This is a genomic window from Streptomyces olivaceus (assembly GCF_000721235.1).
GTDB lineage: Bacteria > Actinomycetota > Actinomycetes > Streptomycetales > Streptomycetaceae > Streptomyces > Streptomyces olivaceus.
In genome coordinates, this window is sequence record NZ_JOFH01000004.1 from 280,184 (window position 1) to 336,083 (window position 55,900).

Sequence of the window (55,900 nt, forward strand, 5' to 3'; positions counted from 1 at the left end):
GGGATGTCAAGGGTCGAGAGGGGACGTCACATGGGCTCGGTCGCCGCCGACGCCGAGGAGAAGGTCAAGGAGCTGATCGTCGAGCAGGGCCTCGGTCCCGGCGACCCGCTGCCCACCGAGACGGAGCTGATGGAGCGCTTCGGCGTCAGCCGCAACTCGCTGCGCGAGGCCCTCAAGTCCCTCCAGGCCATGCACATCGTGGAGATCCGCCGCGGCTTCGGGACCTACGTCGGCACCATGTCCCTGGAGCCGATGACCGAGGCCATGGCGTTCCGCACGGTGGTCGGGCACCGCCGGGGCCACGGCAGCCTGCTCGAACTGCTGCAACTGCGCGAGGCGCTGGAGGCGGGGCTCATGCACCGGCTCGCCGGCCGGCTGCCCGAGGAGGACCTGGCCGAGCTGGACGGGCTGGTGGAGACCATGCACACGGAGGTGCGCGAGTCGGGCGAGATCGCCTCCCGCACCGACCGCGCCTTCCACCGGACGCTGCACCGTTCACTCGGCAACGACCTGCTCAGCGAGGTGCTCGACGCCTTCTGGAGCGCCTTCCACCGGGTGCGCGCACAGGCACAGGGACTGGGCGCGGCGGCCGACGGCGAGGAGCTGGCGCGAATGCACGCCGCGATCGTCGAAGCCGTGCGCGCGGGGAACCCGGAGGCCGCGGAGACGGCCGTGCACCGGCACTTCGACGACATCCGCAGCCGGCTGTCGCAGCACTGAGCGCGCCCCTCGTTCGTGTGAAGAACCAGCGGGATGTACTCCGGCCGGGTGACGGGCGGGCCGGGCCGCGCGGGCGCGCGCTTACGGTTTCGCGATGACCTCGATCTCCACTGCCCCCCGCCCGCTGCGCCCCGCCGACCTCGGCACGGTCGTCATCATGTCCTGGAGCCGCGAGACGCCCGACGGCGACGTCCCCTTCCTCCTCGCCTGCTCCCTCGGCGACGGGGAGGGCGGCCCGGAGGCGACGCCGGCCGCCGTCGAGGGCCTGCTGAGCCGTTCCGGGATCGCCGTGGGCGACGGTGTCCTCGACGCCACCGGCCTGCCGGACCTGCCGGTCGGGCTGCTCGTGGTGCCCGGAGCCGCGGCGCTCACCATGCCCGGCGTCAACGCCCAGTTCGTTCCCACCCCGCAGTGGCGGGCGGCGGCCGACGCGCGCGGATACGCCTGCCTCATCTTCGCCACCCGCCCCTGGACCGGCGGCGAGCCCGACGACGCGGAGGCGGTCGCCGCATTCGCCAACCACGAGGACACCCTCAGGACGTCGGCGCAACTCGTCCTGTCCGTACGCAGTCTGCGCAGCTGACACCGGCCCGCTCGGCCCGTCCGGTCCCTCTGCGGCCCGCTCACGTCCACAACTCGCCGCTGTCGCACACCCGGGCGCCCATGTTCCGCTCCATCATCCGCAGCGCGGCGTCCGCGAGATCGGCGTGGATGTGGGCGACCGCGTCCCGGGGGACGATCACCTGCAGGTGGCGGATGTGGGCGTCGAGTGCCGAGTAGAGCACGCACTGCTCGGTCACCTGCCCGCACAGCACGAGCCGGTCGATGCCCTGCTGGTGGAGGAGATAGGTCAGCGGCGTCTCGAAGAAGACGGAGTGCCGCGCCTTGACCACGAAGAGGGAGGAGTCGTCGGGCCGCAGCGGTTCGACGAGCCGGGAGTGCGGCCCCGACAGGGCCTTGTCGAGGATCTCGCCGTGGTGCGAACGCCACTCCCCGAAGTTGTCGTTGACGTAGATCACGGGGACGCCTCGGCGCCGGGCCCGCTCCAGCAGCCCGGTCGCCCGCGGCAGCACGGACTCCACCGACGGGATCAGCGAGTCGGCGTCCTCGTGGTCGTAGGTGTTGATCATGTCGATGACGATCAGCGCGGTCTTGCCCATGCCGCCAAGGCTGCCACCGGCCGGCGGGAAAACGCCGTGCGCCCGGCCGCGCCGGGCGATGGGAGGGACCGCACGGCCCAGCACGGCGCCCGATTCTGCGGGGGCACTCCCATCCACGCAGACTGTTCCGGCCCAGGCTGGGCGCCGCAAGGATGTCGAGGGCCGTGCGCGCCACCCACCCCACGACGGCCGGCCCTTGGCTCGCGCCCCGGAACCCGCGTTGCAGCGCCCGTTCATGACACGCCGTCGGATGGCTCATCCCTGCCGTCGGGGAATATGTCAGGCATACGTTGTTGAATATGAAGAAATGCCATGTCGTGTACCTGGTGTGCACCGCAGCGATGATCGGGACGGGGCTCGGCGCGGCTCCGGCGTCCTCCGTTCCCACGACCCACGTGGTCCACCCCGGCGAGTCGATCCAGAAGGCGGTGGACGCCGCCGAGTCGGGCGACACCGTGCTCGTCACCCCCGGCACGTACCGCGAGAGCGTCAAGGTGAGCACCCCCGGGCTCACCCTGAGCGGGATGGGCCGCACCACGGTCATCATGCCCGGCACGCAGAAGGCGGCCGACGACACCTGTGCCGAGGGCGGCAACGGCATCTGCGTCATCGGGACGAAGGACAAGAACGTCAAGGGCGTCACCGTCGCCGACCTGACGGTGACCGGCTTCACCCGTACCGGCGTGTTCTCGATGGCCACCGACGGGCTGACGGTCCGGGGTGTGACCACGGAGAAGAACGGCGTGTGGGGCATCGCCCAGGAGCGGTCGGTGCACGGCGTCATCCGCGGCAACACCGCCCGGGACAACGGCGACGCGGGCATCTTCCTCGCCAACACGGTCAAGACCGAGGAGGGCGCCGCCGACACCGAGGGCACTCTCGTCGCGCACAACCGGCTGGAGGGCAACCGGATCGGCGTCACCGTCCGGCGCCTGCGCAACCTCGCCGTCGCGGACAACCACATCACCGGCAACTGCGCGGGCGTCTTCGTCGTCGGCGACGAGAACACCCCGAAGGCCGGGGACCTGGCCGTGCGCGACAACCACGTCGTACGCAACAACAAGTCCTGCCCGAAGACCGACCGGCTGGAGGCGCTCCAGGGGTCCGGCATCGTCCTGACCGGTGTCGAGAAGGTCCTGGTCGCCGACAACACGGTGGAGGGCAACTCGGGGAAGTCCTCGATGTCGGGCGGCATCGTCCTCGCCGCGAGCATGGTGGGCGCCGCCAACTCGAAGAACGAGGTCAACGGCAACCGGCTGCGCGAGAACTCCCCCGCCGACCTGGTCGACGCCACGAGTGGCGACAGCGCGAAGAGCAACACCTTCTCCGGCAACACCTGCGGCGCCTCCAAGCCCGCGGGCCTGTGCTGAGCCGGCCTCACCCCCCGTGGACCGAAAAAGGCCCGTGGACCGAAGAAGGAAGGAAGGCGGCGCATGACGACCGCACAGACCGCCCCACCCCCGCCCATGCGGCTGAGGGAACTCGTGTTCGGGGCGGCATGTGCCGCCGCCCTCCGCGCGGCCGCACGGCTCGGTGTCGCCGACGCCCTCGGCGACACCCCCACCGCCGTGGAGGACCTCGCCGCGGCGGTGAAGACCGAGCCCAAGCCGCTGCGCCGGCTGCTGCGCGCCCTGACCTGCTACGGCGTCTTCACCGAGCACGGCGACGGAACCTTCGCGCACACCGACATGTCCCGGCTGCTGCGCGAGGACGACCCGCACAGTCTGCGCAACATCACCCTGTGGTGCACCGAACCGTGGACCTGGGACGCGTGGCCCCTGCTCGACGAGGCGGTGCGCACCGGCCGGAACGTCGTACAGGGCCTGTACGGCAAGGAGTTCTTCACCTGGCTCAACGAGGACGCGCCCCAGTCGGCCGAGGTCTTCAACCGGGCCATGACGACGTCCAGCCGGCAGTCCGCCCAGGACGTCGCGGCCCTCCTCGACCTGTCCCGGAGTTCGACGGTCGCCGACATCGGCGGCGGCCAGGGACACGTGGTGGCGAGCCTGCTGGAGAAGTACCCGCACCTGCGGGGCACCCTGCTCGACCTGCCGCGGGTGGTGGAGAACGCCGACCCCCGGCTGCGCGCGGGCGGCCCGCTCGCCGACCGGGTGGAGATCGTGCCGGGCGACTGCCGCGAGGGCGTGCCCGTACGGGCCGACGTGTACGTCATCAAGAACATCCTGGAGTGGGACGACGACAGCACCGCCCGTGCGCTGCGGAGCGTCATGGCGGCCGGCGGGCCGGGGACACGGGTCGTCGTCATCGAGAACCTCGTCGACGACACCCCGTCGATGCGGTTCAGCACCGCCATGGACCTGCTGCTGCTCCTCAACGTCGGCGGCGCCAAGCACACCACCGACAGCATGGTGGGCCGCCTGACCGACGCGGGACTCGTCATCGACGACATCCGCCCGGTCAACCCGTACCTGCACGCCTTCGACTGCACCGTGCCCGAGTGAGCTGACCGGGACGCACACGGCGCGTCGGCCGCCGGACCGCACGTGCCGCGGTCCGGCGGCCGACGTGTGTCCGGGCCGCGGGGCAGGTCAGGCGTCCGGCGCGCGGCGGTCGGTCACCAGCTCCATGCGGGCGCCCTCCACAGCGCGGACGAGGCCGCCGCCGGCCGGGGAGCCGGCGTCGGTGAAACCGTCCAGGAGGGTCGTCAGTTCGGCCACCCGCTCCGGGTCCGGCAGGCCGAGGGTCGTCGCGGGATCACCCGCGTGGAGGTCGCCCCGCAGGTCGACCAGCCGTACCACGACGTCGTCGCGCTGGAAGATGGTGCTGCACAGGACGGGGCCGAGCGGGTCGTCCGCCGCCGCCTCGTCGCGTTCGGCGAGCAGTTGGGCCAGCCGCATGCCGCAGCCCGGCCGGGCCGGGTACGACAGCGCGTGCCGCTGCGCCGCCCGGCCCTCCTGCCCGGCCCGCACGTGATGGACGGCGGGCAGTGCCGCGCGCGTGTAGAACACCCGGGCGGACTCCGGGTCGGCGAGGTCCCGGTCCTGCTCCAGGTACGGGTTGATCGCCTCCTCGACGGCACGCACCTCGGGCTGCTCGGCCACGTGCCGCAGGGCCGCCAGCAGGTCGCCGCGGACCTCGATGGCCCGCACCACCCGGTTGCCGTGCAGGAACAGGGACGTGCGGCACAGCCGGGTGGAGTCGTCGACCCGCGGCTCGGGCGAGGCGTAGTCGGCCAGGATCCTGCCGACCGCCTCCTCGCTGCCCGGCTTCACGGTGAACGTGATCGCGTGCCGGATGACGCCGTCGCCGACCCGGGGTGCCGCCTGCAGCCCGCCCCGGCCCTGCGCGTCGGCGGCGGCCCGGTGGCCGGTCTCGCGGACCACGTGGAAGCGCAGGGACCTGGTGTCCCTGACACAGCTGTGCAGCGGCTGGACCATCCGCACGTGCTCCTCGCTGCTCACCCAGTTCAGGAACGGCGGGGCGCTCTCCCACTCGCTGGTGATGAGCCACTGCGAGGGGTTCTCGATGGACTGGCAGAGCTGCTCGCCGATGTGCCCGGGCACGGACTCCACGTGGCTGCGCAGGTTCTCGTACGTCTCCAGGAACTGCTGCTGGGCGCCGTCGTAGACCTCGACCAGCAGGACGACCCGCAGGCGGGAGCCGTCGAACACGGACTGGGAGACCTGGTGCGCCACCTGGCGTGTCAGCGGGTCGGAGGCATCGGGAGCAGGGGTGGACATGGTGGTCATCTGGCGCACATTCCCTTCGCGGGGGCGGTACCTGAACGTCGGCCGCGGTGGTGCGACGCCGGCTTGCCTCGATCCTCGGTCCGGCCCCGGCGGCCCGCGACCCGTGTGCACTGCGCGGGTGACCGGCACCTCAGGTGAGGTGCGCGAAGACGACCAGGTTGTCCGTGTAGTCCTTGACCTTGTGGTCGTAGTCGCCCGCACAGGTGATGAGCCGCACCTCGGGCCGGTCCGCGTCGCCGTAGACGCGTTCGCTGGGGAAGGCGTCCTTCTCGAAGGTCTCCAGGGAGTCGACCGTGAAGGACGCCGTGCGCCCGTCGGCGCGCTCGACCTTGAAGACGTCGCCCTCGTTCAGCCGGTCCAGGCGGGCGAAGACGGCGGCGGAGGTCTTCGTGTCCACGTGCCCGGCGATGACCGAGGTGCCCTTCTCCCCCGGCGACACGCCCCCCGCGTACCAGCCGACGAGGTTGGTGTCGTCGGCGGGCGGGGGTTTCAGCTGCCCGTTCTTCCCGATGGCGAGGTCGGTGAAGGGGGCGTCGACGGAGATCTCCGGGATCAGCAGGCGCTCCGGCTTCGCACGGGGCAGGGCCCGTCCGGCCGGGCTCGCCGGGGAGGCGGGCGGGGCGGACGTGCCGGGCTGGGCGGGCAGCGGGGGCCCGGAGGAGTCGGCCGACGTGTCGTTGCCGCCGACCAGGCTCACCGCCAGCACCAGCAGGGCCACGGCGCACAGCACCATCAGACCGGGGCGCGAGCCCTGGGAGGCCTGGGCGGTCTCGTCGTCGGCGGGGGCGGAAGGGGGTACTGCCATCGGGACTCCTCACTGGGGCACGGCACCGGGGCGACGGCACGAGGGGCGGGTGCGAGGGGGGCGGGTGCGGACCGGGCCGCCACGGGTGCTTCGGGTGGCGGCCCGGCTGCTATCGCGCCCGGCACGGCTCAGGCCGTTCCGTGGGCCGACTTCTTGCGTCGGACGGCGTACAGGCCGGTGCCGGCGACGGCGAGGACGGCCAGCCCGCCGGCGGTCGTGGTCGGCGTGTCGAGTCCGCCGCCACCGGTGTGCATCCCGCCGCGGGGCTTCTCGTGCTCCCCGCCGCCCCAGGACTTCTCGCCCTCGTCCTGCTGGTAGGTCTGCGAGCCCTGCTCGGACTCGCGGCCACCGCCGCCACCGCCGTCGCGGCCGCCGCCGTCGTGGTCGCCCTGGCTCACCGCGGCCAGCGCGCCGCCGCCCGTGTGCACTCCGCCGCGCGGCTCGTCGTGCTTGCCTCCGTTGTCGTGCTCCTTGCTGTAGGAAGAGTCGTCGTGGTCCCAGTCACCGCCGGCCGCCGCGTAGGCGCCGGGGGCGCCGAGGACGAACACGGCCGAGGCCGCGGCAGTGGTCAGGAGCATGCGAGCAGAACGCATCTTCGGTTCCTTCCGTCACGGCCGGGCAGCTGGTGCTTCGTCAGCTGAGGTGACCCGGCCCCGACGTGAATCACCGTCAGCCCCGGGCCCGTCCCGCACCACTCAAGGCGCTCAGCCGGGTGATGCCGTCCGCCGGACGGGGTGCCCGTGGCGCCCGCCACTCCCCCGGCGCCCGTCACCCCTCCGGGTCGGTGCGGGTCGGGTCCCGCACTTCCGGCTGCTGGATCCGCGAACCGGGGGCGGCCCGGTCGGGGGTGGCCTCGCTCTGCCCGGACTGGGGCGGCGGGGGCGGCGCGGTGTCGCCGGGGGCGCCCATGCCGGCGGCGGGCAGGCGCAGCGCGAGCAGGGCGACGTCGTCGCCGCGCGGCGCGATACGGGCGAGCAGTTCGTCGCAGAAGTCGTCCGGGCCCCACGCCTCCAGCCGCCGCGCGAGCACGCCGGCATGGTGGCGGAGCTGGTCCATGCCCACGTCGATGGGGCGGTCGCGGCTCTCCACCAGACCGTCGGTGTAGAGCAGGAGGATGCTCTCGGGCGGGAGGTCCTCGCAGGCGTCGGGCCAGCTCAGACCGAGGCGCAGGGTGGCGCTCATCCCGATGAGCGGGCCGTGGCCGCCCTCCAGGAAGCGGGGTTCACCGTCCCGGGTGACCAGCAGGGGAGGCGGGTGCCCTGCGTTGACCCAGTTCAGCCGCCACGGGCCGCCCTCGGCGCCTTCGACGCGGGCGAAGACGAGGGTGGCCATGGGCGCGTCGCTGGTGTTGGTCACGGCCTCGTCGAGGCGGCGCATGATCAGGCTGGGCGGCTCCTGGTGGTCCCAGGCCAGGGCGCGCAGCATGTTGCGCACCTCCGCCATGTGGGCGGCGGCCTGCAGATCGTGCCCGACGACGTCGCCGATGACCAGGGCCAGCACACCGTCGCCGAGCAGGATGGCGTCGTACCAGTCGCCGCCGACCTCCATGGCGCTCTCGGCGGGCCAGTAGCGGGCGGCCATGCGGAGGTGGTCGACCTGCGGGAGCGGGGTGAGCAGCTGGCGCTGCATGGTCTCGGCGACGTTCTGCTGCTCGTGGTAGAGCCGGGCGTTGTCCAGGATCAGTCCGACGCGGCGGCCGATGTCGGCCAGCAGGGCGATCTCGGCCCCGGTGTGGGCGGGGTGGTCCCCGGTGCGGGCCACCGTCAGCAGGCCGTAGGGGCGTTGCCGAGTGCCGAGCGGGACAACGGAGGCGGTGTGTCCGCCGAGCCGTTCGAACAGGTCCCGGTGGGTGGCGGCCAGCGGGTTCTCCGGATCCTTGAAGAGGTCCGCCGCGCGCAGTGTGACGGGCCGTTCACCGTTGATCAGGAGGGTGATCGCGGCGCGTGCCTGGTCCGGCAGCGAGGTCAGGGGACCACGCAGGCGCCGGGCCCGCTCCGGGTGCGCGTTGCTGCGGACGGCGACGCGGTCCAGGATGTCCGACTGGCCCGGACGGACGTCGACGGCGGCCCACTGCCCCAGCTCCGGCACCAGCAGACGCAGGAGGCGGCGGAGCGTGGTGGAGGTGTGCTCGGTGGGGACCAGCACCGTGGAGATCTCGGCGACCAGGTGCAGCTGGGCCGACAGGGCCTCCAGCGCGGTGGTCCTCGCCCGGGTCTCCTCGACGGCGCCGCGGTGCAGGCTGAAGTCGTGGAAGACGAGGACCAGCCCTTCCTGCCGCCCGTCGCGGACGAGCGGGGTGACCGCCCAGATGACGGGGACCACGGTGCCGTCGGCCCGCTGGAAGTACTCGTCGCCGCCCTCCTTGGCGGGCACTCCGTGCAGCGGGTCGCGCAGCTCGCACCGCTCGCGCGGTACAGGGCTCCCGTCGGCGTGCCGGTGCAGCAGGTCGTGGGCGTCGTGTCCGAGCATCTCCGCCTCGGTCCGTCCGAGCAGTTCCTCGGCCCAGGGGTTGACGGAGGTGATCCGGGCGGTGGGGCCGAGAGTGAGGACGCCGGCGCCGAGGGCGCGCAGCACGGCGCGGGGGAAGCCGGGCTCCCGTGGAGCGTCCGCCCTCTCGCGGCCCGGCTCGTCGTCCTCCCGGTGGCCCGCCCAGCGTGACGTCACGACCCACACAGCCTTCCGATGCCGTCCATGCCGCCAGCTTCCCTCAGCCGGCGGCGGTGAACCGCTCCACTGGGCCGAAGGAGTCAGGCGCGGGCCCGGTATTCCGCTCGCCCAGCGGCCCGCTCTCCCGTAGGTTCGCCCGATGTCCGAACTGCGAACCGAACGACTCGTGCTCCGCGACTGGCGGGCCTCCGACCTCGCCCCGTGGGCGGCCTTGAACGCCGATCCGGAGGTCCGGGAGTACTTCCCCGGGGTGCTGACGCGCGAGGAGAGCGAGGCGTCCGCGGCCCGCTTCCAGGCCGACCTCGACCGGCGGGGCTGGGGGTGGTGGGCGGTGGAGACCGCCGCGGCCGGCGAGTTCGTCGGGTTCGCCGGGCTCGATCCCGTGGAGGACGGCATGCCGTTCACCGGCGTGGAGGCCGGATGGCGGCTGGCGCGGCCGGCCTGGGGGCACGGTTACGCCACCGAGGCAGCGCGAGCGGTGCTGGGCCACGCCTTCGGGGAGCTGGGACTGGCGGAGGTCCTGGCGCTGACGACGGCCACCAACGCGCGCTCGCGGGCGGTGATGCGCCGGCTGGGCATGACCCGCGACCCGGCCGAGGACTTCGACGATCCGGACGTGCCGGAGGGTCCGCTGCGGCGCTGCGTGGTGTACCGGCTGCGGCGGCCGGCTCAGGCCGGGTGACCGAGGGCGGCGGTGCCGTTCCTGTCGTCGGCGAGCCGCACGGCGGCCCGCATGCGCTTGCCGACGGGTGCCCGGTGCACCTCGAAGCTCTGGCAGACGGCCATGACTATCTCCAGCCCGTGCCGGCCGACGCGGCCGGGGTCGGCGGTCTCGGGCACGGGCAGCCGCGGTTCGCTGTCCCACACCGTGACCTCCACCCGGTCCTCGGCCAGCTCCAGGTCGACCAGGGAGGGCCCGGGGGCGTACTTGCAGGCGTTCGTCAGCAGCTCGCTGACCACCAGCTGCACCAGTTCGACCGCGCGGTCGGACACCGGGAGCACCTGTGCCGCCCGCACCCGCGCCAGGAACGCCCGGGCCAGCTCCCGGCCCCGGGCGATGTCACCGGGCATGCCCTCGTACTCCGCCGTCACCCTGACCGGCTCTTCTTCCGGCCGTTGCCCGTTGCGGGCAGCCCCGTCCATCCGATCCGCCCTCTTCCTGAGCCTTGACCGTTTACGCCAGCCCGTCTACCCGCGAAACCGGGAAACATCACCGGGCGCCACGGTCACGGGACGGCGGGGTACGCCGTCTCCGTGCGTGGTCCCTCTCCCCGCTCCGACTCGGCGCGTTCCCGGCCCTGTTCGGCACTCGGCACCTGCCCGATCCTGTGACCGGCCGCGCGCCGGGCGGTCACCGGGGTCGCACGGTGCCGGACCCGGGGGTGGCCACGTGGCGCACGACGGGCAGGTCTCCGCGCGCACGGCGGACCGGGGCGGGCAGCAGCCCAGGAGGTGATCGACGGCTACGCGGTCCGTGGGACGGCCGTGGCCGTGGGCCAGCCGTGGGGTTCCCCGGGCCGGCCGATCGGGGCCGGCCCGGGACGGGTCCGTGCGGCGTCAGCCGCCCAGGGCGCCGAGGACGACCTGCTGGGCCTCCTCCTGCACCTGGCGGAGGTGGTCCGCGCCGAGGAACGACTCCCCGTAGATCTTGTACACGTCCTCGGTGCCGGAGGGACGGGCCGCGAACCAGGCGTTCTCGGTGCTCACCTTGATGCCGCCGATGGGCGCGCCGTTGCCCGGTGCCTCGGTGAGCACGCCGGTCACCGGCTCCCCGGCGAGGGTGTCGGCGGTGACCTGGGCCGGGGACAGCTTGGCCAGGCGGGCCTTCTCCTCGCGGGTGGCGGGCGCGTCGATGCGGGCGTAGGCGGGTTCGCCGAAGCGGGCGGTGAGCGCGGCGTAGTGCTCGGAGGGGGTCTTGCCGGTGACGGCGGTGATCTCGGAGGCGAGCAGCGCGAGGATGATGCCGTCCTTGTCGGTGGTCCACACGGAGCCGTCCCGGCGCAGGAACGACGCCCCGGCGGACTCCTCGCCGCCGAAGCCGAGGGAGCCGTCGACGAGGCCGTCCACGAACCACTTGAAGCCCACGGGGACTTCGACCAGCCGGCGACCGAGGTCGCCGGCCACCCGGTCGATCATGCCGGAGGACACCAGTGTCTTGCCCACGCCCGCGTCGGCCGGCCAGTCGGTGCGGTGAGCGTAGAGGTAGGCGATGGCGGTGGCGAGGTAGTGGTTGGGGTTCATCAGGCCGCCGTCGGGGGTGACGATGCCGTGGCGGTCGGCGTCGGCGTCGTTGCCGGTGGCGATGGTGAAGCGGTCGCGCCGCTCGATGAGCGAGGCCATGGCGTGCGGCGACGAGCAGTCCATGCGGATCTTGCCGTCCCAGTCCAGCGTCATGAACCGCCAGGTGGGGTCGGTGAGCGGGTTGACCACCGTCAGGTCGAGTCGGTGCTGTTCGGCGATCCGGCCCCAGTACGCCACGGAGGCGCCGCCCAGCGGGTCGGCCCCGATCCGTACGCCGGCCGAGCGGATCGCGTCGAGGTCCAGGACGCCCGGCAGGTCGCGGACGTAGGTGTCGAGGAAGTCGTACCGTCCGGTGCCGGGCGCGGCGAGCGCCCGCGCGTGGGTGACCCTGCGCACGTCCTTCAGCCCGGCCGCGATGATCTCGTTGGCCCGGTCCTGGATCCAGGAGGTGGCGTCCGAACCCGCGGGGCCGCCGTTCGGCGGGTTGTACTTGAAGCCGCCGTCGGCGGGCGGGTTGTGCGAGGGCGTGACGACCACGCCGTCGGCGCGGCCCGAGGCGCGGCCGCGGTTGTGGGTCAGGATGGCGTGGGAGACCGCCGGGGTCGGGGTGTAGCCGTCCGCGCTGTCGATGAGGACGGTCACGTCGTTGGCGGCGAAGACCTCCAGCGCGGTGACCCGCGCGGGCTCGGACAGGGCGTGGGTGTCGGCGCCGAGGAAGAGCGGGCCGTCGGTGCCCTGTGCGGCGCGGTAGTCGCAGATGGCCTGGCTGGTGGCGGCGATGTGGTCCTCGTTGAACGCCGCCGCGAGGGAGGAACCCCGGTGCCCGGACGTGCCGAAGGCCACGCGCTGGGCGGGCTCGGCCGGGTCCGGGTGCAGGGCGTAGTACGCCGTCACCAGCCGGGCGACGTCGATCAGGTCCTCGGGGCCCGCCGGCTTTCCGGCTCGTTCGTGCTGCATGCGCCCACTCCTCCGCATCGGTCGGGACTTAGCTCGCGGCCCCATTTTCCCCTGTCCGGGCAGTGGTGCCGTACGCCTCGCCCTCGGTGGTGGCGGGTGCGGGGCGCGGCGGGGGTGGTGCCGGGAGCGCCGACCGTGCGGGAGGACCGGCCGGGCGTCAGATCCGGCCGCCGGTGAGACGGGTGAGGGGCCCGCGGGACTGGTGTCCCGCGCGGCGGCCCACCGCGTACGAGGCGGCGCTGACGGCGGTGATGCCGACGCCCACGCCCGCGGCGACGAGCTTGCGGTGGGCGATGGCCGTCCACGCCGTCTTCGCCGTGGCCGCGACCTGCCCCGTGGTGGCGACGACCGCCTGGCGGCCGGCCTCGACGCCCTTGGCCGCCGTGTGCACGGCACCGTTCGCGGCCTCGGCGGAGCGCTGGGCGCCGGCCCTGGCCGCCGACGCGGCGTCACCGGCCCGGTCGGCGGCGGCCCGGCTCGCCCGCGAGGCGGGTGCGGTCGCCTTCTCCGCGGCGCCGCGCGCCTTGGACTCGGCGGTCCGGGTGCCGGTGGGCTTCTTGTTCGTGTCCTTGTTCGGATCGCTCATGGATACCGCCTTGCCCCTCACCGCGGCGGCAAACGCGAGCGCCTCCTCCCGGCCTCCAACGGGGCTTCGGCGTCGCGGCCTTGGGACGCGGGACCGTGGTGACCCCCAACCCGGCGGTGTCGGTGAGCGGCCGTCAGCCGGACGCGGTCGGGGGCAGCTGGGCGGTGCTCACCTGCTCGCCCAGTACCCGGCCCATGAACTGCACGAGCCAGCGCTGCGCCGGGCTGCGCGAGGACTCGTGCCGCGCGTACAGGGCGATCTCGATCGGCTCGGTGTCGAAGGGCAGCCGCACCAGGCGTACCCGGTGGGAGGTGGTGAAGACCTCACCGACGTACTCGGGGACGATGGCGACCAGATCGGTCTGTTCCAGCAGGTAGGGCAGCATCGAGAAGCGGGTGGCGTCCACGGCCACCCGTTCGAGGAGTCCGTGCGCGGCCAGCACCGCCCGGGGCGCGACGTGCCCGCTCGGTCCGAAGACCGTCGCGTGGTGCTCGGCCGCGAGGTCCGCCAGGGTCACTGCGTCGCCGCGCACACGCGGGTGGTCGGCGGCGACCATCAGGACGTAGCGCTCGCGGAAGAGCGGGATGCGCACGGTCAGGTGCGAGGTGATCACCGGGGTGGCCACGAACGCGTCGAGGTCGCCGCGGCGCAGCTGCCCCTCCGCGTCGTCCACGTCGAAGGGGCGGACGGTGAAGGACACCCCCGGCGCCCGCTCGCGCGCCGCGGCGAGGAGCCTGGGCAGCAGGGTGGCCTCGCCGAGGTCGGAGAGGGCGATGGTGAAGCGGCCCGACATGGTCTCGGCGTCGAAGAGGTCGCCCTGGCGGACCGTTCCGTCGATCTCGGCCAGCGCGCGCTGGAGCGGCAGGTACAGGCGCCGGGCGCCCGCGGTGGGCGTCAGCCCGCGTCCGTTGCGGCGGAACAGCTCGTCGTCGAAGTGCCGGCGCAGCTTGCCCAGGCTGTAGCTGACGGTGGGCTGGGTGACGTGCAACGTCTCGGCGGTCGCCGTGACGCTGCCGGTCTCGTAGAGCAGGACGAAGACGCGGGCCAGGTTGAGATCGAAGGTCCCCATATCGACGGACTCTATGTCGCGGTGACGAAACATCTATTGGTGCCCATGTCGCGGGGTCCCTAGCGTGTCCCACGTCACACCGAAAGGACTGTCCGTGCCATCCGTGCGCCGTGTCTCCCACGCTTTCCTGGAGCGCCAGGGCCTCACCACCGTCTTCGGCAATCCGGGCTCCAACGAACTGCCCTTCCTCGCCGGGCTGCCCGAGGGCTTCCGCTACGTCCTGGGACTCCACGAGGGAGCCGTCGTCGGCATGGCCGACGGGTACGCCCAGGCGACCGGCCGCCCCGTACTGGTCAACCTGCACGCCGCCTCCGGTTCCGGCAACGCGATGGGCGCGCTGACGAACGCCGTGGCCTCCCGCACCCCGCTGGTCGTGGTGGCCGGGCAGCAGGTGCGTCCCGCCATCGGCCTCGAGGCCAACCTGGCCAGCGTCGACGCCCCGGCCCTGATGAAGCCCCTGGTCGGCTGGGCGGCGGAACCGACGTGCGCCGCGGACGTGCCGCGCGCACTCGCCCAGGCCGTCTTCGAGGCCCGGCTCCAGCGGCGGCCGACGTACCTGTCGGTGCCGTACGACGACTGGTCGGCCGACGCCGACGACAACGCCCGGGCCGTGCTGGACCGGAGGGTGCTGCGGGCCGCGGTGCCCGGCGGCGAGCAGGGACGGTGGCTGGCAGAGGAGGTCGCCTCGGCCGCGCGGCCCGCGCTCGTGCTGGGCGGCGACATCGACTCGGCCGGCCGCTTCGACGACGCCGTGCGGCTGGCCGAGCGGCTCGGCTGCCCGGTGTGGGCGGCGCCCTCGCTCTTCCGGCTGCCGTTCCCCAACCGGCACCCGCTGTTCCGGGGCGTGCTGCCCGCCGGGATCGCGCCGGTCGCCGAGGCGTTCGAGGGCCACGACCTGGTGCTCGTGCTGGGTGCGCCGGTCTTCCGTTACCACGAGCACCTGCCCGGCCGGTACCTGCCCGCGGGCACCCGGCTGATCCAGGTGACCGAGGACGCCTCCGCCGCCGCGCGGGCGCCGGTGGGCGAGGCGCTGGTCGCCGATCCGGGTGCCGTCATCGACGTGCTCCTGGCGTCGCCGGGCACGGGAGGGGGAGCCCCCGCGGGTGCCCCGCTCCCCGTGCCCGAGCCGCTCACCGCCGAGGGGCCGGGACTGCATCCGGAGGAGGTCTTCGCCGCGCTGCGCGAGGAGCTGCCCGAGGACACCGCGTACGTCGTCGAGTCGACGTCGACCAACGCGGCCTGGTGGCGCCAGATGGATCTGCGCCGCCCGGGTTCCTACTACTTCCCGGCGGCCGGCGGGCTCGGCTTCGGCCTGCCCGGCGCGGTCGGCGTCGCCATGGCGCAGCCCGGCCGCCCGGTGGCCGGCGTGATCGGCGACGGCTCCGCCAACTACGGCATCACCGCCCTGTGGACGGCCGCGCAGCACCGGGTTCCGCTGACCGTCGTACTGCTGCGCAACGGGACGTACGGGGCGCTGCGCTGGTTCGGCGGGCTGCTCGGCGTGCCGGACACCCCGGGGACGGACATCCCGGGGCTCGACTTCACCCGCATCGCGGAGGGATACGGCGTCCGTGCCCAGCACGTCGGCGGGGTGGCGGAGCTGCGCGCCGCGCTGGCCGAGCGGCCGGCGGGCCCCCGGCTGATCCAGGTGGACACGGCGCTCACCACGCCCTCCTGAACCGACCCCGAACCGACTCGCATCCGACCGAAGAACGCTTCCGAAGACCGCGACCGAGGATCCCGACGAGAGGAAGACGATGACATTCCTGGACAGCGCCGTCTGGGGCGGGAAGTTCTGCAGCGACGGCTGGCGGCACTCCCCCGCACGGCAGCCGGTGACCGAACCCGCCACCGGCGACCGGCTCGGCACCGTGGGCGTGGCGACGGCCGAGGACGTGGACCCGGCCGCCGCCCGGGCCGCCGAGGCCCAGCGCGCGTGGGCGGCGACCTCGCCGCAGCGGCGTGCCGCCGTACTGCGGCGCGCGGGTGAGCTGTTCACCGAGCACGCCGCCGAGATCGAGGACTGGCTGGTGCGCGAGGCCGGCTCGGTGCGGTCCAAGGCCGGTTTCGAGACGGGCCTTGCGATCGGCGAGTGCTTCGAGTGCGCCGCACTGCCGGCGCACCCCCAGGGCGAGGTGCTCACCTCGGAGGACGCCCGCTGGTCGCTGGCCCGGCGCCGCCCCGCCGGTGTGGTCGGCGTGATCGCGCCCTTCAACTTCCCGCTCGTCCTGGGCCTGCGCTCGGTGGCCCCCGCGCTGGCGCTCGGCAACGCCGTGCTGCTCAAGCCGGATCCGCGCACCGCGGTGAGCGGCGGGGTGGTCATCGCCCGGATCTTCGAGGAGGCCGGGCTCCCCGCCGGCGTCCTGCACCTGCTGCCGGGCGACGGTGCGGTCGGCCGGGCGGTGGTCGAGGCACCCGAGGTCCGGGTGGTCTCCTTCACGGGTTCCACGCCGGTGGGGCGGGCGATCGGCGAGCGGGCGGGGCGGCTGCTGAAGCGGGCCCACCTGGAGCTGGGCGGCAACAACGCGCTGGTCGTGCTGCCCGGTGCGGACGTGGCGAGGGCGGCGTCGGCGGGCGCGTTCGGGTCGTATCTGCACCAGGGGCAGATCTGCATGACGACGGGCCGTCACCTCGTGCACGAGTCACTGGTGGACGAGTACACCGCGGCGCTCGCCGCGAAGGCCGACGCCCTGCGGGTCGGCGACCCGGCCCGCGAGGACGTGGCGCTCGGTCCGCTCATCGACCGCGGGCAGCTGGAGCGGGTGCACGGCATCGTCACGGACAGCGTCGCGGCGGGGGCGAAGCTCGCCGCGGGCGGCGAGATCGACGGGGCCGGCTACCGCGCCACCGTCCTGACCGGCCTCACGACGGACATGCCGGCCTGGCGCGAGGAGATATTCGGCCCCGTGGCGCCCGTCGTCTCCTTCTCCACCACCGAGGAGGCCGCGCGGATCGTCAACGACAGCGAGTACGGCCTGTCGGTCGGCATCCTCGGCGACGTGGGTACGGCGATGCGGCTCGCCGACCGGATCGACTCCGGCAAGGTGCACATCAACGAGCAGACCGTGAGCGACGAGCCGAACGCCCCGTTCGGCGGGGTGAAGGCGTCCGGCACCGGCTCCCGTTTCGGCGGTCCCGCCGCCAACGTCGAGGCGTTCACCGAGACCCAGTGGCTCACGGTCCGCCCGGACATCGCCGACTACCCGTTCTGAGCCCTCCGGCCGGTCACCCGTACCGGTCCCCGACCGGCCGCCCCGGCCGGTCCCGCTCCGCTCCCACCCACACCCGTCCCCGGGGGAGAGTCATCATGGCTTCCACCACCACGCCCGGCACGTCCGGGCAGGCCGGCGGCGCCGGCAGCGGCACGTGGACGGTGGTCCTGTGCTGGATCACCGTCCTGCTGGAGGGCTACGACCTCGTCGTCCTCGGCGCCATCATCCCCACCCTGCTCAAGACCCACCACCTCGGCATGACCACGGGCGACGCGACCACCATCGCGACGCTCTCGCTCGTCGGCGTCGCCATCGGCGCGGTCTGCGTCGGCCCGCTGGCCGACCGGCTGGGCCGGCGCCGCCTGCTCATCGGCTCGGTCGTGCTGTTCTCGGTCCTCACCCTCGTGGTGCCGTTGGCGAACTCCGTCGCCGTGTTCGCCGCGCTGCGCCTGCTCGCCGGCCTGGGGCTGGGCGCCTGCATGCCGGTCTCGCTCACGATGATGGCCGAGCACATGCCGGCCGGCCGGCGGGCCCGGGCCAGCACGCTCACCATGACCGGCTACCACACCGGTGCGGTGATCACCTCGCTGCTCGCCCTGCGGGTGACCGACGACTGGGAGATCCTCTTCTATCTGCTCGGCGTCGTCGGGCTCGTGATCGCCGCGGTCCAGTGGTTCAAGCTGCCGGAGTCGCAGGCCTTCGTGCGGGCCGGGCAGGACGGGGCGCAGCGGCTGCCGTTCACCGAGCTGCTCAGGCCGGCGTACCTGCGCGCGGGCGTCGGCATCTGGGTCGCGTCGTTCATGGGCCTCCTGCTGGTCTACGGCCTCAACACCTGGCTGCCGAAGCTGATGAACGACGCCGGCTACCCCGTGCCGACAGCCGTCACCCAGCTCCTCGTGCTCAACATCGGCGGCGTCGTCGGTCTGGTCGTCGGCGGGTTCGTCGCCGACCGGCGGGGCATCAAGGGCACCACGATGGCCTGGTTCGCCGCCTCGGTGGCCATGCTGGCGTGCCTGAGCATCAGGATGGAGAGCGACCTGCTGCTCAACACCGTCGTCTTCTTCACCGGCGTGTTCGTCTTCTCGGCGATGGTGCTCGTCTACGCGTACGTGACGCACTACTACCCGGCGTCCGTGCGGAGCACCGCGCTCGGCTCGGCGTCGGGGATCGGGCGCATCGGCTCGATCGTCGGCCCGTCCATCACCGGCGCGCTGGTCGCCTCGGGGGTCGGCCACCCGTGGGGCTTCTACTTCTTCGCGGCGGTGGCGGTCCTCGGCTTCCTGGCCGTACTGACCCTGCCGCGGGGCGGCGGCGAACCGGCCGGGGCCGCGGCTCCGCCCGCACGGCGGCCCGACGCCAGTACGGCCTGACGCCGGTACGGCCCCACGCCACGGCGCCGGACAGCGGCACGGCCCGGCACGGTGCGGCCCGGCGAGGTGCCGGAAACGAAGAGCGGGAGCAGCGGAGCCCGGTGGGGCCGCTGCTCCCGTCGGTGTGTACGGGTCCGGTGACTCAGTCCTTGTCGACCTCCTGGCTCAGGACCTTGCCGTTCGCCGCGTCGACGTCGACGGTGGTCTTGTTCCAGTTCTCCTTGTCGACCACGTCGACGCCCCAGACGGCCTTCTGGTCGTCGTTGTCGCCGAGTTCCACGTGGGTGACAGTGCCCTTGGCCTTGTCGGTGGCGGCCTTCACGGCCTGCTCAGGCGTCTGCTTGGCCTGGTCCAGCCACTCGGACACCTGGGTCTTGTCGTCGGCCTTCTGCTCCGGGTCGACCTGGCTGCGGAAGACCTTGCCGGTCACCGCGTCGATGTCGATCCGGTGCAGGGTCCCGTCGGACTGGGCGACCTTGGCCTCCCACTCCGGAGCGCCCTGGCTGGGTGCCGGGTTCGGTGTGCTGGGGCTCGCCGAGCCGGTCGCCGAACCGCTCGGCGACGCGGAGGCGTCGGCGTCCGTGCGCTTGAGTTCGAGGTCCACGAGCTTGCCCTCGGGGACTTCCTTGACGGCGGTGTCGGCCGCCTTGTCCCAGGTGACCTTGGTCGCCGAGACGAGGTCCTTGCGCTCAGTCTTGTCCTCGTTCATCGAGGCCGACGGAGAGCCGGAGGAGTCGGAGGGGGACGCGGACTGGGAATCGGTGGCGGACGCGGAGGGGGACTCGGTCTGGGCCGCCTCCGCCACACTGGAACGGGTGGTATCGGCGTTCGTGCAGGCCGTCAGCAGCAGGACGGAGGTGCCCAGGGCACCGGCCACGGCCAGCGAACGCAGGGGGAGTCGTCGTGCAGAGCTCATGATGCTGTCCGTAACCGTTCCCTCACGCAGACACACCGACTAAGTACGAAAATCACCCCAATGGCCGGGGTGTCGGGAGGGCCGGTCCGGAGCCGGTCAGCGGGCCGGTACGAACTTCACGCGCCCGGCCGCGGGCGCCGTCACCGGGCATCGGGGCAGGGCCCGGATCCCGGCGCCCTCCAGCCACTCCCGGTACGCGGTGGACTGGCGTGCCACCTCCCAGTACGCCTCCTCGAGGGCCGGGAAGACGGCGTCCAGTCCGGACAGGGTGCGGGCGGCGAGCAGCAGGCGTACGCCGAGCGGATCGCCGTACAGGCGCCGGACCGCCAGGTCGGGGCGCGACTGGGAGCTCGGCTGGCAGACGGTCACCACCTCGCCGGTGGCGACGAGGGACGCGGCGGTGTGGTAGTCGCCGTGCAGGACGCGCGGGTTGAGGCCGACGGCCCGCAGCATGCGGTGGACGCCGTCCCACTCGCCGTCGACGGTGGGGTCGATCATCCAGCGGTCGTCGGCGAGGTCCGCGAGCCGGACGACGGGCCGGCCGGCCGCGGGGTGGTCGGCCGGCAGCATCACGAACTGCGGCTCGCGCTCCAGCAGGACCCGCAGCCGCAGGCCCTCGGGGACGTGCAGCGCGCTGCCCTCGACCTCGTGCACGAAGGCGACGTCCAGCTGGCCCTCGGCGACCCGGCGCAGCAGCGCGTTGGCGGAGACGTCCATCTGCAGGGTCGGTTCCAGGCCCGGCCGTCTGAGCCGGCGCAGCCAGCCGGCCAGCGCGCGGCTGGCCGTCGAACCCACGCGCAGCCTGCTGTCGCCGCCCGCGGCGGCGGCGCGGGCCTCGAGGACCAGGGTGCTCATGTCGGCCAGCAGCGGACGGGCCCGGCCGAGGACGGTCCGGCCGAGCGGGGTGGGCCGGCAGCCGGTGCGTTCGCGGACGAACAGGGCGCCGCCCAGAGCCTGTTCGATGCGGCTCAACTGAGTGCTCAACGTAGGCTGCGCCACGCCCAGTTGGCGTGCCGCCCGGTGCAGGCTGCCGGCGTCGGCGATGGCGCACAGCGCGCGTAGATGCCTCACCTCGAGCTCCATGCGGGGAGCGTATGACCGAACACCTGGTTGCGCCAGATGAACAAAACCAGGCGGAACAGGGCGAGTTCTGCACTCCGGTCGAAGCGGCGCCGGGCCGTCGGGGCGATGGGTGATAGCCCGGTCCTATCGCCTGTTGCCATCATCACAGCGGGCTCATGGGCGGACCACACTCACCGGTGACGACTTCTCCCCACTCCCCCACACAAGGAGTCATCGATGCGCATCAGCCTGCCCCTGCTGTCCACCGCGGTCGGCCTCGGCCTGACGGCCGCCGTACTCGGCGCCGCCCCCGCCACGACGGCCGCCGCGCCCCAGGCCACCGACCGGGCCGCGCACGTGGGTTACGAGCCCGCGGCCGGCTCGGGCGAGGACGCGGCCGCCAACCGGGCGTTCTTCGAGGCGGTCATCAAGTCCGTCGCCGAGAAGCGCGCGGCGAACCCGACGTCGGCGGCGGCCGTGACCGTCTACTACAGCGCCGCGAACGCGCCCAGCTTCCGCTCCCAGATAGCCAGTTCCACCCAGATCTGGAACAGCTCGGTGGCCAACGTGCGGCTCGCGGAGAGAAGTTCCGGCGCGGACTTCTCGTACCGCGAGGGCAACGACCCGCGAGGCTCGTACGCCTCGACGGACGGGCACGGAAGCGGCTACGTCTTCCTCGACTACCAGCAGAACCAGCAGTACGACTCCACCCGGGTCACCACCCACGAGACCGGGCACGTGCTCGGTCTGCCCGACCACTACTCCGGCCCGTGCAGCGAGCTGATGTCGGGCGGCGGCCCCGGCCCGTCCTGCACCAACGCCTACCCGGACGCCACCGAGCGCAGCCGGGTCAACCAGCTGTGGGCGAACGGCTTCCAGGCCGCCCTCGACAAGGCGCTGGAGAAGGCGGACCGACGCTGAGCGTCTGACGGTACGGCGGCGGGGGCGGTCCGGTCCGGGCCGCCCCCGCTCGCCTGTGCGCACTCCGGTGCGGGCGCGGTGGCCGCGGTCTCAGCCGGCGCCGGGCAGGGCGGCCAGCACGGCGCGGTGGACGGCCCGGGCGAGCCGGGCGCCCCACTCGGAGCGGGGGCCCGCGAAGGAGTGCGCGCCGGTGCCGTCGCCCGGGGTGCGGGCGGCGACGCACACGGCGTCGGTCGGGGTGCCGGAACAGTCGAGTCCGGCGTCGAGGAGCGCCTGGACCTTGGCCTCGGTCACCGTCATCACCGCGTTGACGAGGGCCGCGTCGGTCAGCGCGACGGGCAGCGCGGCCACGATGTTGATCGTTCCCGGCGGGGCCTGGCCGGCGGCCCCCGCGCCGGGCTCGGCCGCCCAGCCGCGTACGGAGACGCCGGCGGTCACCACGGCTTCGGCCCCCTGGTCCCGCGCCCGTCCGAAGGCGGACACGTCGGCGGCCGTCAGCAGGCCCACGCCCGGACCGCGGGCGCCGGCCGCGCGGGCCAGGCCGGCCAGGTGCCGTGCCGGGTCGGTGCGCCGGTAGCCGTGCGCGACCTGGGCGTTGAGCACCCACGCGCGTTCGCCGAGTCCGCCGCCCAGCACGGCGCTGCTGACCATGCGCCAGCCCGGTCCCGGGCGCCACAGCAGGGCGTGCAGCCGCTCGCCGTCCTCCGTCCGTGCCAGGCGCTCCGGATGCGGAAGTCCGGGCCCGGTCCGGGGCGGCGGCAGGACGGCGGGCACACGGGACTCCAGTGGTGATCGGCGCAGGTCGGCGGAGTGGACGATGGTACGCACGGCCGGTGCCGCGGGCGGGGGCACCCCCGGGGCGGACGCGGGCGCGTTGCGGACCCCGGCCGGGGCACCTTCACTGAACACAACTTCGCCACCAGGCGACGGATCGGAGGCCGCAATGCTGTCCCACACTCTGGAGCACGGGGTCCTGGTCATCACGGTGGACCGGGACCCGGGAGTCGACGGGCGGGCCGCGCTGACCACGCACCTCACCAATCTGGTCGACGCGCACCAGCCGGCCCCCGTCGTCATCGTGCTGGCCGACGGGGCCGCCGGGCCCGCCGCGGTCAGCGCCGTGCTCCGGGCCCACCAGTGGTGCGGGCGGCTCGACCTCCTGCTGTCCGTCGTCGCCCACAGCGCGCCGGTGCGGCGGCTCCTGGAGAACAACGCCGACAGCTGCGGTCCCCGGCTGGTCGTACACGCCCGCGTCGACACCGCCATCAGCACCGCCTGCACCGCGGTGGCCTGACCGCACCGGGAGGCAGGGGGCGTTCCCGGAGGCCCGGAGGCGGGTGCCGGGCCGCTACCGCTGTCCGAGCCAGAGGTCGGGGCCGAAGACCTCGTAGTGGACGGCCTCGGCGCGGACGCCGCGGCGCAGCAGGTCGCCGCGGACGGCGCGCATGAAGGGAACCGGGCCGCACAGGTAGACCGTGAGGTTCTCGGGCAGGTCCAGGCCGGTGAGGTCGGCGCGGCCGGCCGACGCGTCCGGCGCCCCCTCTCCCGGCTCCTCGTACCAGAGGTGGAGACGCGCGTCGGGCAGCGCGCGTATCAGGTCGCGCTGCTCCTGCCGGTGGGCGTGGTCGGCGGGGCGGCGGTCGGCGTGCACGACGGTGACCGGGCGGGTGGCGCCGGCCGCGACCAGGTGGTCGAGCATCGCCAGCATCGGGGTGACGCCGATGCCGGCGGAGGCCAGCAGCAGCGGGCCGTCCTGCTCGGCCAGGGCCAGGTCGCCGAAGGGCGCGGACACGGTGAGCACGTCGCCCTCGTGCGCCCGCGCGTGCAGCCACGAGGAGACCTCGCCGTCGGGAGCGCCGTCGGCCCGCACGCGCTTGACGGTGACGCGCAGGGCGGAGCGGCCGGGCGCGGCGGAGAGGCTGTACTGGCGGATCTGCCGGGCACCGTCGGGCAGTTCGACGCGGACGCTGATGTACTGCCCCGGCCGGAAGGGTGCCACGGGGTGTTCGTCGGCCGGGCGCAGTACGAGGGAGACGGCGTCTGCGCTCTCCTCGCGCCGTTCGACGACCTCCATGCGGCGCCAGACGTCGCCCTCCGCGACGCCCGTCTGCGCGTAGAGGCGGGCCTCGACGGCCATGAGGGCGTTGGCCATCAGCCAGTAGACCTCGTCCCAGGCCGCGGCGACCTCGGGGGTGACCGCGTCGCCGAGCACCTCCGCGATCGCGGCGAACAGGTGGCGGTGGACGATCTTGTACTGGTCGGAGGTGACACCGAGGGAGGCGTGCTTGTGGGCGATTCTGGAGAGCATCACGTCCGGCCGGGCGTCGGGGTGTTCCAGGAGCAGGCCGGCGAACGCGGCGATGGAGCCGGCCAGGGCCCGCTGCTGCTCCCCGTTGGCCTGGTTCCCTCGGTTGAACAGGTCCCGCAGCAGCTCCGGGTGGGCGTCGAACAGCTTCCGGTAGAAGAGCCGGGTGATGTCACCGATGGACGCCCCCACGGCGGGAAGGGTGGCCCGGACTACGGGGACGGACTGTTCGGAGAGCACAGCGACTCCTTAATTGGCATTTCAGATTCGTGTTTTGAGTCACAAGAGACGGCTCGGGGGCCACCTCCTGTCGCCCCCCGGTCAGCCCGGAGGGCGGTTCGACAGTCCGATCAGGACCGGTCCGGTCGGCGAGGCCACCAGGTCGGCGACGGTCAGCGGGTCGAGCGCGGCGTAGAACGCCTCCTGGGCCTCGCGCAGGGCGCCGCGGAGACGGCAGGCGCCGCGCAGCGGGCACGGCGAGCCGCCCTCACAGTCGACCACCTCGCCCTCGCCCTCCAGGTCGCGCACCAGCCGGCCCACCGAGGCGCGGTGCCCCGGTCCGGTCAGCGTCAGCCCGCCGCCGCGCCCGCGCCGCGCCTCGACGATCCCGAGGTGCTGCAGGCGGGTGATGGCCTTGGCGGCGTGGGTGTACGGCACTCCGACGGCCTCGGCCACCTCGCGGGTGGTCAGGGGATCGTCACCGTCTTTCACGACCGCCAGGCGCATCACGGAACGCAGCGCCAGGTCGGTGAACTTCGTCAGCCGCACGGCCGTGACGCTATCAAATACGCATAATGGATTCGTGTTTGCTCTCGGAGATGACCTTGTGGAATGCGTCACCGGACGCCGGACGGGTGGTGACTGCCGATGACCGCGCAGGACGGCGGTGCGCCCGCGGACCCGGGCCCTCCCCTCCCCCGGATTCTGTGCGACACCGACGGGCTGCGGCCGGCGGACGGCGAGGACACGAGCGGCGCCCGGTGGCGGCTCGCGGAGCCCGGGCGCCAGCTCGACGCCAACGTCGTCCGCATCCCGCCGTCGGGACGGGTGGACACGCACACGGAACCGGACCTGGACGTACTGCTGCACGTCCTGGACGGCACCGCGGCGCTGGTCTGCGCCGACGGGGAACGGGCCCTGCGGGCGGGCCTGCTGGCGTGGCTGCCGCACGGCTCGGCCCGGTCCGTCGTCGCCGGTCCGGACGGGGTGACGTACCTGACCGTGCACCGGCGGCGTCCGGGTATGCGCGTCCAGCCGCCGGGCGCGGCCGACCGGCTGCTCCCGGCGCCGGACGGCGGCGGCTGAGCCAGCGGTCAGCCGGCCGGAGCGGGCGGGCTCAGCCGGCCGTCGTGCAGCCGCGCGACCCGGTCGGCCGCGGCCAGCTGCGCGCGGTCGTGGGTCACCAGCACCGTGGCGGTGCCCCGTTCCCGGGTGAGGCGGGTGATCAGGTCGACGACGGCGGCGCCCCGCTCGTGGTCGAGGGCGCTGGTGGGTTCGTCGACGAGCAGCACACCCGGGTCGTTCATGAGGGCACGGGCGATGTTGACCCGCTGGCGCTGGCCCCCGGAGAGCTGATGGGGCCGCCGGCCGGCGTGGTCCGCGAGGCCGACGGCGTCGAGGAGTTCGAGGGCCCGGCCGCGGGCGGAGCGCGGCCTGCGTCCGTCGAGACGGGCCATCACCTGGAGCTGCTCGGCGGCGGTGAGCGACGGCAGCAGGTTGGGCTGCTGGAAGACGATGCCGATCCGGTGCCGGCGCAGGCCGGCCAGCTCGCCCCGGCTCAGCCCGGTGGTGTCGGTGCCGTCGACGGCGACGGTGCCCGAGTCGGGGGTGATCAGCGTGGCGGCGACGGCCAGCAGGCTGGACTTGCCCGAGCCGGAGGGACCGACCACGGCGGTCAGACCGCCTCCGGGCACCTCCAGGGTGACGCGGTCGAGGGCGGTGAGGCGGCCGTCCCCGTCGGGGTGGGTCAGGGTGACGTCGGTCAGGATCAGGCTCATCGGGCGCTCCCCAGGGCGGTCAGCGGGTCCACGGAGGTGATGCGGCGGACGGCGAGGCCCGCCCCGAGGCCGCCGAGGAGCACCAGCACGGCGGCCGGGACCAGGACGGTGGCCGGGGACAGGTCGAAGGGGACGGCGGAACCGGAGACGGCGGCGCCGATCGCGGCGGCCGCTGCGGTGCCGACGAGGGTGCCGCCGACCAGCAGCACCGCGGCCTGGCCGAGCGCGTCCCGCAGCAGTGCGGCGGTGGTGGCGCCCAGCGCCTTGAGCACGGCGATGTCACCGCCGCGCTGGATGGTCCACACGGTGAAGAAGGCGCCGACGACCAGGGCGGAGATGGCGAACAGGAAGCCGCGCATCAGCTGCAGCGAGCCGTTCTCGGAGCTGTAGGAGCCGATCGCGGAGAGCGACTCGCCCTTCGTCACGGTCTCGGTGCCCGCCGCCCGGTCGGTCGCCGCGAGGTCGGCCCGGGAGCCGGTGTCCAGGGCGATCACCGTCGCCGCGGGCCCGTCGGCGGCCGGCGGGGCGACGGCCTGCCAGGTGCGCAGGCTCGTCCACACCACGGGCGTGTGGCTGAAGGAGACGTCGTGGCCGGTGGCGGCGACGGTGAGCGACCGGCCGGCCAGCGTGAGGGTGTCGCCCGCGCGCACGCCGAGCACGTCGGCCACGGAGGGCGGCACCGCCACCGTACGGTCGTCGACCGGGGCGCCGTCCGGAGCCAGGTGCGAGCCGGGCCGGACGCCGAACACGGTCACCCCGGTGCTCCCGTCGCCCGCGCCCGCCCTCGTGGTGGTGATGCCCAGGGGTTCGGCCCGGCGGACGCCGGGCGCCTCGGCCCACCGGGTCCACTGGGCCTCGGTGACGGTGGAGTCCGCGTACGACGGGTCCTGGCCGGCGCCCGGCGCGGCGAAGGCGATCCGGTCGGCCGGCAGGGCGGTGACGGCGGAGACGTTCTCCCGGGCCAGGCCCGCCGTCAGCCCGGACAACAGCCCGACCAGCAGGGTGATCAGTACGACGACGCCGCCCATCAGGGCGAACCGCCCCTTGGCGAACGTCAGGTCTCTCAAGGCGACAAACACGTCTTCGCCCGGCCTTTCGACAGCGGTGGGAGGGTGCCGCGGCACGGCACCGGTGATCGCGGCGGTGCGCCGCGTCCCCCAGCCTCGCCGTCCGGAGGCGGCGCCGGCATCGCTCCGGGGCGGGCACTTCGCGGGCCGGACGGTGCGGGCCGGCTTGCACCTTTCGACAGATGCCCGGGCCCGGCGCGGTCCGTAGGCTGGGACGATCGTGAACGCTCCGACTCCCACCACCCGGGCCCTCAACTGGTGCCTGCACCTGCTCGTGGCCGGTCTGCTCGTCCTGGCCGCGGTGCGGGCGGTACCGGACGGCCGGCCGCACGCGGCCGCGGTGTGCGCCGCGGCCGTGGCGGTCGGGGCGGTCTACGCGGTGGGCCCCGCGCTCGACGCCGTCCGCGCCTCCCGCCGCGGTGCCGCGCTGTGGCTGGCCGCCGTCGGCGCGGTGTGGCTCGTGCTGCTCGCCCTGTCCGCGGAGGGCGTGTGGCTGGCGTTCCCGCTGTACTTCGTCCAGCTCCATCTGCTCTCCCGCCGTGCCGGGCTCGTCGCGGTGACCGCGACGGCGGTCGCGGCGGTGGCGGCGTTCTCCGCCCACCGGGGAACGGTCACGGCGGCCGTCGTGATCGGTCCGGCGCTCGGGGCCGCCGTCGCCGTGGCGGTGGTCTGGGGCTACCAGGCGCTGTACCGGGAGAGCGAGCGGCGCCGACGGCTCATCGAGGAGCTGACCGCCACCCGGGCCGACCTGGCCGACGCCCAGCGGACCGCCGGAATGCTCCAGGAGCGCCAGCGACTGGCCCGGGAAATCCACGACACCCTCGCCCAGGGGCTGTCCAGCATCCAGTTGCTGCTCCGGGCCGCCGAGCGGGCGCTGCCCGACCGGCCGGGCCCCGCGGCCGGGTACGTGGGGCAGGCCAGGCAGGCCGCCGTGGACAACCTCGCCGAGGCCCGCCGGTTCGTCGCCGCCCTCTCCCCGCCGGCGCTGGACGGGACGACCCTCGCCGGCGCGCTGGAGAGGCTGTGCGCCGCCACCGGCGAGCGGCACGGGACCGAGGTCCGCCTCCGTCTCGCCGGGCGGCCCCGCCCCCTGTCCACCGCGCACGAGGTGGCGCTGCTGCGCGTCGCCCAGTCGGCGCTGGCCAACACCCTCGCGCACGCCCGCGCCGCTCGCGCCGAGGTGACCCTGAGCCACGAGGGCGACGCCGTCGTGCTGGACGTCACCGACGACGGCGTGGGGTTCGACCCCGCCGCGGTGTCCCCGCCCGGTCCCGAGGGCGGGGGCTACGGGCTGGCCGCGATGCGGGCCCGGGTGCACGCCCTGGACGGCACGCTCACCGTCGAGTCCGCCCCCGGGCGCGGCACCGCGCTCGTCGCGCGGCTCCCGCTGCCGCCCGCCACCGACGACGAACCCGAGGCCCAGCCGTGACCGATTCCGACCCGATGCCGATCCGGCTGCTGCTCGCCGACGACCACCCCGTGGTCCGCGCCGGGCTGCGCGCGGTGCTGGAGACCGAGGAGGGCATCACCGTGGCCGCCGAGGCCGCGACCGCCGAGGAGGCCGTCGAGCGGGCGGGGCTCGGCGACATCGACGTCGTCCTGATGGACCTGAGGTTCGGCAGGGGCATGAACGGCGCCCGGGCCACCGCCGCGATCACCGCGCGGCCCGGGGCACCGCGCGTGCTGATCGTCACCACGTACGACACCGACGCCGACACGCTGCCGGCCATCGAGGCCGGTGCCACGGGCTACCTCCTCAAGGACGCCCCGCCGGAGGAGCTCGCGGCGGCGGTGCGCACCGCCGCGGCGGGCCGGACCGCCCTCGCGCCGACGGTCGCGGACCGCCTGATGACCCGCCTGCGCGAGCCGCACACCTCGCTGACCCGCCGCGAGACGGAGGTGCTCTCCCTGGTCGCCGAGGGCCTGTCCAACCAGCACGTCGGTGAGCGGCTGCACCTGACCGAGGGCACGGTCAAGTCCCACCTGGCCCGGGTCTACGCCAAGCTGGACGTGGACTCCCGCACCGCCGCGGTCGCCGCCGCCACCGCTCTCGGTCTCATCCGGCGCTGAGGCTCAGCGCGCCTCGGCGCGCAGTTCCGTCAGGGACCGCGCCGTCAGCGCCCGCGGCTCCTCGTCGGGGTCGACGAGGACGACGGTGCAGGCGGCCGCGTGGGTGAGCGCGCTGGTGAAGCTGCCGTCGGCGAACTGGGCCAGCGGGCCGCGCGGGGACCGCCCGACCGCGACCGTCCGGGCCCGGACCTCGGTGGCGTGCCGGGCCAGGGCGCGGCCCGCGGCGGCGTGGTCGCCGACCCCGTCGAGGATCTGGCCGGTGGCGGCGACGCCCGCCTCCCGGAGCCGGTCGAGGTGCGCGGTGACGGCCCGTCGGGCCTCCTCGTCGCTCTCGGTGACGACGGCCTGTTCCTCGACGACGGCGGTCTGCCGTACGTGGACGACCTCGAGCGGGCTGCCGGTGTCGCGGGCGAGCCGGGCCGCGCTGTCGACGACGGCGGCCGCCCGGTCGTGGGCGCCGACGGCGACGACGACCGGCTGCCCGCCGCCCGTGGCCGGGACGTGCGGGGCCACGGGGGTGAGCGACGGGGTCACGGTCTCGGCGTCGCCGGTGCCCGCCTCGGCCTCGCGCAGCAGCCGGTGGCCGCCGGCCAGGACCGGGATGGCGAGCAGGAAGGTGGCGGCGCCCAGGTAAAACGGGACGCTCAGATCGGTGGCGTCGGCGAGCTTTCCGGCGACGTAGGGGGCCAGGCCGCCGCCGATGAAGCGCAGGAATCCGTAGGCGGAGGAGGCCACGGGGCGCTCGACGGGCGAGACGAGCATGACGGCCTGGGTGGTGAGGGTGTTGTTGATGCCGATGAAGGCGCCGCTGACGATCACCGCGACGATCACCGTGGTGGGCGTGGTGACGCCGGCCGCGATGACGGCCATCACGACGCCGAGGCCGAGCAGGTTGGCGTACAGGACGGGCGCGGTGCCGTAGCGGGCCTGCAGGCGCGGGGCGAAGAAGACGCTGAAGGCGGCGACCAGCAGGCCCCAGGCGGTGAAGACCAGGCCGAGCTCGTGGGCGTCCAGCTCCATCGGGTACGGGGCGTAGCCGAGCATGGTGAAGAAGCCCCAGTTGTACAGCAGAGCCATGATGCCCATGGTGAGCAGGCCGCGGTGGCGCAGGGCCTTCAGCGGGGCGAGGGGCGAGGTGACCCGCTTGGGCCTGGGCAGGTCGGGCACGAGCACGATGGTGGCGACGAGGGCGATCGCCATCAGGACGGCGACGCCGAAGAAGGGGCCGCGCCAGCTGATGGCGCCCAGTTCGCCGCCGAGCAGGGGTCCGACGGCGATGCCGAGGCCGAGGGCGGTCTCGTAGAGGATGATCGCGCCGCCGAAGCCGCCGCTCGCGGAGGCCACGATGACCGCCAGCGAGGTGGCGATGAACAGGGCGTTGCCGAGCCCCCAGCCGGCGCGGAAGCCGACTATGCCGTTGATGGAGTCGGTGGTGCCCGCGAGGGCGGCGAAGACGACGATGATCGCGAGGCCGGTGACCAGGGTGCGCTTGGCACCGATGCGGCTGGAGACCCAGCCGACGATCAGCATGGCCACGGCGGTGACGATCAGGTAGCTGCTGAAGAGCAGGGACACCTGGCTGGGCGTGGCGTCGAGGCTGTCCGCGAGGGCCGGGAGGATCGGGTCGACCAGGCCGATGCCCATGAACGAGATGACACAGGCGAAGGCGACGGCCCAGACGGCCTTGGGCTGCCGGAACGGCCCGCCCGGCCTGTCGTGCGCTGCGCCCTGTCCCTGCGGTGTGCCCTGTGCCGGCGATGCACTCATGCGCGGTGTTCCTCCGAGGTTTCCTGACGGTTCTCGACGACCCTGGCCAGGGCCAGGAGCGCGGTGGTGGTGGCCTGCCGCTCCGGGCCGGTCATGTCCTCCATGAGCTGTTCGAGGGCGCGTGCACGCTCGGCGCGCCGCCGGGCGACGACCTCGAGGCCGGTGGAGGTCACCGCGACGAGTACGCCGCGGCCGTCCCTGGCGTCGGCGGTGCGCCGGACCAGGCCCGCGCGCTCCAGGCGGGTGACGAGCTGGGTCATGTTCGGCTGGGAGACGCCCTCGGCCCTGGCCAGTTCGGTCAGCCGCTGCGGGCCCTCGCGCTCCAGCCTGCCCAGCGCCGAGGAGGCGGCCGTACTCAGGGAGCCGGTACGGGCGCTCTGCCGCACGTACCGGACCATCCGCTCGACGGCGACGATCAGGTCGTCCGGGGAGGTCGGCGGCGTCTCCTGCTCACGGGCCCTGTCCATAAGCGCATTATGCATTTACGTGTACGGTGAAACAAGATGCGCCGACGCGCCCTTCCCCGTTCGGCCTCGGCTTCAACGGGCACACTGCGAAGAGCGAGGAGGTACAGGAGGTACCACATTGGACTGGCGCGAGTTCGCGGAGCACATGGCGTCACTGGCACGGGATCTGCTGGCCCAGGAATCGGTGACGGACACGCTGGAGCGGATCACCGGTTCGGCCACCGACCTGATCGAGGACTGCGACGCCGCCGGCATTCTGATCCTTCGGAACAACCGGGTGCAGTCCCTGGCCCCCACCGACCAGGTGGTGGTCGAGAGCGACGCTCTGCAGGGACGCCTCGGGGAGGGCCCCTGCTTCAACGCGGCCCGCACGTCCGACGGGCAGCGGCAGTACCGCATCCGCGACTTCCACGGCGAGGCGGAGCACTGGCCGAAGTACGTCCCCGAGGCCCGCAAGCTGGGCCTCGGCAGCATGATGGGGTTCCTGCTGTTCACCGAGGACGAGGACCTCGGAGCCCTCAACCTGTACTCCTACCGGCCCGGCGCCTTCGGCGAGGCCGACGAGACGGCCGGCTGGCTGCTGGCCTCGCACGCGGCGGTCGCCTTCTCCAGCGCCCGCACGCACGCCCAGCTGCAGGAGGCCGTCGGGACCCGGCACCTCATCGGGGAGGCCATGGGCATCCTGATGGGCAGCCACCGGATCGGCGAGGAGCAGGCCTTCGCCACGCTGCGCCGGTACTCGCAGGACAACAACGTCAAGCTCCGCGAGGTCGCCCGGCAGGTCTGCGAGCGGGGCGCGCTTCCCTGACCGCCCCCGGCGTTTACCTCCACTCCTGCCGGTAACTCCGACATTCCGGACGCCGATCGGTACGGGCACACCGGCGTCGAGACTGCTGTGTGGCATCCCGGGAGTCGCCATGTGGAAGCGCAAGGGCAGGAAGGGCCGCCGGACCGAGCGGCCGGTCCCGACGGAGCTGTGCGACCTGTGCGCCAGGGTCTTCCCCGAGGACGAGTCCGTGAGCGGCTATGTGCCGGACTCCTCCGCGGTGCACGCCACCAACGAGTGGTTCGACGGGCTGCGGCTCGTCACCACGTGCTCCGACGACCACTTCGACGTGATCAAGAAGGGGTACGGGGACCGGCCGTTCGTGGACGAGGAGCTGTGGGCGGCGAAGCTCACCCGGGCCCTGACCACGGGCCCGCCCGCCCTCTCGCTGGACCAGCTCGGCTCCCGCACCGGCCTCCGGGAGCCACAGATACGCGCCGCCATCGCCTGGCACAACGAGCGCCTGCGGGAGCAGCAGGGCATGGACCCCTGACCGGCGCCCGCCCGGGGCGGGGGCCCGGCCGGACCCGCTCAGGCCGGCCGCGTGCCGCGCACGCGGTACGGCTCCACGTCGGCCCACCTGACCTCCAGGCCGGGGCCGGGCCGGCCGGTGTCGGGGCGCAGGGCTCCGTCCTCGGGCGACAGGGTGCCGTCGAACAGCAGCTGCTCGACGCGCACGTGGTCGTGGAAGTACTCCAGGTGCCGCAGCCGGCGCACCGCGCAGAAGGCGTGGGCGAAGACGGCGGGCGCGCAGTGCGCGGACAGGTCCAGGTGCCGGACGCCCGACAGACCGGCGACCTCCGGCACGCCGGTGATGCCGCCGCAGCGGGTGACGTCGGCCTGGAGGCAGTCGACGACCGGGCCGCCGGGGCCGGTCCCCCGGCTCCGCCCGGCCCGGGCGGGGGCCGTCCGGGTGGGCGGGGGTTTGTGGGGGCGGGGACCGGGTCACTCAGTTTCCGTCCGCGAGCCATCGAAAGGACGCCCTGGGGGCACCCGTGAACCGGTTGTGGCGGCCGTTCCACCGTGTGTGGGACCGGTTGGCCGCGTCCGCCCTCGTCGCGCGCGGCCGGGAGCTGGAGCTGATGCACCGCGCCATGGGCTTCGCCACGCTCGCCCTGGTCACGCTGGCTCCGCTGCTGATCGTGGTGGCCGCCGCCGATCCGCTGGGACGCGGCGGGTTCGCGTCCTGGCTGGCCGACGGGATGGGCCTGTCCGGACGCTCGGCGCGGGTCCTGACCGACATCGTCAGCCCGCCGACCAAGGTCGTCGGCACGACCAGCGTATGGGGCGGCGTGCTGCTCGCCGTGTTCGGCGTGTCCTTCGCGGCGAGCGTCCAGAACGGCTACGAACGCGTCTGGGGGCTGCCCTCCGGCCCCTGGCACCGCGTCTGGCGCCAGGCGACCTGGGTGGTCGCGCTGACCGCGTACCTCTACCAGGAGGTGCAGACCCGGACGGCCCTGCACGGGTCGGCGCGGATCGCGCTGTCCACCGCCACCGGCATCCTGTTCTTCTGGTGGGGCCAGCACTTCCTGCTGGGCAGTCAGGTCCGCTGGCGGGATCTGCTGCCGGGGGCGCTGGCGACCATGGTGGGGCTCATCGGCCTGCGCGGCTTCTCCTACCTGGTCTTCACGCCGCTCATCCTCGACAACGCGATCAGTTACGGCACCGTCGGCATCGTGCTCGTGGTCGAGTCCTGGCTGATCGGCGTCGGGTTCGTCGTCTTCGGCGGGGCGATGGTCGGGCACTGGTTCTGCGAGCACCACTGGTGGACCCGCACCATCGACCGGGAGCCGGACTGACCCTCCCCGGCTCCTCCCGCCGCCCGGTCCGGGGCCGGTCCGGGCGGGTCGGCTCATCCGGAGCGGCGGCGCAGTCCGCCGGCCACGGCCGCGCCCGCCGCCGCGGTCGCGGCACCCGCCAGGGCGAGCGGCCCGCGGTGGCGGGAGAGCCAGAACTGGGCGCTGCGCGGATGCGCCTCGTCGTCGAACACGCCGTGCGCGCCGTAGTCGTGCGGAGCGCCGCCGTCGGCGGGCTCGTACAGGTTGACCGGCCGCGACGCGTCGACCGGCCGGCCGGTCTGCTGCCCGTCGTACCCGGTGCGGCCCAGGTAGCGGTCGAGCAGCCCCGGGAAGAGCATCTGGCCGAGCAGGGTGGCGACGGTGGAGCCGCCGACCCAGTACTCGCGCCGCTCGGGGTGGTCGGCGGCGTGGAGCACCGCCTCGGCCGCGACCTCGGGCTGGTACACCGGGGCCACCGGGCGCGGATGCCGGGGCAGCCGGCTGAGGACCCAGCTGAACTGGGGGGTGTTGAGGCCGGGCATCTGCACCATGGTCACCCGCACGCCGCTGCGGTCGTGGAGCAGCTCGCAGCGTAGCGACTCGGTGAACCCCTGGATGGCGTGCTTGGCCCCGCAGTACACCGCCTGGAGCGGGACGCTGCGCCGGGCCAGCGCCGAGCCGACCTGGACGATGGCGCCGCGGTCGCGCGGGGTCATCCGGCGCAGGGCCGCCTGGGTGCCGTGGACGAAGCCGAAGTACGTCACCTCGGTGGCCCGGCGCAGTTCCTCGGGCCGGATCTCCTCGACGGGGGCGAAGACGGTGGAGAAGGCGGCGTTCACCCATACGTCGATGGGCCCCAGTTCCTCCTCGACCCGGGCGGCGGCCGCCTCGACGGCGTCCGGGTCCGCCACGTCCACGACCAGCGGCAGCGCCCGCCCGCCGGCCTCGCGGACCTCCTCGGCCGCGCGTGCGAGGGCGTACTCGCCGCGCGCGATCAGGGCGACGGCGCTGCCGCGGGCGCCGAAGGCCCGCGCGGTGGCCCGGCCGACGCCGCCGCCGGCCCCGGTGACGACGACGACCTCGGTGCCGTGGCGCCGTCCGTCCCGCGGGGTGCGCGCGCCGCTCACTTCTTTCCCCGGCCGGGGAGGTGCCCGGCGTACTCGGTGAGCTTCTGGCGTACGCCCTTGGTGGCGATGCCGGTGGCCTCCGGGTCGTGCAGCGCCGCCTTGACTGCCTTCTTGCCCTGCTCCTTCATGATGTGCGGCGGGATCGGCGCGATCTCCGCGTCCACCTTGAACTCCAGGACCACGGGCCGGTCGGCGGCGAGCGCCTCGTCCCAGGCGGCGCCGACCTTCTTGGGGTCCTCGCAGACGATGCCCTTCAGACCGAGCAGTTCCGCGTAGGCGGCGTAGGGCACGTCGGGGATGTCCTGGGAGCCGGGGTACTTGGGGTCCCCCGCCATGGCGCGCTGTTCCCAGGTGACCTGGTTGAGGTCCTGGTTGTTGAAGACGCAGAAGATCAGAGGGGCCTGGCCGGACAGGCGGTCCAGGTAGCGCTTGACGGTGATCATCTCGTTCATGCCGTTCATCTGGAACGCGCCGTCCCCGACGAAGGCGATCACCGGCCGCTCCGGGTGGGCGAACCGGGCCGCGATGGCGTACGGCGTTCCCGGGCCCATCGTGGCGAGCGTGCCGGAGAGCGAGGCGCGCATGCCGTCGCGGAGTTTGAGGTGACGCGCCCACCAGTTGGTGCCCGAGCCGGAGTCGGCGGTGAGGATCACGTCGTCGGGCAGTCGCGGCGAGAGCTCGGCGGCGACGGACTGCGGGTTGATCGACTTGCCGAAGTGCTCGCCCGCCCAGCGGTCGCACAGGTCGTGCCACTCCCGGACGTCCTTCTCGATCTTCTCCCGCCAGCCGCGGTCCTTCTTGCGGTCGAGCATCGGGATCAGGGCGCGCAGGGTCTCCCTGGAGTCGCCGACGAGATGGGCGTCCATGGGGTAGCGGATGCCGATCATGCGGCCGTCGATGTCGATCTCGACGCCGCGCGCCTGGCCCTCCTCCGGCAGCCACTCCGCGTACGGGAAGCTGCTGCCGACCATGAGCAGGGTGTCGCAGCCCTTGATCATCTTGTCGCTGGCCTTGCTGCCCAGCAGACCGATGGGGCCGGTGACGTACGGCAGGTCGTCGGGCAGCACCTCGCGGCCCAGCAGGGCCTTGGCGACGCCGGCGCCGAGCAGTTCGGCGACCTCCATCACCTCGGCCTCCGCCTGCGCGGCGCCCTGGCCGACCAGCATGGCCACCTTGCCGCCCGCGTTGAGGACGTCGGCGGCCTTGCGCAGTTCGTCGAGGTCGGGCAGGACGCGGGGCCGGCTCCAGCCGACGCTGGAGAAGACCGAGCCGTGCTCCCTGGGCGGGGAGGGCTGGGCCTCCTCCTCCTGGATGTCGTTGGGGATGATGATCGTGGCGACGCTCCGGGTGGTCAGCGCGGTCTTGAAGGCGCGGTCGATGACGTGCCGGGCCTGACCGGGGTGCACGACCGTCTCGCAGAACTCGGAGACGTCCGCGAACAGCTGGGGCAGCGCGATCTCCTGCTGGTAGTGGGTGCCCAGCGACAGCCGCTTCTGCTGGCCGACCACCGCCACCACCGGCTGGTGGTCGAGCTTGGCGTCGTAGAGGCCGTTGAGCAGGTGTACGGCGCCCGGACCCGACGTGGCGACGCAGCAGCCCACCTCACCGGTGAACTTGGCGTGCCCGCAGGCCATGAACGCGGCCATCTCCTCGTGCCGTGCCTGGATGAACTCCGGGTCGCCGTCGGCACGGTCGAACGCGCCGAGCAGACCGTTGATGCCGTCACCCGGATAGCCGTACACACGCTTCACGCCCCACGCGGACAGGCGCTGGAGCACATAGTCGGCGACTTGGGTCATGAGAGCTCTCCCGGGCGGATGCGGTCGGTCGGTCGGTCGGTCGGTCGGCTTGTGGAGTTGCCTGCCCGGGCGTCCGTAAACCGGAGGCGGACCGCCTGCGCACCGTGTGCCGGCCTTCGCGTGCCCGTGTGCCGGCCCGGGCGCGGGGCACCGGGGCCCGTTCCCCGGCCCGGCACCGCACGGCCGGCCAGGGGGCCGGCCCGTCGCACCGCGCCGCCGAAGGGGAATCGGCCGCGGCTCTCCTACGCGGGCGGCGGCGCCGTGCTCGCACGGGCCACCAGGCGGGTCGGCACCAGCGTGGTGCCGCGCTCCGGGCCGCCCTCGCGCATCTTGCGCAGCACCGCCTCGACGCAGAGCCGCCCGACCTCGGCGAAGTCCTGGTGGACGGTGGTCAGCGGAGGGAGGAACGACCCGGCCTCGGGGAGGTCGTCGAAGCCGATCACGCTGACGTCCGCGGGGACGCGCCGGCCGTGTTCGTGCAGGGCGCGCACGAGGCCGAGCGCCATCTGGTCGTTGGCCGCGAAGACCGCCGTGCACTCGGGGCGGGCGGCCAGTGCGAGACCGGCCCGGTAACCGGACTCCGCCGACCAGTCGCCCCGCACGAGCGGTGGCGGCGTGCGGCCGGCCTCGGCGAGCGTGTGCCGCCAGGTGTCGGCGCGGCGCTGGGCGGCGAAGGAGCCCTCGGGACCGCCCAGGTGCCAGACGGTGTCGTGCCCGAGGTCCAGCAGGTGGCGGACGGCGGCGCGGGTGCCGCCGGCCTGGTCGGTGTCGACGACCGTGTAGTGGTCGCCGGCGTCGGAGTCGACCACGACGACCGGCACGTGGGGCGGCAGCGTGAGGGTCGCCGCGTCCAGGAGGTGGACCTCCATGATGACGACCACCGCGTCGACGGCCAGTTCCCCGAGCCGCGTGAACGCGCCGCGCACCTCGTCCTGGGTGGGAACGGCGACCGGCAGCAGCGTCACCGCGTACCCGTGCCCCGCGGCGGAGGTGGCGATCGCCTCCAGGGTGCGCACGTTGCCCGTCGTCGCCAGCGAGAAGGTGATGACGCCGATGGTGCGGAACTCACCGCGTTTGAGGGCCCGGGCCGCGCTGTTGGGCCGGTAGCCCAGCTCCTTCATGGCCGCCAGCACCTGCCGCCGGGTCTCCTCGGTCACGCCGGCGTAGCCGTTGGAGACCCTGGAGACGGTCTGCGAGGAGACCCCCGCCAGCCGGGCCACGTCCGCCATGGACGCCGTCGGCACCCGGCCCCCGCGCCCGCGTCGCACACCCGCTCCCCGCGGCTCCGCGGTCCCCTCAGCCGTGTCCACCCGCCGTCCGCCACCTCTCCGCCGCACTCGCACCGCAACCCGAACCCGCGGTGGGCCGGGGGCCCTTGACCCCCGTCCTCGGAGGAGTGTAAACATGCCGCCAGCGCAATGTTTACGCAAACATGACACCCGGCACCCGACCCGTCGGCGGTCTGTTCACGCCAACGTCCCGTGGCTCCGGGACGGTGGACGAGCGGAGGACGACATGACCACGCCGCTGTCGCCGGGCGCCGCCGCACCGCGGCCGGCCCCGCCGCGCGCCGCACGGAGCCGCCGTTCCTGGACCGGGTGGGGGTTCCTCGGCCCGTTCGTCGCCGTGTTCGCCCTCGTGTTCCTCGCGCCGATCGGGTACTCCCTCTACCTGAGCCTCTTCCGCGACCGGCTCATCGGCGGGAACACCTTCGTGGGCCTGGACAACTACCGCCAGGCGCTCGGCGACGAGCGGTTCTGGGCCGCACTGGGCCGCATCTCGCTCTTCCTCGCCGTGCAGGTCCCGGTCATGCTCGGCATCGCGCTCCTCGTGGCCCTGGCGCTGGACAGCGGGCGCCTGTACGGACGGGACTTCTTCCGCGTCTCGATCTTCCTGCCGTACGCCGTGCCCGCCGTGGTGGCGACCCTGATGTGGGGCTTCATGTACGGCACCCGCTTCGGCCTGGTCGGCGACGTCAACGACGCGCTGGGCGTCTCCCTGCCCGACCCGCTCTCCCCCGGCCTGGTGCTCGCCTCCATCGGCAACATCGTCACCTGGGAGTTCGTCGGCTACAACATGCTGATCTTCTACGCCGCGCTGCGGGTCGTACCGCACTCGCTGTACGAGGCGGCGCAGATCGACGGCGCCGGGCAGCTCCGCGTGATCACCGCCATCAAGCTGCCGGCCATCCGCGGCGCCCTGGTCATCGCCACCATCTTCTCGGTCATCGGCAGCTTCCAGCTCTTCAACGAACCCAGCATCCTCCAGCCGCTGGCGCCCAACGCCGTGACCACCGACTACACGCCGAACTTCTACACGTACTCGCTCTCCTTCAACGGACAGCAGCACAACTACTCCGCGACGGTCGCCATCGTCATGGGGCTGATCACGATGGCCATCGCCTACGTCGTCCAGCTGCGCGGCATGCGCAAGGGAGGGTGAGCGGCCATGGCCCCTCCCGCCGTCACCGCCTCCGGGCCCTCCGCGGCCGTGCCGTCCGGCCGCCCGCGCTCCGCGCCCCGGCTGCGCGCCCCGCGGCGCCGCCACTCGGCCGACCGGCCCCGGCGCAGCGTCCTGCTGACGCTGCTCACCTCTCTGGTGCTCCTGTACAGCCTGGTCCCGCTGGTCTGGCTCGCCTTCAGCGCCACCAAGACACAGGAGGGCCTGTCCCGTTCCTTCGGTCTCTGGTTCGACGGCGACTTCGCGCTGTGGGACAACATCGGCCGGACGTTCACCTACGACGACGGCGTCTTCACCCGCTGGCTGCTCAACACCGTGCTGTACGTGGGGCTCGGCGCGGGCGGCGCCACCTTCCTCGCCGTGCTCGGCGGCTACGCGCTCGCCAAGTTCGACTTCCCGGGCCGGCGGGCCGTCTTCGCCGTCGTGATCGGCGCGGTGGCCGTGCCGGGGACGGCACTCGCGGTGCCGACCTTCCTGATGTTCAGCCGGATGGGGCTCACCAACACGCCCTGGGCGGTGATCGTCCCGTCGCTGGTCTCGCCGTTCGGCCTGTACCTGATGTGGGTGTTCGCGACCGAGGCGGTGCCGGCCGAGCTGATGGAGGCCGCCCGCATCGACGGCGCGGGCGAGGTGCGCACCTTCTTCACGGTCGCCCTGCCGCTGCTGGCGCCGGGCATCGTCACCGTGCTGCTGTTCACCATGGTCGCCACCTGGAACAACTACTTCCTGCCGCTGGTCATGCTCAAGGACCCCGACTGGTATCCGCTGACCCTCGGCCTCGGCAGCTGGAACGCCCAGGCCGCGACCGCGGGCGGCGAGGCCGTCTTCAACCTGGTCGTCACGGGGTCCCTCCTCACCATCGTGCCGCTGATCGCCGCCTTCCTGCTGCTCCAGAAGTACTGGCGGTCCGGACTCGCCGCCGGAAGCGTCAAGGAGTGACCCCGCCCGCCTTCCTCCCGCCCTCCTGTCGTCCGCGCCCCTCGCTCTCTCCTCGTCCCTCTCCTCGTCCTCTCCTCGTCAGAAGTGGAAACCCGCCCATGCCCAAGCACTCGCGCCGCCTGCTGCGCGGTATCGGACTCGTCTGCGCGCTCGCCCTGGGAGTCACCGCCTGCGGGGACGAGTCCGGCGGGTCCGGACAGAAATCCGTGTCCCAGGACGACATCCGGGCGGCCCTGGAGAAGGGCGGCACCCTCACGGTGTGGGCCTGGGAGCCCACGCTCAAGCAGGTGGCGGCCGACTTCGAGAAGAAGCATCCCGGGGTCGAGGTCGAACTGGTCAACGCGGGCACCAACAACGACCAGTACACCGCCCTGCAGAACGCGATCTCGGCGAAGAAGGGCGTCCCGGACGTCGCCCAGATCGAGTACTACGCGATGGGCCAGTACGCACTGACCAAGCAGCTGACCGACCTGGAGGACTTCGGAGCGGGCAAGCTGTCCGCCAAGTTCTCGCCGGGCCCGTGGCAGGGTGTCCAGGCCGGCACCAACCGCGTCCACGCCCTGCCGATGGACTCGGGTCCGATGGCCCTGTTCTACAACAAGAAGGTCTTCGACAAGTACGGCATCGAGACGCCCACCACGTGGGCCGAGTACCTGGACGCCGCCCGCGACCTGCACAAGGCCGACCCGAAGGCGTACATCACCGCCGACACGGGCGACGCCGGGGTCACCACCAGCCTGCTCTGGCAGGCCGGTTCGCGCCCGTACACGGTGAACGGCACCAAGGTGGGGATCGACTTCTCCGACGAGGGCGCCAAGACGTACACCGACACCTGGCAGAAACTCATCGACGAGAAGCTCCTCGCGCCCGTCAACCCGTGGACCGACGACTGGTACAAGGCCCTCGGCGACGGCACCATAGCCACCCTCGCCACCGGCGCCTGGATGCCCGCCAACCTCGTCTCGGGCGTGAAGGAGGCGGCCGGCGACTGGCGCGTCGCGCCGCTGCCGCAGTGGAGCGCGGACGGCAGGTCGAGCGCGGAGAACGGCGGCAGCGCGCTCGCGCTGCCGGAACTCGGCAAGAACGAGGCACTGGCCTACGCCTTCGTCGAGTACGCGAGCGCCGGTGACGGCGTGGCGACCCGCCTGGAGAACGGGGCGTTCCCCGCCACCACCGCCGACCTGCAGTCCACCGCCTTCCAGGACACCGCGTTCGACTACTTCGGCGGCCAGAAGGCCAACAAGATCTTCGCCGAGTCGGCCGCGAACGTCGCCGACGACTGGTCGTACCTCCCCTACCAGGTGTACGCGAACTCGATCTTCAACGACACCGTCGGCAAGGCCTACGTCTCCGGCACCACGCTGGCCGAGGGCCTGAAGTCCTGGCAGCAGGCCTCGGTCGACTACGGCAACAAGCAGGGCTTCACCGTCGCGAAGTAGCCCGGGCAGCACACCGGAAGGACCGCCATGATCTCCACCCTCCTGTCCCGCCTGCACCACGGACCGGACGGCGCGCCGACCCACCGCCTCGCCTACGGCGCCGACTACAACCCCGAGCAGTGGCCCCGGGAGGTGTGGGAGGAGGACGTACGGCTGATGCGCGAGGCGGGTGTCAACATCGTGTCGCTCGGCATCTTCTCCTGGGCCCGCCTCCAGCCCGGCCCCGACACCTGGGACTTCGCCTGGCTCGACGAGGTGATGGACCTGCTGCACGCGCACGGGGTCGGCGTCGACCTGGCCACCGCCACCGCCTCGCCGCCGCCCTGGCTGACCACCGCGCACCCCGAGATCCTCCCGGTCACCGACCGGGGCGAGACCCTGTGGCCGGGCGCCCGCCAGCACTGGCGCCCCACCTCCCCCGTCTTCCGCGAGCACGCCCTGCGCCTGGTCCGGGAGCTGGCCGCCCGCTACGCGGGTCACCCCGCCCTGGTCGCCTGGCACGTCAACAACGAGCTGGGCTGCCACAACGTCTACGACTACTCCGACGACGCGGCCCGCGCCTTCCGCGACTGGCTGCGCTCCCGCTACGGCACGACGGACGCCCTCAACCACGCCTGGGGCACGGCGTTCTGGTCGCAGCGCTACAGCGACTGGGAGCAGGTCCTGCCGCCCCGGCTGGCCGCCTCCCACCCGAACCCGACCCAGCAGCTGGACTTCAAGCGCTTCTCCTCGGACGCGCTCAAGGACCACCTGCTGGCGGAGCGCGGGATCCTGCGCGAGCTGACGCCCGGAGTGCCCGTCACCACCAACTTCATGGTGATGCCGGGCACCAAGGGCATGAACTACGCGGACTGGGCCGGCGAGGTCGACTTCGTCGCCAACGACCACTACGTGGTGCCCGGTCCCCGGGACCGCGACGAGCTGTCCTTCTCGGCGAACCTGACCAGCGGCATCGCGGGCGGCCGGCCCTGGTTCCTGATGGAGCACTCCACCAGCGCGGTGAACTGGCAGCCCGTCAACCGGGCCAAGCGCCCCGGGGAGCTGGCCCGGGACTCGCTGACCCACGTCGCCCACGGCGCCGACGCGGTCTGCTTCTTCCAGTGGCGCCAGTCGGTGGCCGGTGCCGAGAAGTACCACTCGGCGATGGTCCCGCACGCCGGCCCCGACAGCGACGTCTTCCGCGCGGTCACCGCCCTCGGCGACACCCTGAAGACGCTCGCGCCGGTCGCCGGGAGCGAACGGGAGCCCGCCGAGGTCGGCATCCTCTTCGACTGGGAGTCGTGGTGGGCGAGCGAGCAGGACTCGCACCCCACCTCCCTGCTCGACTACCACCGGGAGGCGCTCGACTGGTACTCGGCGCTGCTCTCCCTCGGCATCCGCGCCGACGTCGTCCCCACCGGCGCCGGCCTGAGCCGCCACCGCGTGCTGATCGCGCCCGTGCTGCACATGGTCCCGGCCGCGCTGGCCAAGGACCTCACCCGGTACGCCGAGCAGGGCGGGCACCTGGTCACCACGTACTTCTCCGGTGTCGTCGACGAGAACGACCACGTCTGGCTCGGCGGCCACCCGGGCGCGCTGCGCGAGCTGCTCGGCATCCGCGTGGAGGAGTTCGGTCCGCTGCCGGCCGGGCAGAGCGTGGAACTGGACGGCGCGGGCGCGGGCACGCTGTGGACGGACCAGATCGAGGTGACCGGGGAGCGGACCGAGGTCCTCGCCCGCTACCGCACCGGCATCCACGCGGGCAGGCCGGCGGTCACCCGGCGTTCCACCGACGGCGGCTCGGCCTCCTACGTCTCCACCCGGCTCGGCGCGGACGGGCTCGCCGCGCTGCTGCCGCGGCTGCTGGAGCCGGCCGGCGTGAGCAGCGAGCTGCCCGCCGCGGTGCGCGGGTCGGTGGAGGCCACCGTGCGCCGCGGCCCCGGCGGACGGTTCCTGTTCCTGGTCAACCGGACCGACGAGACCGTGACGGTCCCCGGCGTCGCGGGCGAGGTCCTGCTGGGCGACGGCAGCGGCGACGGCGACGAGGTGGTGCTGGCCCCCCGGGCCGTCGCCGTCCTGCGCACTCCGGGCGACTGAGCCGGACCGGCCCGCCGCGCCCCGCCCGCCCCGGCGGCGGGCCGGTCACGGCGCTCCCGCAACTTCCGCGGCCTGCCCGGAACATGGCACAGTACGCAGGGCAGTACGATGATCGAAAACGCGGCGGAGCATCATCTCCCGGACCACGGAGCCTGCCATGACGACGGACCACACCAAGCCTCCCCAGATCGACACCGGCCGCGCCCACCCGGCGCGGGTCTACGACTGGCTGCTGGGGGGCAAGGACAACTACCCCGTCGACGAAGCGGTGGGCGAGACCCTGCCGCCGGAGGCCCGGGACGCGGCGCGGCAGAACCGCGCGTTCATGAACCGCGCGGTGGCCCACCTCGCCGCGCAGGGTGTCGACCAGTTCCTGGACATCGGCACCGGCATCCCCACGGAACCCAACCTCCACCAGATCGTGCAGCGCACGGTGCCGGCCGCGCGGGTCGTCTACGCCGACAACGACCCGATCGTCCTGCGGCACGCGGAGGCCCTGCTGGTCAGCAGCCCCGAGGGGGCCACGGACTACATCCAGGCCGACGTCCGCGAGCCGGAGGAGATCGTGCGGCACGCCCGCGAGATCCTCGACTTCGACCGGCCGATCGCGCTGTCGCTGATCGCCCTGATGCACTTCATCCCGGACGACCAGAACGCCCACGGCATAGTGCGGGGACTGGTCGAGACCCTGCCCTCGGGCAGCCACCTGGTCCTCTCGCACGCCGCGATCGACATCTTCCCCGAGCTGGCCGAGCAGGTGATCGCCCAGTACGCCAAGGGCGGCATCCGCCTCGGATTCCGCACCCGCGCGGAGGTGGCCCGCTTCTTCGACGGCCTGGAGCTGGTGCCGCCCGGCCTGGTCACCGCGACCGAGTGGAGCGGCGCGGGCCAGGAGCCGCCGCAGCCCGAGGAGAGCGGGATCTACGCCGGCGTGGCGCGCATCCCCTGACGGGCACGCGCGCCACGGCTCACCGGCCGCGGTTCAGCGGCGGCGCCCGCGTGCCGCCCAGCCGCTGCCGACCCCTGCGACGTGCAGGGCGAGCAGGGCGAGTCCGATGAGCATGACGTTGGTGGAGGTGAAGACGTCGTTGGTCGACACCTCCGCCGCGTTGATCAGCCAGGCGATGAGGAACAGAACCGCCGCGACGATGGCGAGCACGGTGTACACCCCTTCGGATCGGTGGCACCGGAGCGGTGCCGTGTCCCGCGTATGCCCCCGACGGGAGGCGTGACACGGCGGAGGGTGCCGCGCGCTTCGTACAGTGGAAGGGCCCGGGCCGCACCACCGCCGTCCGGCCCGTCCCGTGCCACCGCCCCGGAGCCCTCATGCACGACCCGTCCACCGCGCCGGACGACGGTTCCGGCACGCTCTTCGGCCTGGACGCCCTGACGCCCGGCACGTCGGCTGCCGCCTCCGCCGGACCGCACGGGCCCCCGCCCCCGAGCCCGCGGTCCGGTCCGTCCTTCCGGGACTCCGCAGCCGCCCGCCGGCTGCTCCCGGTCCGGGAGATCCTCGCCGAGCCCGCGGCGGCGGCCTCCCCGCGCGGGCGGCAGGTCCTCGCCCGGTTCCCCGACGCCCGGCTGACCGAGGTGGACTCCCACTGGAACATCCCCGGTCTGCACGGCAACGAGGGCAGGGTCGAGCGCTGGGTGCGGGTCAAGGGCGAGACGCTCGTCCTGGGCGAGAGGAAGACCCTGGCCACCCGCCCCAACGGCCGCTCCGCGGACTGGATCGCGCCGGGCCCCTCCAACGGCTGCGCGATGGCCTGCGCCTACTGCTACGTGCCGCGCCGCAAGGGCTACGCCAACCCCGTCACCGTCTTCACCAACATCGACCGGATCATCGCCCACCTGGGACGGCACATCACCCGGCTGGGACCGAAGACCGAGCCCAACCAGTGCGACCCCGAGGCCTGGGTGTACGACGTCGGCGAGAACGGGGACTGCTCGGTGGACGCTCTGATCAGCGACAACACCGCCGACCTGGTGAGAGCCTTCGCCCGGTGGCCGACGGCCAAGGCGTCCTTCGCGACCAAGTTCGTCAACCCCGACCTTCTGGCCCTCGATCCGCGCGGCCGGACCCGGATCCGCTTCTCGGTGATGCCGCCGGACGACTCCCGGCTGCTGGACGTGCGCACCTCACCGGTGGCCGAGCGCATCGCCGCGGCCGCCGACTTCCTGGACGCCGGGTACGAGGTGCACTTCAACCTCTCCCCCGTGGTGGTGCGGCCCGGCTGGGAGGAGGCGTGGGCGGAGCTGCTGCGCCACCTCGACGACGTCCTGCCGGACCGGGTCAAAGGGCAGGACGCCGCCGAGGTGATCATGCTGACCCACAACCAGGGGCTGCACGAGGTCAACCTGGGCTGGCACCCGCGCGCCGAGGAGGTGCTGTGGCGGCCGGAGCTCCAGGAGGCCAAGCGCTCGCAGAACGGCGCGCTGAACGTGCGCTACCGCGTCGGCGTCAAGTCCGCGGCGGTCGCCCGCCTCCAGGCCCTGATCTCCACGCACGCTCCCTGGCTGCGGGTGCGCTACGCCTTCTGAGGGCGCTCGCGTCGAGCTCGCGTCACTTCAGCGCGTCGGCGAAGAGCGGTACCACCTTCTCGATGGCGTGGCCGATGGACAGGACGGAGTTGGTGGCGAAGGCCTGGCTGATGTTCTCGTCGTCGAAGACGACGGAGTGGCCCTTCTTCACCGCGGGGAGCGTCTTGAACAGCGGGTCGGTGGAGATCTTGTCCGCGGCGACGCCGATGGGCGACACGACGACCAGGTCGGCGTCGAGCATCTGCAGGTTCTCCTCGGAGACCTGGACGGAGAACCCGGAACCGGCCTCGGCGTCGACCTTCGGGTTGTTGCGGAAGCCGAGCTGCTGGGCGAAGTCGACCCGGTCGGTGCCCTTGACGTACGCGCCCCAGCCGGCGGAGGTGCGGGAGCCGATGGTGATCGTCCGGTCCTTGAACTCGGGGTGCGCCTCGGCGGCGGCGGTGAACTTCTTCTGCGTCTCCGCCACGAGCTGCTCGCCCTTGTCCGCGAGGCCGAGCGCCGTGGAGATCATTCCGGTCTGCTTCTTCCAACCGATCTTGTACTGGTCGCCGCCCTCCGGCACACCGACCGTCGGGGCGATCTTGCTGAGGGTGTCGTAGCGCGTCTGGTCGCCGCTGGACTTCACGTCCAGGATCAGGTCGGGCTTGAGCGCGGCGATCTTCTCGTACTCGGGCTCCAGGGTGCCGATCTTCTGGGGGCTCTCGTCGTAGAGGCCCTTGGCCCAGGGGCCGACGCCGTCGCCGCCGAAGTCGAGCCAGTCGCTCTGGCCGACCGGCTGCACGCCGAGGGCGAGAGCGGTCTCGGCGTCGCCCCAGCCGAGCGCGACGACCCGCTCGGGCCGCGACTCGACGGTGACGCTGCCGAACTTGGTGTCGATCTTCGCCGGGAAGGCGCCGGACGACTTCGATCCGGAGGCGTCGGACGCCTCGGACGCGGAGTCGTCACTGGAGGAGCCGGATCCGCAGGCGGCGAGGGCGCCGAGCAGCACGGCGAGCAGGGCGGCGGACCACAGCCGCCACAGGCTGCGGCCGGGGCGGACCGGTCGGCCCTGCCGTGCGGACCGGTGCGGGGGCATGGGCGTTCTCTTCGTCATCGGGGCTCCGGGGAGGTTCGTCGGGATCGAGGGATCGGGATCGGGGAATCGGGCACCGGGAGAGCGGGGGTTCACGGTGAGGTGATGTGGTGGCGGCCCAGGGGGACGACCATCGGGGTGCCGGACGCCGGGTCCGGGATCACCGTCGAGCGCAGCCCGAACACCTCGTCGACGAGGGACTCGGTCACGACGTCGGCGGGCGCCCCCTCGGCCACGATGCCGCCGTCCTTCATGGCGATCAGGTGATCGGCGTAGCGGCAGGCCAGGTTCAGGTCGTGCAGGACCACGGCGAGGGTGACACCGCGGTCCCGGTTGAGGTCGGTGAGCAGGTCCAGGACGTCCAGCTGGTGGCTGATGTCCAGGTAGGTGGTGGGCTCGTCGAGCAGGAGGATGTCGGTCTCCTGGGCGAGGGCCATGGCGATCCACACGCGCTGGCGCTGGCCGCCCGAGAGTTCGTCCACGGAGCGGTCGGCGAGGTCGAGGACGTCGGTGGCGAGCATCGCCGCGGCGACGCCCTCGCTGTCGGCCGAGGTCCAGCGGCGGAACCAGCCCTGGTGCGGGTAGCGGCCCCGGCCGACGAGGTCGGCGACGGTGATCGCGTCGGGGGCGACCGGGGTCTGCGGCAGCATCCCGAGGGCGGTGGCGACCTGCTTGGTCGAGGTGGCGTGGATGTCCTTGCCGTCCAGGAGCACGGTGCCGGCGGTCGGGGTCAGCAACCGTGCCATCGCGCGCAGCAGGGTGGACTTGCCGCAGGCGTTGGGGCCGACGACGACGGTCAGGCGTCCCGGCGGCAGGTCCACGTCGAGGCCGGAGATGATCTCGCGCTCGCCGTAACCGAGGCCGAGACCCCGCGTCTGCAGGGCGTGCTGGGCCGTCACCGTGCTCTCCTCGCTGTCGGTGGGATGGGTGCCGTGGTCCGGGTGGAACGCGCGGGTCGGGTGGCACGCGTGGGTCGGGTGGCACGCGTGGGTCGGGCGGGTCGTACGGAACCCCGCCCGGGGTGCCGGCTGCGTACGCGCACGGTCAGCCGCCCCGTCCGGCGCGGCCCGCGCGGGCGAGCAGCCACAGCAGGTACGGGGCGCCGACCACGCTGGTCACCACGCCCACGGGCAGCTGGGTGTCCGGCAGCAGGTGCTGCGCGGCGAAGTCGGCGGCGCAGACGAGGGCGGCGCCGGTCAGTGCGGACGGGACGAGGGCCGCGCCCTGGCCGGGCAGCAGGCGGCGGGCGATCGGCGGGCTGACGAAGGCGACGAAGCCGATGGGCCCGGCCGCCGCCGTCGCCACCCCCACCAGCGCGGTGGCGCACGCCAGCAGGGCCAGCCGGCCGCGTTCGACGCGGGCGCCGAGGCCGCCGGCCGCCTCGTCGCCGAGTTGCAGCGCCGTCAGGCTGCGGGAAACGGCCAGGGTGAGCGGGACGAGGGCGGCGGCGCAGCCGAGCAGGGGCCAGAGCTGGTCCCAGGAGCGGCCGTTGAGACTGCCGGCCAGCCACACGAAGGCGTTCTGCGCCTCGGTGACCTCCGCGCGGGTCATCAGGTACGAGCGCAGACTGACCAGGCCGGCGGCGACGCCGATGCCGATGAGGACGAACCGGCCGCCGCTGACCCCGCCGCGCCAGGCCAGCAGGTAGATCGCGGCGCCGGCCGCGAGCGCGCCGGTCAGCGCGCCGCCGGAGAGGGCGAGGCCGCTGAGCCCGAAGGCCATGGAGGCGAGGACGGCTGCGGCACTCGCGCCGGCGCTGACGCCGATGATGTCGGGGCTGGCCAGGGGGTTGCGCAGCAGCGCCTGGAAGGCGGCGCCGGACAGTCCGAAGCAGAGGCCGACCACCAGGGCCAGCAGCGCGCGGGGCAGCCGCAGTTCGTGTACGACAAAGCGGCTGCCCGGGTCGCCGCCGCCGGTGAGGACGGCCCAGACGTCGGCGACCGGCACGTCAATGTCGCCGATGGTCAGGGAGGCGAGGAACGCGGCCAGCGCGACCAGGAGGAGGCAGGCGCAGACGAGCGCGAAGCGGATGCGGCGGGCGAGCCGGAGCCGTTCGACGCGGGCGGCGGCCTCGGCGGCGGGCGGGATCACAGGGCGGCCTTTCCACGCCGGCGGACCAGGAGGATGAACGGCACGCAGCCCACGGCCGCGGTGACGACGCCGACCTGGACCTCGCCCGGGCGGGCCACGACCCGGCCGAGTACGTCGGCGACCAGGAGCAGCACGGGCGCGAGCAGGGCGCTGTAGGGGAGGATCCAGCGGTGATCGGGGCCGGTGAACATGCGTACGGCGTGCGGGACGGCGAGGCCGACGAAGGCGATGGGCCCTGCCACGGCGGTGGCCGCTCCGCACAGCAGGACGGTGGCGGCGGCTCCGGCGAGGCGGGCGACGGCGACCCGCTGGCCGAGGGCGCGGGCGACGTCGTCCCCGAGGGCCAGCCCGTTGAGGCGGGGGCCGAGGCCGAGGGCGAGGACGGCCCCGGCGGCGACGAAGGGCAGCGCCTGGAGGAGGACGTCCAGGTCCCGGCCGTTCAGGGCGCCGACCTGCCAGAACCTGAACTGGTCGTACGTGTGGCTGTCGGTGAGCAGCATGGTGTCGGTGACGGAGACCAGCAGCGCGGTGGCGGCGGCTCCGGCGAGGGCGAGTTTGACGGGCGTGGCGCCCTCGCGTCCGAAGCTGGCCACTCCGTAGACGAGGGCCGCGGCGAGGGCGGCTCCCAGGAAGCCGAACCAGATGTACTGCTCGGGCTCGGTGAGGGAGAGCACGCTCATGGCGAAAACGACGGCGACGGCGGCGCCCGAGTTGATGCCGAGCAGGCCGGGGTCGGCGAGCGGGTTGCGGGTGACGCCCTGCATCACGGTGCCGGCCAGGCCGAGGGCGACACCGGCCAGCAGACCGGCGAGGGTGCGCGGTATCCGCACCTCGCGTACGACTAGCTGGCCGCGGACGGAGCGGTCGGGGTCGAACACGCCGTGCACGAGGTCGTGGAGGGAGACCTGGCCGGATCCCACGGCGAGGCTGAGGACGGTGGCCGCGAGCAGCAGTACGGCGAGCCCGCAGAGCCCCATGGTGAGGGTCCCGTGCCGGGGGGCGTGCCGCGGCGGCCGGGCAGGTCGGGCTGGGGGCATCGGCGGGTTCCTTGGGAGGGCACGGGGAACGGCCCGGAGGCACGGGGGCAGCACGAACTCACCGGAGCAGTCGCTTCCGGGTGTTAGGTAAGGGGAACCTAACATCAGATAATGTTCTTTGTGCAACCATCGGCCGGGCGCACCCGCTTCCGGCCGGCACGGACACACGGATACGGGGAGCCGGCCTTGCCCTTGCCGCACACGATCGACACGCCCGCAGAGGGGTCCGACACGGTCGCCGAGGACGGCTGGGTCGAGTTGGACTCGCCCGCCGAACTGCGCGAACTGCTGGGCGACCCCTGGTCCGTCGTCATCGACAAGGTCCACGACCGGCTCACGGACCAGGACCTGGACATCCTGGCGCGCTCGCCCTTCTGCCTGCTGGCGACCTCCGACACGGGGGGCAACTGCGACGTCTCGCCGCGCGGCGACTCCCCCGGCTTCACGCACGTCCTCGGCCCGCGCACCGTCGCCCTGCCGGACCGGCCCGGCAACCGGCGCGGGGACAGCTTCCACAACATCCTCGACAATCCGCACGCCGGCCTGCTCTATCTGGTCCCGGGCGGCAAGGAGGTGCTGCGGGTCAACGGCCGGGCCCGCATCCTCACGGACGCGCCCTTCTTCGACGCGATGGCGCGCGACGGCAGGCGCCCGGCCCTGGCCCTGGTCCTGGAGATCGACGAGATCTACCTCCACTGCCCGCAGTCCCTGAACCGGTCGGGGCTGTGGAAACCCCAGTCCTGGTAAGGGGGTTGGGGACACTGCCCGGGCCCGGCCAAGACACGGCCCCACCCCGGCGCGGGGCCGTGTGAGCCCCGTCTCTACCAGCATTAATTAGGGTAGGCTAACCTTCGCCGGGTGAGATCAGGTGAGAGCGCAGCCGGTACCCCGCGTCTGCGCGGACATGAACTGTCGGCGACCGGCGTGACCGTGGCGTACGACGGCGTCGACGTCGTGCACGGCGCGTCGGTCACGCTCCGGCCCGGCGAGGTGACCGTCCTGGTGGGCCCGAACGGCAGCGGGAAGTCGACGCTGCTGCGCACCGTCGCCCGGCTGCAGCGGGCCCGCAGCGCCACCGTCGGCATCGACGGCACCACCGACGCGCTGGCGCTGACGTCCCGTGAGTTCTCGCGGTACGTCGCGCTGCTGACGCAGGGCCGCCCGACGCCCGCCGGGCTGACGGTGCGGGACGTCGTGGAGTTCGGCCGCTACCCGTACCGCGGCCGCTGGGGGCGGCCCGATCCGGACGGCCCGGCCGCCGTCGGCCGGGCGCTCGCGCTCACCGGTGTCGACGGCCTCGCCGACCGCGTGGCCGACCGGCTCTCCGGCGGCCAGTTGCAGCGGGTGTGGCTCGCGAGCTGCCTCGCCCAGGAGACCGGCGTACTGCTCCTGGACGAACCGACGACCTACCTCGACCTGCGCTACCAGGTCGAACTCCTCGACCTGATCCGCGATCTGGCGGACGACCACGGCATCGCCGTCGGCGTCGTCCTGCACGACCTCGACCAGGCGGCGGCCGTCGCCGACCGGATCGCGCTCCTCGAAGCGGGCCGGATCGTCGCCGACGGCCCGCCCGAAGACGTACTGACGCCCGAGCGGCTGACCGCCGTGTACGGCATCCGGATCGACGTCGCCACCGATCCCCTCACCGGCCGGCTGCGCACCCGTCCGATCGGCCGCCACCACATACGAACCGAAAGGCTCGGCACCACCTCATGAGACGCCTGCTGCTCACCGCGGCCGCCACCACCGCCGCGGCGCTCGCCCTCGCCGCCTGCGGCACCACCGAACCCGCCGCCGACGAGTCCGGCGGGAAGTCCTCCGGGGCCCTCACGCTCAAGGACGGCAAGGGCACCGAGGTGAAGCTGAACGGACCGGCCACCAAGGTCGTCGCCACCGAGTGGAACGTCGTCGAGAGCCTCGTCTCGCTCGGCGTGGACCCGGTCGGCGTCGCGGACGTCAAGGGCTACAAGACCTGGGACAGCGCGGTGCCCCTGAAGAACGACCCCAAGGACATCGGCACCCGCGGCGAGCCCAGCATGGACGCCGTCGCCTCCCTCGCCCCGGACCTGATCGTCGCGACCACGGACCTGCCCCCGGCCGCCGTGAAGCAGCTGCGCGAGGTCGCGCCGGTGATCGAGGTGGCCTCCGCCGACGGCGGCGGCCAGATCGACCGGATGCTCGGGAACATCGACCTCATCGCCAAGGCCACCGGCACCTCGGACCGGGCCGAGTCGCTGCGCGAGGAGTTCGGGGCGAAGGTCGCCGAGGGCAGGAAGGCCCTGGCCGGCGCCGGGGAGGACGGCAAGAACTTCGCCTTCGCGGACGGCTATGTCGCCTCCAACCAGGTCACGATCCGCCCCTACACCGCGACCTCGCTGATCGGCGAGGTCAACGAGGCGATCGGCCTGAAGAACGCCTGGACCGTGAAGGGCGACGCGGCCTACGGTCTCGGCTCGACCGACGTCGAGGGCCTGACGGAGCTTCCGGAGGACACGCGGTTCGCGTACATCGGCAACGAGGACGACCCGAGCGCCACCCCGTTCGGCGGCGAGCTGGCCAAGAACTCGGTGTGGAAGTCCCTGCCGTTCGTCAAGGGCGGCGACGTGCACCGGCTGGACGACGGCATCTGGATGTTCGGCGGACCCGGGTCGATGGAGGCGTACATCGACGCCGTCGTCGCCGCGCTGACGAAGTAGCGGGGTCATGGCCGTCACCGCATCCGCATCCGAGACCGCCGCCACGACCGGCCCGGCCGCCGGCCCGAAGGCGGTCCTCGCGACCCGCTCGGGCGCGGCCGCGGTGACGGCCGGGATCGTCCTGCTGGTCGCCGTCCTGGCCGTCGTCGACCTCACGCAGGGCACCGCCGCCGTGGGACCCTCCGAGGTCTTCCGGGCGCTGACCGGCCGCACCGATCCGGACGACGCGTCCGTGATCGTCGCCTCCCGGCTGCCCCGGACGGCCGCGGGCCTGCTGGTCGGGGCCGTCCTCGGCGCGGCGGGCGCCGTACTGCAGGCCGTCAGCCGCAACGTCCTGGCCTCCCCCGACACCCTCGCGGTGAACGCGGGCGCCTATCTGGCGCTCGGCGTGGCCGGCGCCACCGGCGCCTCGCTGCCGATGCTCGCCTCCTCCGGCGTCGCCTTCGCGGGCGGCCTCGCGGCGGCGGCCGTCGTGCTCGGCCTGTCCGGCCTCGGCACCGGCACGGTCCGGCTGGTGCTGGCCGGCACCGCGCTGACGCTGGGCCTGCACTCCATGACCCAGGCGCTGATCCTGCTCTTCCCCGAGCAGACCGAGGGCCTCTACCAGTGGAACCAGGGGAGCATCTCCCAGAACGGCTTCGACGGCGTCCTGCAGATGCTGCCGATCGCCGCGGCCGGCCTGGCGGGGCTGCTGCTGACGGCCCGCCGGGTGGACGCGCTGGCCCTCGGCGACGACGCCGCGCGCGGGCTCGGCGTCCCGGTGCGGGCCACCCGGGTCACGGTCGTCGTGCTGGCCGCACTGCTGTCCGCGGCCGCGGTCACCCTCGCCGGGCCGGTCGGCTTCGTCGGCCTGTGCGCGCCGGCCCTCGTCCGCCCGCTGGCCCGCCGCTTCCGCGGCTTCGCCCGCTCGCGCACGGCCATGCCCGCGGCGGCCCTCACCGGAGCGGCCCTGGTCCTCGGTTCGGACGTGCTGCTGCGGGCCCTGGTCGGCGGCGACCGTGCGGTGGCGGTGCCCACGGGCGTGGTCACCAGCCTGGTCGGAGCCGTGTTCCTGGTCGTGATGGCCGTCCGGCTGCGCGACACCGCCGGGGCCGGTGCCCCGGACCGGCTGCGCGTCCCGAGCCGCGCGGTCTTCCTGGCCACGGTCGCCGTCCTGGTGGCCGTGCTGGCCGGCCTCGTGACCGCCGCCGTCCTGGTGGGCGACAGCAAGCTGCTCCTCGGCGACGTCGTCAACTGGGCCGGCGGGCGGGCCGGGCGGACCGTCTCGTTCGTCCTGGACACCCGGGTGCCCCGGGTGCTGGCCGCGCTGGGCGCGGGTGCGGCGCTCGCCCTGGCCGGCACGCTCGTGCAGGCCGTCACCCGCAACCCGCTCGCGGAACCGAACGTCCTCGGCGTGACCGGCGGCGGCGCGCTGGGCGCGGTGATCCTGGTGACCACCGTGCCGGCCGCCGGGACCTGGGGCGTGGCGGGGGCCGCGTTCGCCGGGTCCGCCGTCACCGCGGTCCTCGTCTTCGGGCTCGCCGCCCGGGGCGGTTTCCGGCAGAACCGGCTGGTCCTCGTCGGCATCGGGGTGGCCTCCGGGACGGCGGCGCTGATCAGCCTGCTGATCGTGCTCACCGACCCATTCAACGCGAACAAGGCGCTGACCTGGCTGTCTGGTTCGACCTACGGACGGACCATGCCGGACGTCCTGCCGGTCGCGCTGGCCGTGCTCGCCGGCCTCGGTGTGGCCGTCGCCCGGCGCACCGAACTGGACCTGCTCTCCCTGGACGAGGACACGCCCCGGCTGCTCGGTCTGCGACTGGCACCGGGCCGGCTCGGCTTCCTGGTGCTGAGCGTCGTCCTCAGCTCGACCGCCGTGGCCTGCGCGGGCACCATCGGCTTCGTCGGCCTCGTGGCCCCGCACGCGGCACGCGCCCTGGTGGGCCGGCGGCATGTACGGGTCGTGCCGGTCGCGGTCCTGCTCGGCGCCGCGCTCGTGTGCGCCGCCGACCTGCTGGGCCGCACGGTGATCGCCCCGGCGCAGCTCGGCGCCGGGCTGATGACGGCGGTGGTCGGGACGCCGTACTTCCTCTACCTCTTGGTACGCAGCCGCCGTTGACGGTCCCCTCCTGGTACGCAGCCGCCGTTGAGGGCCCCGCCGAAGCGCCCGGCCGGTCCCCCGGCGAACCTCCGGACCGGCCGGGTCTCGAGCGCGCACTTCCTGTTAGACAGGATGTCAAGTTACTGAACCGTAATGAACCGAGTGCTACCCCTGGTAACTCCCTGGCGGTTACGGTCCGGTAACCCCACAGGAGCAGCGCGACCACGGCCCTCTTCCCCACCGGACCGCGGACGAACGGTTCCGGCCCTTCCCCAGGAGGTTCGCCATGCCCCCACGTCCACGCATGCTCGCCGCGGCGGTCGCCGCCGCACTCGCCCTCGGCGCCCAGGCCGTCCCGGCGGCGGCGGCCGGCACGCCGGCGGCAGGCTCGGCCACCGAGACGTCCCGCGGCGTCGAGATCCCGGCCTTCTACACCCCGCCCGCCGAACTCCCCGGCGCCGACGGCACCCTGGTCCGCAGCGAACCGCTCCCCCTGGCGCTGAGCCTGCCCGGCCTCGACGGCCCCCTGCCCGGACGGGCGACCCGCCTGATGTACAAGTCGACCGACGCGAACGGCGAACCGGTCGCCGTCACCGGCGCCTATCTGGAACCGGCCGCGAAGTGGCGCGGCGGCGGACCGCGGCCCCTGGTCGCCGTCGCCCCCGGCACCATGGGCCAGGGCGACCAGTGCGCCGCCTCGATGGGCCTGGAGCACCCGCTGCAACTGGGCAGCGGGACCGTCTCGGTGGGTTACGAGAACCTCGCGGTCTACCGGCTGCTGCTGCGCGGCGTCGCCGTCGTCGTCACCGACTACGCCGGGCTGGGCACCACCGACCGGCTGCACACCTACGTCAACCGCGTCGA

53 protein-coding genes and 1 pseudogene (1 of these 54 only partly in view) are annotated in these 55,900 nt (G+C 73.6%); 27 read left to right on the forward strand and 27 right to left on the reverse strand.

Annotation, left to right across the window (positions count from 1 at the left end; all coding sequences use genetic code 11):
- Positions 1–3 precede the first annotated feature (3 nt).
- Both IG94_RS0107385 and IG94_RS0107390 read left to right on the forward strand, forming a co-directional pair.
- Positions 4–720 (forward strand): FadR/GntR family transcriptional regulator, encoded by a 717-nt coding sequence (locus tag IG94_RS0107385; protein ID WP_224258003.1) that lies wholly within the window; start codon positions 4–6, stop codon positions 718–720.
- A 94-nt stretch (positions 721–814) separates the two neighbouring features.
- Positions 815–1,303 carry a DUF5949 family protein gene (locus tag IG94_RS0107390; protein WP_031032709.1) on the forward strand — a complete coding sequence of 163 codons (489 nt, stop codon included), beginning with the start codon at positions 815–817 and terminating at the stop codon, positions 1,301–1,303.
- Positions 1,304–1,343: 40 nt separating this feature from the next.
- Here IG94_RS0107390 and IG94_RS0107395 read toward each other — a convergent pair whose 3' ends face one another.
- Positions 1,344–1,880: a cysteine hydrolase family protein gene (locus tag IG94_RS0107395; RefSeq protein ID WP_031032711.1), complete on the reverse strand. Its 537-nt coding sequence runs from the start codon at positions 1,878–1,880 to the stop codon at positions 1,344–1,346.
- Between the two features lie 299 nt (positions 1,881–2,179).
- Here IG94_RS0107395 and IG94_RS0107400 point away from each other — a divergent pair, with 299 nt between their 5' ends.
- Positions 2,180–3,250: a right-handed parallel beta-helix repeat-containing protein gene (locus tag IG94_RS0107400; protein WP_031032713.1), complete on the forward strand. Its 1,071-nt coding sequence runs from the start codon at positions 2,180–2,182 to the stop codon at positions 3,248–3,250.
- A 63-nt stretch (positions 3,251–3,313) separates the two neighbouring features.
- Complete coding sequence (locus IG94_RS0107405; RefSeq protein WP_031032715.1) at positions 3,314–4,342, forward strand: methyltransferase; 1,029 nt, start codon at positions 3,314–3,316, stop codon at positions 4,340–4,342.
- A gap of 87 nt (positions 4,343–4,429) precedes the next feature.
- Here the strand turns inward: IG94_RS0107405 and IG94_RS0107410 are convergent, their stop codons facing one another.
- From IG94_RS0107410 to IG94_RS0107425, 4 genes are all read right to left on the reverse strand, one after another.
- Entirely contained in the window at positions 4,430–5,590 is a 1,161-nt protein-coding gene (locus IG94_RS0107410) for a SchA/CurD-like domain-containing protein (protein ID WP_194962957.1), read from the reverse strand.
- A 130-nt stretch (positions 5,591–5,720) separates the two neighbouring features.
- A complete protein-coding gene (locus IG94_RS0107415; protein ID WP_031032718.1) occupies positions 5,721–6,395 on the reverse strand; it encodes a class F sortase in 675 nt (224 codons plus the stop codon).
- Between the two features lie 128 nt (positions 6,396–6,523).
- Positions 6,524–6,988: a hypothetical protein gene (locus IG94_RS0107420; RefSeq protein WP_031032719.1), complete on the reverse strand. Its 465-nt coding sequence runs from the start codon at positions 6,986–6,988 to the stop codon at positions 6,524–6,526.
- A gap of 175 nt (positions 6,989–7,163) precedes the next feature.
- Positions 7,164–9,059 carry a SpoIIE family protein phosphatase gene (locus tag IG94_RS0107425; RefSeq protein ID WP_031032721.1) on the reverse strand — a complete coding sequence of 632 codons (1,896 nt, stop codon included), beginning with the start codon at positions 9,057–9,059 and terminating at the stop codon, positions 7,164–7,166.
- A 142-nt stretch (positions 9,060–9,201) separates the two neighbouring features.
- Here IG94_RS0107425 and IG94_RS0107430 point away from each other — a divergent pair, with 142 nt between their 5' ends.
- Positions 9,202–9,744: a GNAT family N-acetyltransferase gene (locus IG94_RS0107430; RefSeq protein ID WP_031032723.1), complete on the forward strand. Its 543-nt coding sequence runs from the start codon at positions 9,202–9,204 to the stop codon at positions 9,742–9,744.
- Here IG94_RS0107430 and IG94_RS0107435 read toward each other — a convergent pair.
- The 4 genes from IG94_RS0107435 to IG94_RS0107450 all read right to left on the reverse strand — a co-directional run bounded on the left by IG94_RS0107435 (position 9,732) and on the right by IG94_RS0107450 (position 13,915).
- A complete protein-coding gene (locus IG94_RS0107435; RefSeq protein WP_031032724.1) occupies positions 9,732–10,205 on the reverse strand; it encodes an ATP-binding protein in 474 nt (157 codons plus the stop codon). The two genes, IG94_RS0107430 and IG94_RS0107435, sit on opposite strands and share 13 nt — an antisense overlap.
- Before the next feature lie 414 nt (positions 10,206–10,619).
- Entirely contained in the window at positions 10,620–12,260 is a 1,641-nt protein-coding gene (gene pgm / locus IG94_RS0107440) for a phosphoglucomutase (alpha-D-glucose-1,6-bisphosphate-dependent) (protein ID WP_031032726.1), read from the reverse strand.
- 157 nt (positions 12,261–12,417) lie between these two features.
- Entirely contained in the window at positions 12,418–12,846 is a 429-nt protein-coding gene (locus IG94_RS0107445; RefSeq protein WP_031032728.1) for a hypothetical protein, read from the reverse strand.
- Positions 12,847–12,979: 133 nt separating this feature from the next.
- A complete protein-coding gene (locus tag IG94_RS0107450; RefSeq protein WP_031032729.1) occupies positions 12,980–13,915 on the reverse strand; it encodes a LysR family transcriptional regulator in 936 nt (311 codons plus the stop codon).
- 94 nt (positions 13,916–14,009) lie between these two features.
- On the opposite strand from IG94_RS0107450, the gene mdlC reads away from it, so the two are divergent.
- The 3 genes from mdlC (at position 14,010) to IG94_RS0107465 (ending at position 18,497) form a co-directional block, all read left to right on the forward strand.
- The gene (mdlC, locus tag IG94_RS0107455) at positions 14,010–15,593 is read left to right on the forward strand and encodes a benzoylformate decarboxylase (RefSeq protein WP_031032730.1); all 1,584 of its coding nucleotides are present in this window, start codon (positions 14,010–14,012) and stop codon (positions 15,591–15,593) included.
- Between the two features lie 79 nt (positions 15,594–15,672).
- On the forward strand, positions 15,673–17,127 hold the full coding sequence (locus IG94_RS0107460) for a benzaldehyde dehydrogenase (RefSeq protein ID WP_031032731.1): 1,455 nt from the start codon (positions 15,673–15,675) through the stop codon (positions 17,125–17,127).
- A gap of 95 nt (positions 17,128–17,222) precedes the next feature.
- Entirely contained in the window at positions 17,223–18,497 is a 1,275-nt protein-coding gene (locus tag IG94_RS0107465) for an MFS transporter (protein ID WP_031032734.1), read from the forward strand.
- A gap of 142 nt (positions 18,498–18,639) precedes the next feature.
- Here IG94_RS0107465 and IG94_RS0107470 read toward each other — a convergent pair whose 3' ends face one another.
- Together IG94_RS0107470 and IG94_RS0107475 are read right to left on the reverse strand one after the other, a co-directional pair.
- Positions 18,640–19,413, reverse strand: a complete 774-nt coding sequence (locus tag IG94_RS0107470; RefSeq protein ID WP_031032736.1) for a PepSY domain-containing protein — start codon at positions 19,411–19,413, stop codon at positions 18,640–18,642.
- A 96-nt stretch (positions 19,414–19,509) separates the two neighbouring features.
- A complete protein-coding gene (locus tag IG94_RS0107475; RefSeq protein ID WP_031032738.1) occupies positions 19,510–20,496 on the reverse strand; it encodes a LysR family transcriptional regulator in 987 nt (328 codons plus the stop codon).
- Between the two features lie 216 nt (positions 20,497–20,712).
- Between IG94_RS0107475 and snpA the strand changes: the two genes are divergently transcribed.
- Complete coding sequence (snpA, locus tag IG94_RS0107480) at positions 20,713–21,396, forward strand: snapalysin (RefSeq protein WP_031032742.1); 684 nt, start codon at positions 20,713–20,715, stop codon at positions 21,394–21,396.
- 90 nt (positions 21,397–21,486) lie between these two features.
- On the opposite strand, the gene IG94_RS0107485 is transcribed toward snpA, so the two are convergent.
- Complete coding sequence (locus IG94_RS0107485; RefSeq protein ID WP_031032743.1) at positions 21,487–22,170, reverse strand: adenosylcobinamide amidohydrolase; 684 nt, start codon at positions 22,168–22,170, stop codon at positions 21,487–21,489.
- A 169-nt stretch (positions 22,171–22,339) separates the two neighbouring features.
- Between IG94_RS0107485 and IG94_RS0107490 the strand changes: the two genes are divergently transcribed.
- On the forward strand, positions 22,340–22,690 hold the full coding sequence (locus IG94_RS0107490) for a hypothetical protein (RefSeq protein ID WP_031032746.1): 351 nt from the start codon (positions 22,340–22,342) through the stop codon (positions 22,688–22,690).
- A 54-nt stretch (positions 22,691–22,744) separates the two neighbouring features.
- Here IG94_RS0107490 and IG94_RS0107495 read toward each other — a convergent pair whose 3' ends face one another.
- Together IG94_RS0107495 and nsrR are read right to left on the reverse strand one after the other, a co-directional pair.
- Positions 22,745–23,941, reverse strand: a complete 1,197-nt coding sequence (locus tag IG94_RS0107495; RefSeq protein WP_031032747.1) for a globin domain-containing protein — start codon at positions 23,939–23,941, stop codon at positions 22,745–22,747.
- Between the two features lie 81 nt (positions 23,942–24,022).
- Entirely contained in the window at positions 24,023–24,469 is a 447-nt protein-coding gene (gene nsrR, locus IG94_RS0107500; protein ID WP_031032749.1) for a nitric oxide-sensing transcriptional repressor NsrR, read from the reverse strand.
- Between the two features lie 99 nt (positions 24,470–24,568).
- Here nsrR and IG94_RS0107505 point away from each other — a divergent pair, with 99 nt between their 5' ends.
- Complete coding sequence (locus IG94_RS0107505) at positions 24,569–25,006, forward strand: cupin domain-containing protein (protein WP_031032754.1); 438 nt, start codon at positions 24,569–24,571, stop codon at positions 25,004–25,006.
- Positions 25,007–25,014: 8 nt separating this feature from the next.
- On the opposite strand, the gene IG94_RS0107510 is transcribed toward IG94_RS0107505, so the two are convergent.
- Both IG94_RS0107510 and IG94_RS0107515 read right to left on the reverse strand, forming a co-directional pair.
- Positions 25,015–25,698: an ABC transporter ATP-binding protein gene (locus tag IG94_RS0107510; protein ID WP_031032756.1), complete on the reverse strand. Its 684-nt coding sequence runs from the start codon at positions 25,696–25,698 to the stop codon at positions 25,015–25,017.
- A complete protein-coding gene (locus IG94_RS0107515; protein WP_031032758.1) occupies positions 25,695–26,777 on the reverse strand; it encodes an ABC transporter permease in 1,083 nt (360 codons plus the stop codon). The genes IG94_RS0107510 and IG94_RS0107515 overlap by 4 nt, the downstream gene beginning before the upstream one ends.
- A 208-nt stretch (positions 26,778–26,985) precedes the next feature.
- Between IG94_RS0107515 and IG94_RS0107520 the strand changes: the two genes are divergently transcribed.
- Both IG94_RS0107520 and IG94_RS0107525 read left to right on the forward strand, forming a co-directional pair.
- Positions 26,986–28,194: a sensor histidine kinase gene (locus tag IG94_RS0107520; protein WP_031032760.1), complete on the forward strand. Its 1,209-nt coding sequence runs from the start codon at positions 26,986–26,988 to the stop codon at positions 28,192–28,194.
- Between the two features lie 14 nt (positions 28,195–28,208).
- Entirely contained in the window at positions 28,209–28,835 is a 627-nt protein-coding gene (locus tag IG94_RS0107525) for a response regulator (protein WP_031032761.1), read from the forward strand.
- A gap of 3 nt (positions 28,836–28,838) precedes the next feature.
- On the opposite strand, the gene IG94_RS0107530 is transcribed toward IG94_RS0107525, so the two are convergent.
- Positions 28,839–30,602, reverse strand: a complete 1,764-nt coding sequence (locus tag IG94_RS0107530; RefSeq protein WP_031032764.1) for an MFS transporter — start codon at positions 30,600–30,602, stop codon at positions 28,839–28,841.
- On the reverse strand, positions 30,599–31,084 hold the full coding sequence (locus IG94_RS0107535) for a MarR family winged helix-turn-helix transcriptional regulator (protein ID WP_031032766.1): 486 nt from the start codon (positions 31,082–31,084) through the stop codon (positions 30,599–30,601). Before IG94_RS0107535 ends, IG94_RS0107530 begins: the two co-directional genes overlap by 4 nt.
- 130 nt (positions 31,085–31,214) lie before the next feature.
- Here IG94_RS0107535 and IG94_RS0107540 point away from each other — a divergent pair, with 130 nt between their 5' ends.
- Together IG94_RS0107540 and IG94_RS0107545 are read left to right on the forward strand one after the other, a co-directional pair.
- On the forward strand, positions 31,215–31,877 hold the full coding sequence (locus tag IG94_RS0107540; RefSeq protein WP_031032769.1) for a GAF and ANTAR domain-containing protein: 663 nt from the start codon (positions 31,215–31,217) through the stop codon (positions 31,875–31,877).
- A gap of 109 nt (positions 31,878–31,986) precedes the next feature.
- Positions 31,987–32,388, forward strand: a complete 402-nt coding sequence (locus IG94_RS0107545) for a hypothetical protein (protein WP_031032771.1) — start codon at positions 31,987–31,989, stop codon at positions 32,386–32,388.
- A 38-nt stretch (positions 32,389–32,426) separates the two neighbouring features.
- Here the strand turns inward: IG94_RS0107545 and IG94_RS0107550 are convergent.
- Positions 32,427–32,759: pseudogene (locus IG94_RS0107550) on the reverse strand (enolase C-terminal domain-like protein); the annotation flags it as partial.
- Between the two features lie 131 nt (positions 32,760–32,890).
- Between IG94_RS0107550 and IG94_RS0107555 the strand changes: the two are divergent.
- Positions 32,891–33,694: a hypothetical protein gene (locus IG94_RS0107555; protein WP_031032775.1), complete on the forward strand. Its 804-nt coding sequence runs from the start codon at positions 32,891–32,893 to the stop codon at positions 33,692–33,694.
- 53 nt (positions 33,695–33,747) lie between these two features.
- On the opposite strand, the gene IG94_RS0107560 is transcribed toward IG94_RS0107555, so the two are convergent.
- The 3 genes from IG94_RS0107560 to IG94_RS0107570 form a co-directional block, all read right to left on the reverse strand.
- Positions 33,748–34,800, reverse strand: coding sequence for an SDR family oxidoreductase (locus IG94_RS0107560; RefSeq protein ID WP_031032777.1), 1,053 nt, complete (start codon positions 34,798–34,800; stop codon positions 33,748–33,750).
- Positions 34,797–36,599, reverse strand: a complete 1,803-nt coding sequence (locus IG94_RS0107565; protein ID WP_031032778.1) for a thiamine pyrophosphate-requiring protein — start codon at positions 36,597–36,599, stop codon at positions 34,797–34,799. Before IG94_RS0107565 ends, IG94_RS0107560 begins: the two co-directional genes overlap by 4 nt.
- A gap of 242 nt (positions 36,600–36,841) precedes the next feature.
- On the reverse strand, positions 36,842–37,828 hold the full coding sequence (locus tag IG94_RS0107570; RefSeq protein ID WP_031032779.1) for a LacI family DNA-binding transcriptional regulator: 987 nt from the start codon (positions 37,826–37,828) through the stop codon (positions 36,842–36,844).
- Positions 37,829–38,114: 286 nt separating this feature from the next.
- Here IG94_RS0107570 and IG94_RS0107575 point away from each other — a divergent pair, with 286 nt between their 5' ends.
- The 5 genes from IG94_RS0107575 (at position 38,115) to IG94_RS0107600 (ending at position 44,462) form a co-directional block, all read left to right on the forward strand.
- Entirely contained in the window at positions 38,115–39,041 is a 927-nt protein-coding gene (locus IG94_RS0107575) for a carbohydrate ABC transporter permease (RefSeq protein WP_031032781.1), read from the forward strand.
- A 6-nt stretch (positions 39,042–39,047) separates the two neighbouring features.
- Complete coding sequence (locus IG94_RS0107580) at positions 39,048–39,998, forward strand: carbohydrate ABC transporter permease (RefSeq protein ID WP_031032782.1); 951 nt, start codon at positions 39,048–39,050, stop codon at positions 39,996–39,998.
- A 98-nt stretch (positions 39,999–40,096) separates the two neighbouring features.
- Complete coding sequence (locus tag IG94_RS0107585) at positions 40,097–41,437, forward strand: ABC transporter substrate-binding protein (protein ID WP_031032783.1); 1,341 nt, start codon at positions 40,097–40,099, stop codon at positions 41,435–41,437.
- A 27-nt stretch (positions 41,438–41,464) separates the two neighbouring features.
- Positions 41,465–43,513 (forward strand): beta-galactosidase, encoded by a 2,049-nt coding sequence (locus IG94_RS0107590; protein WP_031032784.1) that lies wholly within the window; start codon positions 41,465–41,467, stop codon positions 43,511–43,513.
- Between the two features lie 157 nt (positions 43,514–43,670).
- Positions 43,671–44,462 carry an SAM-dependent methyltransferase gene (locus tag IG94_RS0107600; RefSeq protein ID WP_031032786.1) on the forward strand — a complete coding sequence of 264 codons (792 nt, stop codon included), beginning with the start codon at positions 43,671–43,673 and terminating at the stop codon, positions 44,460–44,462.
- Between the two features lie 33 nt (positions 44,463–44,495).
- Here IG94_RS0107600 and IG94_RS38445 read toward each other — a convergent pair whose 3' ends face one another.
- Positions 44,496–44,672 (reverse strand): hypothetical protein, encoded by a 177-nt coding sequence (locus IG94_RS38445; RefSeq protein WP_164711379.1) that lies wholly within the window; start codon positions 44,670–44,672, stop codon positions 44,496–44,498.
- A 167-nt stretch (positions 44,673–44,839) separates the two neighbouring features.
- Between IG94_RS38445 and IG94_RS0107610 the strand changes: the two genes are divergently transcribed.
- Positions 44,840–46,054, forward strand: coding sequence for a spore photoproduct lyase family protein (locus tag IG94_RS0107610; RefSeq protein ID WP_031032788.1), 1,215 nt, complete (start codon positions 44,840–44,842; stop codon positions 46,052–46,054).
- Between the two features lie 22 nt (positions 46,055–46,076).
- Here IG94_RS0107610 and IG94_RS0107615 read toward each other — a convergent pair whose 3' ends face one another.
- The 4 genes from IG94_RS0107615 to IG94_RS0107630 form a co-directional block, all read right to left on the reverse strand.
- The gene (locus IG94_RS0107615; protein ID WP_224326405.1) at positions 46,077–47,147 is read right to left on the reverse strand and encodes an iron-siderophore ABC transporter substrate-binding protein; all 1,071 of its coding nucleotides are present in this window, start codon (positions 47,145–47,147) and stop codon (positions 46,077–46,079) included.
- Positions 47,148–47,218: 71 nt separating this feature from the next.
- Positions 47,219–48,025: an ABC transporter ATP-binding protein gene (locus tag IG94_RS0107620; RefSeq protein ID WP_031032792.1), complete on the reverse strand. Its 807-nt coding sequence runs from the start codon at positions 48,023–48,025 to the stop codon at positions 47,219–47,221.
- A gap of 145 nt (positions 48,026–48,170) precedes the next feature.
- Positions 48,171–49,217: a FecCD family ABC transporter permease gene (locus tag IG94_RS0107625; protein WP_031032793.1), complete on the reverse strand. Its 1,047-nt coding sequence runs from the start codon at positions 49,215–49,217 to the stop codon at positions 48,171–48,173.
- Complete coding sequence (locus IG94_RS0107630) at positions 49,214–50,194, reverse strand: FecCD family ABC transporter permease (RefSeq protein WP_031032795.1); 981 nt, start codon at positions 50,192–50,194, stop codon at positions 49,214–49,216. The genes IG94_RS0107625 and IG94_RS0107630 overlap by 4 nt, the downstream gene beginning before the upstream one ends.
- A 252-nt stretch (positions 50,195–50,446) precedes the next feature.
- Between IG94_RS0107630 and IG94_RS0107635 the strand changes: the two genes are divergently transcribed.
- From IG94_RS0107635 to IG94_RS0107655, 5 genes are all read left to right on the forward strand, one after another.
- Positions 50,447–51,001 carry an MSMEG_1061 family FMN-dependent PPOX-type flavoprotein gene (locus tag IG94_RS0107635; RefSeq protein ID WP_031032798.1) on the forward strand — a complete coding sequence of 185 codons (555 nt, stop codon included), beginning with the start codon at positions 50,447–50,449 and terminating at the stop codon, positions 50,999–51,001.
- Positions 51,002–51,112: 111 nt separating this feature from the next.
- A complete protein-coding gene (locus IG94_RS0107640) occupies positions 51,113–51,973 on the forward strand; it encodes an ABC transporter ATP-binding protein (RefSeq protein WP_031032799.1) in 861 nt (286 codons plus the stop codon).
- The gene (locus IG94_RS0107645; RefSeq protein ID WP_031032802.1) at positions 51,970–52,953 is read left to right on the forward strand and encodes an iron-siderophore ABC transporter substrate-binding protein; all 984 of its coding nucleotides are present in this window, start codon (positions 51,970–51,972) and stop codon (positions 52,951–52,953) included. The genes IG94_RS0107640 and IG94_RS0107645 overlap by 4 nt, the downstream gene beginning before the upstream one ends.
- Before the next feature lie 7 nt (positions 52,954–52,960).
- Entirely contained in the window at positions 52,961–55,054 is a 2,094-nt protein-coding gene (locus tag IG94_RS0107650; RefSeq protein WP_031032805.1) for an iron ABC transporter permease, read from the forward strand.
- Between the two features lie 268 nt (positions 55,055–55,322).
- On the forward strand, positions 55,323–55,900 hold the 5' portion of the coding sequence (locus IG94_RS0107655; protein WP_031032807.1) for a lipase family protein. It continues 760 nt past the right edge of the window; only the first 578 of its 1,338 coding nucleotides appear in the window; its start codon is at positions 55,323–55,325; its stop codon lies beyond the right edge, outside the window.

Bases quoted from the DNA above. Each gene is read 5' to 3' on its own strand.
- IG94_RS0107610 (WP_031032788.1), top strand. From the start codon at position 44,840: ATGCACGACCCGTCCACCGCGCCGGACGACGGTTCCGGCACGCTCTTC.
- IG94_RS0107390 (WP_031032709.1), top strand. From the start codon at position 815: ATGACCTCGATCTCCACTGCCCCCCGCCCGCTGCGCCCCGCCGACCTC.
- IG94_RS0107615 (WP_224326405.1), bottom strand. From the start codon at position 47,147: ATGACGAAGAGAACGCCCATGCCCCCGCACCGGTCCGCACGGCAGGGC.
- IG94_RS0107385 (WP_224258003.1), top strand. From the start codon at position 4: ATGTCAAGGGTCGAGAGGGGACGTCACATGGGCTCGGTCGCCGCCGAC.
- IG94_RS0107565 (WP_031032778.1), bottom strand. From the start codon at position 36,599: ATGACCCAAGTCGCCGACTATGTGCTCCAGCGCCTGTCCGCGTGGGGC.
- IG94_RS0107450 (WP_031032729.1), bottom strand. From the start codon at position 13,915: ATGGGGACCTTCGATCTCAACCTGGCCCGCGTCTTCGTCCTGCTCTAC.
- IG94_RS0107460 (WP_031032731.1), top strand. From the start codon at position 15,673: ATGACATTCCTGGACAGCGCCGTCTGGGGCGGGAAGTTCTGCAGCGAC.
- IG94_RS0107580 (WP_031032782.1), top strand. From the start codon at position 39,048: ATGGCCCCTCCCGCCGTCACCGCCTCCGGGCCCTCCGCGGCCGTGCCG.
- IG94_RS0107465 (WP_031032734.1), top strand. From the start codon at position 17,223: ATGGCTTCCACCACCACGCCCGGCACGTCCGGGCAGGCCGGCGGCGCC.
- IG94_RS0107475 (WP_031032738.1), bottom strand. From the start codon at position 20,496: ATGGAGCTCGAGGTGAGGCATCTACGCGCGCTGTGCGCCATCGCCGAC.
- IG94_RS0107545 (WP_031032771.1), top strand. From the start codon at position 31,987: ATGTGGAAGCGCAAGGGCAGGAAGGGCCGCCGGACCGAGCGGCCGGTC.
- IG94_RS0107410 (WP_194962957.1), bottom strand. From the start codon at position 5,590: ATGACCACCATGTCCACCCCTGCTCCCGATGCCTCCGACCCGCTGACA.
- IG94_RS0107535 (WP_031032766.1), bottom strand. From the start codon at position 31,084: ATGCATAATGCGCTTATGGACAGGGCCCGTGAGCAGGAGACGCCGCCG.
- IG94_RS0107600 (WP_031032786.1), top strand. From the start codon at position 43,671: ATGACGACGGACCACACCAAGCCTCCCCAGATCGACACCGGCCGCGCC.
- IG94_RS0107420 (WP_031032719.1), bottom strand. From the start codon at position 6,988: ATGCGTTCTGCTCGCATGCTCCTGACCACTGCCGCGGCCTCGGCCGTG.
- IG94_RS0107400 (WP_031032713.1), top strand. From the start codon at position 2,180: ATGAAGAAATGCCATGTCGTGTACCTGGTGTGCACCGCAGCGATGATC.
- IG94_RS0107570 (WP_031032779.1), bottom strand. From the start codon at position 37,828: ATGGCGGACGTGGCCCGGCTGGCGGGGGTCTCCTCGCAGACCGTCTCC.
- IG94_RS0107525 (WP_031032761.1), top strand. From the start codon at position 28,209: ATGCCGATCCGGCTGCTGCTCGCCGACGACCACCCCGTGGTCCGCGCC.
- IG94_RS0107470 (WP_031032736.1), bottom strand. From the start codon at position 19,413: ATGAGCTCTGCACGACGACTCCCCCTGCGTTCGCTGGCCGTGGCCGGT.
- IG94_RS0107510 (WP_031032756.1), bottom strand. From the start codon at position 25,698: ATGAGCCTGATCCTGACCGACGTCACCCTGACCCACCCCGACGGGGAC.
- IG94_RS0107585 (WP_031032783.1), top strand. From the start codon at position 40,097: ATGCCCAAGCACTCGCGCCGCCTGCTGCGCGGTATCGGACTCGTCTGC.
- IG94_RS0107415 (WP_031032718.1), bottom strand. From the start codon at position 6,395: ATGGCAGTACCCCCTTCCGCCCCCGCCGACGACGAGACCGCCCAGGCC.
- IG94_RS0107435 (WP_031032724.1), bottom strand. From the start codon at position 10,205: ATGGACGGGGCTGCCCGCAACGGGCAACGGCCGGAAGAAGAGCCGGTC.
- IG94_RS0107490 (WP_031032746.1), top strand. From the start codon at position 22,340: ATGCTGTCCCACACTCTGGAGCACGGGGTCCTGGTCATCACGGTGGAC.
- pgm (WP_031032726.1), bottom strand. From the start codon at position 12,260: ATGCAGCACGAACGAGCCGGAAAGCCGGCGGGCCCCGAGGACCTGATC.
- IG94_RS0107590 (WP_031032784.1), top strand. From the start codon at position 41,465: ATGATCTCCACCCTCCTGTCCCGCCTGCACCACGGACCGGACGGCGCG.
- IG94_RS0107430 (WP_031032723.1), top strand. From the start codon at position 9,202: ATGTCCGAACTGCGAACCGAACGACTCGTGCTCCGCGACTGGCGGGCC.
- IG94_RS0107630 (WP_031032795.1), bottom strand. From the start codon at position 50,194: ATGGGGCTCTGCGGGCTCGCCGTACTGCTGCTCGCGGCCACCGTCCTC.
- IG94_RS0107575 (WP_031032781.1), top strand. From the start codon at position 38,115: ATGACCACGCCGCTGTCGCCGGGCGCCGCCGCACCGCGGCCGGCCCCG.
- IG94_RS0107405 (WP_031032715.1), top strand. From the start codon at position 3,314: ATGACGACCGCACAGACCGCCCCACCCCCGCCCATGCGGCTGAGGGAA.
- IG94_RS0107445 (WP_031032728.1), bottom strand. From the start codon at position 12,846: ATGAGCGATCCGAACAAGGACACGAACAAGAAGCCCACCGGCACCCGG.
- IG94_RS0107650 (WP_031032805.1), top strand. From the start codon at position 52,961: ATGGCCGTCACCGCATCCGCATCCGAGACCGCCGCCACGACCGGCCCG.
- IG94_RS0107530 (WP_031032764.1), bottom strand. From the start codon at position 30,602: ATGAGTGCATCGCCGGCACAGGGCACACCGCAGGGACAGGGCGCAGCG.
- IG94_RS0107645 (WP_031032802.1), top strand. From the start codon at position 51,970: ATGAGACGCCTGCTGCTCACCGCGGCCGCCACCACCGCCGCGGCGCTC.
- snpA (WP_031032742.1), top strand. From the start codon at position 20,713: ATGCGCATCAGCCTGCCCCTGCTGTCCACCGCGGTCGGCCTCGGCCTG.
- IG94_RS0107540 (WP_031032769.1), top strand. From the start codon at position 31,215: ATGGCGTCACTGGCACGGGATCTGCTGGCCCAGGAATCGGTGACGGAC.
- IG94_RS0107395 (WP_031032711.1), bottom strand. From the start codon at position 1,880: ATGGGCAAGACCGCGCTGATCGTCATCGACATGATCAACACCTACGAC.
- IG94_RS0107505 (WP_031032754.1), top strand. From the start codon at position 24,569: ATGACCGCGCAGGACGGCGGTGCGCCCGCGGACCCGGGCCCTCCCCTC.